Genomic DNA, 48,892 nt, shown 5'->3' with positions numbered 1-48,892 from the left:
TACAGAACTAAATCCTTTCAATAATTAATTGTCTAACTTTTTGGGGTCAGTACAAGATGGCTCTTTTACTGTTTTACTTTTTAAATGATCAATACAGTCCTGTCTTCCGATTATCCCTTTAAAACAAGCAGCTTTCCAACAGTTCTTTATTGCGCAGCTGGGATAACCAGTTGTCAGGAATCCCTTCCAAACCGTAGATAATACCAGCCAGACCGCCAGCAACTGCTGCTACTGTATCAGTGTCATCGCCCAAATTAACAGCTTTCAGGACAGTTTCCAGATAAGAAGTGCTAGTCAGCAGACACCACAGCGCTGCTTCCAAGGTATCCACCACATAGCCAGTAGAGCGAATGTCATCTTCGGTCAGCTCTGCTAAAGTTTGCAAACGAGCGTAGGTCGTACTAGTCTCTAAGCCTGATAGTATTTCCGGTAGTTGCTGGCCTTTTAAGAGCCTACGAGCAATATCCACATAAAGCTGGCAGGCCTCCACGGAAGTCGCATGGGCATGTGTAATACTGGAAGCAGCCTCAACGTCAGATGGACCGGCTTCCGTAAAGGCAAGGGGCAGAATCCGCATCAAAGAACCATTTCCATTGGAATATTCATCAGACATACCGTGTCCTCTTGTCAAAGCTTCGCGAGTCGCATTTCCTATATCGAAGGTCAAACCATCTGGCGTGTAGGCTCCCTCGAAGAGCCAATTTTTAAACCGCTGCTGCATATCGACAGGGTCAATCTTACCTTTTCCCCTAATAGAATCACAGGTCGCCAAAACAAGGCTAGTATCATCTGACCAAGTTCCAGCAGGTTGCTGATGGCTGCCATACCCCACCATCTCAACCGCTTCAAAACTGCCACGAGTCAAGAATTCATACGGAACACCTAATGCATCAGCCACTGCCAGACCATAGACTGCCGCTTTCAAAGATTGGTTCATGCTAGCCTCCTTTGTTTTATTATACTATTTTTGATTTTAAAATTCTTCCTAACCCCAAAAAACAAGCACAGTCATGCGCTTGTTTTTCTATTTTGTGTTAAAATAAAAGGTATGGACAAAATTATCAAAACTATCTCAGAAAATGGTTCTTTCCGTGCTTATGTGCTGGATAGCACAGAGACGATTCGGGCTGCTCAAGAAAAACATCAAACTCAAGCAAGTTCTACCGTTGCACTTGGCCGCACACTGATTGCCAGTCAGATTTTGGCTGCAAATGAAAAAGGCCAGACCAAGATTACCGTCAAGGTCCTCGGGACCAGCTCACTAGGCGCGATTATCACAGTGGCAGATACCGAGGGCAATGTCAAAGGCTATGTGCAAAATCCCGGTGTAGATATCAAAAAGACTGCCACCGGTGAGGTTCTAGTTGGTCCTTTTGTCGGCCAAGGAGAATTCCTCGTCATCACGGACTATGGTACTGGCAATCCTTACAACTCCATGACTCCTCTCATCTCTGGAGAAATCGGCGAAGACCTAGCCTTCTACCTGACCGAAAGCCAGCAGACACCTTCCGCAGTTGGTCTCAATGTTCTCTTGGATGAGAATGATAAAGTCAAGGTTGCTGGTGGTTTCTTGGTACAAGTTCTGCCTGGTGCCAAAGAAGCTGAAATTGCCCGCTTTGAGAAGCGGATCCAAGAAATGCCTGCCATCTCAAAACTGCTGGAATCCGATGACCATATCGAAGCTCTGCTGGCTGCCATCTATGGTGATGAGCCATACAAACGCCTGTCTGAAGAGGAAATCCGCTTCCAGTGCGACTGCAGTAAAGAGCGTTTCATGAATGCCTTGGCTACCCTGCCAAAGGCTGACTTAGAAGAGATGCGTGACCAAGATCACGGAGCTGAAATCGTCTGCCAATTCTGCCAGACTGCCTATCACTTTGACCAAAATGACCTGGAGGAACTGATTCGTGACAAATCTTAATACCCCTTTTATGATTGGGAATGTTGAAATTCCCAACCGCACAGTTCTGGCGCCTATGGCCGGTGTAACCAACTCTGCTTTCCGAACCATTGCCAAAGAGCTGGGAGCAGGCCTGGTCGTGATGGAAATGGTCTCTGACAAGGGCATCCAGTATAACAACGAAAAAACCCTCCACATGCTCCATATTGATGAGGGAGAAAATCCCGTTTCTATCCAGCTTTTCGGTAGCGACGAGGACAGTTTAGCCCGCGCAGCAGAATTTATCCAAGAAAACACCAAGACGGATATCGTCGATATCAATATGGGCTGCCCAGTCAATAAAATCGTTAAAAACGAAGCTGGAGCTAAATGGCTCAAGGACCCTGAGAAAATCTATAAAATCATCAACAAGGTCCAGTCCGTTCTGGATATTCCCCTGACAGTCAAGATGCGGACGGGTTGGTCCGACAGCTCACTGGCTGTAGAAAACGCTCTAGCAGCCGAAGCCGCCGGAGTCTCCGCTCTGGCTATGCACGGCCGCACCCGTGAGCAAATGTATACTGGTCATGCTGACCTTGAGACCTTGCACGATGTAGCCCAAGCTCTGACCAAGATTCCTTTCATCGCTAACGGAGATATCCGGAATGTACAAGACGCAAAACAGCGTATCGAGGAAGTCGGCGCCGATGCCATCATGATAGGCCGAGCTGCTATGGGAAATCCTTATCTCTTTAACCAAATCAACCACTACTTTGAAACAGGCGAAATCCTTCCAGACCTCAGCTTTGAGGACAAGATGAAAATCGCCCACGACCACCTCTCCCGCTTGGTAAATCTCAAAGGAGAATATGTGGCTATCCGCGAATTCCGGGGCCTAGCTCCTCACTATCTTCGCGGTACTGCGGGAGCAGCCAAACTCCGCGGTGCTATTTCACAAGCTGAAAGTCTGGCTGAAATTGAAGAACTCCTGCAAATCCAAAAATAAAAACGAAAGGAAGCCGATTGGACTTCCTTTTTTGTTCTGTTTAGGGCTGAGTCACCACAACGCTTGTTACTGAACCATCCGCTCCTGTTGTAATCTGCAGATTGGCATTGCCTTGGCCGCTTAACTGCGCATTGTATTTTCCATCATCCAGCGTATAGGAGTAGGAAGCGATAGAATAACTATCTGTCTTTCCATCTGCAGCCTGAACCGTGAATTGACCATTACCCGATACGGTCACAGTATTTCCATTGGCATCCTTCCAAGTTCCAGCAGCGGCTGAGAAATCCCCATCCACCATAGTCAAGACACCTTTATAGCGAGCATTGCTGGCTGCCTGCTTATTTTGAAGTTGGCGATTGCTTTCTGGTGCTTGGGCTGGTTGAGTTGCTTGACTCTGAGTATTTTGTCGACCTGAAGCTTGCTGCGGCTGCGTTTGTTGGGCTTGAGGTGCTTCAACAGTAGACTGTTGCTGATTAGCAGGAATTTCGGCTTGTCCAGGCTGGCTAACTGCTCCTTCTGAAGAAGCGCTATTGCTAGCCTTAGGAGAAGCGCTGGCCTTGCTGGATGACGCAGCTTTTAAGCTAGAGGAAGTCTGAACAGTCTTGCTAGAACTAGCACTTGTTGTACTTTCTTCTTTCTTACCACATGCCCCTAAAAACAAACTAGAAACCAGAACTGCAGCTGCCATCATTTTTGTATAAGTACGTGTTTTCATCTTTTGTCTCCTTGTAATATTTAGAAATCTTTTTGTAATATTATTGTAACACTATGAATTTACTATGTCAATCATTTATGCAAGATTTTTCGAAAAATTTTTTACTCAAGTAAAGTTTCGCTTCTCAATCTGCTTCTTTTGTCATGAGAAACTTGCTCCTACTTATCTATTCGTAATTAAAAATGAAAAAAAACAGGACAAATCTGTCCTGCAAGAGAAATATATAATCAACTTTCTTTTAATCTGATTTTTCTGCCTTCAGCCGATAAACTTTTCTCGGTTTCTTCTTCGGTACTCGCTTGACACCAGCCTCCTCTAAGTATTCTCCAAATTTAACTAGAAAATTATTGCTGACGATAGGTCGTCTAGGCGAGATGAGATTGACCAGTTCAGTCCCTTCATAGACAGTAAAGGGCGATTCCAGCAGATGAAGAAAAGTTGGATTCCAGTCCAGTCGTCCCTGAATCCGCTTGATAGATTCCAGCAGGATTTGGTAGTGGTCAAAGGCAAAGTCCTCTGCTGTCAGGAGCCGCTCTCCATCTTTAAAACTACTAGTCTTAAAGTCAACATCAAGAAAGGTGACTTCCTTGGCATCATCCCCAGCTTGCGCTTGATCTACTGCTATGGCCGGCAGATAGACCAGATGGGCAATGGTGATGACCCAACCGCGCGGATCACGTCCTGGAGTAGAAACCGTCATCAGCTGTTCCACCTTTTCCAGCGGTATCTCCAGCCCCACCTCTTCCTTTACTTCCCGAATGCAGGCTTGATAGGCATCCTCATGCTTGTTCACAAAACCTCCGACTAAGGCATATTTATTCTGATAAGGATGAGCCTTACGCTTGATGACCAATAGTTTCACCTGACCATCCACAAAGCAGTAAGCCACCATATCTGCTGTTACGCTAGGTGTCTCATACTTGGGTAGATCCTGTGTCTTGTACCATGCCAAAAAGGCGGACTCATCCGCCATAGTTTCATAGTACTCTTTTTCCGACATTCCCGCTGGGATATCCTGTTTGGTCATGAATTTTTCGTCCTTTCCTAAGCTATCTTTTTCTATCAAAAATCTCAAGCCTTGGTCTAAGCTTTCTTCACCGCCTTGGTCCACTGATACCATCCGACGATACTATTGAGGGTATAGACCCAGTACATGGCCTGGATATGGAGATTGCTACCCCACCAGAGATAGATACTGAAGAGATTGGTCGCAATCCAGAAAATCCACTGCTCGCGGTAGAGACCAGTCATGAGAAGCTGACCAATACCATTGGTCGCATCTGTCACACTATCACGGAAAGGCCGGTGACTGTGAATGCTCTTATAAGCAAAGCCCATACCAATCCAAATCAAGGCAGTTAAGGCCAAATATTTAAACCAGCCGCGCCAATCTAACTTCTTAGCTTCAAAATGAGAAGGCTCCGTCTTGTCTTGTTCATTGACCCGGTTGGACAGCCAAGTATAAAGGCCAATCGGCTGCATGATAAAGAAGTAGACTGTAGTCAACACTTCTCCATAAAAACTAGCATTGAAGGACAATATAAGGTAAATTGCCGAATTAACCGCTCCGAAGAGATAATTGCTGGCCCGCCCCTCGGCTACTAGAATAACGCAAACGATGCCTGTCCAGGAAGCAAAGAGTCCCAGCCAGTCATGCTGCTTCTGACCACTGGTAAACTCCAGAATGAAAGGCAGACTGGAAAGAGCAAGCAAGTAGAGCCATTGAGTCAAGTTACGCCCGCCAAATAAATCCTGCCAGAACAATTTCGCTATGCCGCTAAAACCTTGTTTTTTAGCTGCCGCACAGACATCGCGGAAATTCTGAACAAAGGTTTGAGATTTTTGTTTCAGTCCTGCGTAGAGAGCTGCAGGCGAGAGTTTTTGATTTTTTACTACCATTCTATTTTACCACTTTCTATTTTAATCTGCTTGATAAATCATGTCAATCGCTTCTTTGGCCGCCTGATAATTGTCAAAATAACTGCCAGCCAGATAAACCGTTGGAATATGAGCCAAGCACTGCTCTCTCAGCTTTTTCAGATAGCTTGAAAAATCACTGCGTATAGCCTCGTCTGCCATACTCATATCGCGAAAACCATCGTTGACATAGACCCCAACCGGCTCAGCAAAGAGAATCAAATCCCATTTTTCCTTAGACAAGATGCTAGCAAAGAGATTGTCAAAGGTATCTGTTTCCTCGTCTTGAACCGGAATTTCTTTCAGATAGTAATCATAGTAAGCCTTGGTTACCAGCGAATTTGTATCAGCCACGACCAGACCACGATTGGCGCTGCTGTCAATCAAACGGGAAGTCTGAGCATATTGTCCTAAGAGCAGATAATAATAGTCTTTAGGGGTCAGCTCATCGTCTCTCACGTTATTTTGAATCTGATATTCTCGAGCATATTCTAGACTAACCGGAGCATCATAGTAGCGAGCTAAATCTTTGGCCAAGGTTGTTTTGCCATTGCTGGCGCTGCCCATAATCAGCACTTTCTTGGTAAAGTGACGCCGGAAAGGTTGGGCGATATATTTCCAATAACGACTAGGATTTTCCCGAATCATCGTTGCTGAAATCCCAAACTGGCGCTCCTGCAAGGAAGTTTTGAAGTCACGCTTTTCTAACTCCTTCTGATAGTCAGCCTCACCAACAAAGAAAACCAGTTCCTCGCGTTCTGAATCATAGCCCACCAACTCCAATAAAGCCGGCAGCCACTTGTCCCAACCCAGAGGATAGCGAGGAAAAGAAGTTTCGTCCAGTTTGTAAACCTGGGTCAATTCATCATCTGCGAAAGTCTCCCGTGTATATCGAAAACGCTTCTGCAGAGACAGACCCACTTCCTGCCCACGGTCTCCCTGATAACCTGAAACCACCACGCGCACCTTATCATAAGAACGCTTAGCCTTCTGTATCAAGTCGATATGCCCCTGATGCAAGGGAGCAAATGTTCCAAAGACGATTGCAATTTTTTCTTTCATACGTTTAACCTTTTTATTGTTTTTTATATTTTATTATTTCTATGATTTTATTTTAAAACTATATCAAGGGCACAAAAAAAGAACCTAAAGCCTTGAGCATCAGATTCTTTTTTACAAGATTTATTGCTGATAGACTTCTTGGTAGAATTCCAGCTTGTCTCCATCCTTGACAGTGATTTGATTGGCTGCCTTAGGAGCCATTTCTCCGTTGACCTTAAACATCCAGTAGAGGCCCTTTGCTTCATCCTGAGCATGACCGTCAATAGAAGTGATAAAACCATCTTTTTCTTCGACCTTATAGGCCTTCTTCAAAGCATCCATCGCTGTCTTTCCTTCTGCAACAGCCACCGTTTTCTCGCTCTTCTCCTGACCTTCTGGTGCAATACTGATGCTGATTTTCAGTTCCTTTTTAACAGAAGAATCAGCTGAGCTAGAGCTCTTGTCAGTATTGGTCTGGCTGCTGCCGCAACCAACAAGGAGAAGGGCCAAAGCAAGGGTGAGCAAACTAAAGATTTTTTTCATTATAGAGCCTCCTTAAAATAGGGTACAAGAGTGGGTAAAAAAACAAGGTCGACAGTCCGTGCGCTATATTGAAGGTCAAAGCGTTGATAATCGCATAAGACCACCAGTGATAGTTGTACAGCAAAGCTGTCAGTGTATCGATGGCAATGCCATAGCCAAAGGATAGGAGAGCTACTGCTATTCCCTGTCCCACTAGATTTAACCGAGGATAGAGCAGCCGCCAAAGGCAAAGAATCAGTCCAAAGGACAGCAACTGAAAGAGGACAATCGGACTCATTCCCAAAAGAAAGGCTGATGTAAACATCGTCACAGCCATCACTAGGAGTGAAGTCTGCAAATCCTCAAAGATAACGATCAGAAAAAAGATAGCTGAGATAGGCTGCACATTGGGCAAAAAGGAAAATGCATAGCGAAAGGCCACACATAGAGCCGATAGGATAGCAATTTTAGCCATTTTATGAGCGGACAAAGGTACCTCCTTTTCTAATTAAGTGATTCAAGAGAAGTTGGACTAGGTATGCAGCTCAACAGCATCCCAGTCTTGGGCCGTATTCAGCCCCAGCAGCCAGTCAAGGCCAGACCGCCTCTCCAGAACAACACTTTCATCAAGGCCTGCCGGTGCTGGCTGGTCATGAATCCGAGCATCAACACAGGCCCAGTGATAACGATAAATCAAATCATCCTCATCCAGTAACTCTTCTAAGCTGCGCGGTTGGCATTTTCCCAGAAATTCCTGAAAGTCAACCGCACTAGCGACTGCGTAAATAGCAGCATCACAATCACAAATCTTATCTGGAAACGGCAAAGTATCTACTAGACCTATGTACCAAATCAGGGACCAATAGGCCTCGTAATTCCAAACCATATTGATGATAGCTGCCGGATCGGCGCGGCCTTCCAAGACTACCCTTTCTTTGGGCGTCAACTCTTCCTGCACCCCGTATTGCTGCAGTTTATCCTGCAGCCACTGGCGGCTCTCCTCATTATAATTATTATTTTCGATATCCAAGGCCGCCTGAATAATCAAGAGGCTGCTAATAGCCCGCCGCGCAATTTCTTCTAGCGAGCGCGGCCACACCTGCTCAGCACTTTCGATGACCGGCAAATGCTCAATGTAAGGAATACCTTCCTTCTTCAAACGCTGGATACTAGCCGCCTTGCGCTCTTCAGGTGTTTTCACTCTGGCTCGCCTACCAGCAAACAAATCTTTAAAAAACGACATATCAGCCTCCAATCCTTCAATTTTCCAGTTTCATTGAATGATGAAATAACTGTTCGGTATCTATAGGTATGATTGCTATCAGGGATTAACCGCGAACACACAACTTTCCATTGAAAGACTGCGCTTTCTAAACCACTTCGAACTTGAGCTGGCCAGCCTTGACACCAACCTTAAGTGTTTGGCCAGCAGCCAAATCTCCTGTCAGGAGCAGCTCAGACAACTTGTCCTCTACCTGGGTTTGCAGAGTTCGGCGCAATGGCCGTGCTCCCATTTCCACATCGTAGCCTTCCTGAGCCAGCAGCTTAAGGGCACTAGCCTGAAACTTCAGCTCAATTCCCTTCTCAGCAAGACTGGCAATGAGCGGTTTGACCATAACCTTGACCACTTCCTGCATATCTTCAGCAGATAGGCTGTGGAAGACTACCTTCTCGTCGATACGGTTGATAAACTCCGGTCTATATGCTTTCTTGAGTTCTTCCAGCATCCGTTTTTCCATATTGGCATGGTCCAAGCGGATATCCCGCGCCCCAAAGCCCACCGTCTTATCATCCCGCAAACTGGTTGCCCCCAGATTGCTGGTCATGATAATAATCGTGTTGGAGAAGTCCACCTTGCGGCCCTTGCTGTCAGTCAGCTGACCATCATCCAAGACCTGCAGGAGAACATTGAAAATATCCGGGTGCGCCTTTTCCACCTCGTCAAAGAGCAGGACAGAATAAGGTCGGTTGCGCACCTTTTCCGTCAGCTCCCCTCCTTCTTCATAGCCTACATAGCCTGGAGGCGCTCCATTGAGGCGGCTAGCCGCGAATTTCTCCATGTACTCACTCATATCAAAGCGGATGAGGGCAGATTCATCATCGAAGAGACTTTCGGCCAAGGCCTTGGCTAGCTCTGTCTTCCCGACCCCTGTCGGACCTAGGAACATAAAAGAGCCAATCGGCCGCTTACTGTTGCGGATACCAGACTGGTTGCGTCGGATAGCTCGGCTGATAGCTGAAATCGCCTCGTCCTGCCCAATCACGCGTTTATGCAGTTCTGTTTCCAAATTGAGGTATTTCTTGGCATCTGTCTGAGTCAGCTTCTGCACTGGAATACCAGACAAAGCACTAAGAGTAGCCAAAACATCGTCTTCTTCCACTTTCAGTTTATAGAGCTTGGGTTGCTGCTCTTGCTCAAGCAGCTTCGACACCTTTTTAAAGTCCGCTGCCATCAAGGCTTGATCCACTGGTGTCAAATCTGACTGCTCGTAATTTTGCGGTCCTCTGTTCTGCACTGTCGCACTAGCCTCGTCCAAAAGATCGATGGCAGAGTCTGGCAGGTGCTTGCTAGTCAGATAGCGATGGGCGTATTTCACCGCCGTCTCAATCGCCTGATCACTAATCTGCACCTTGTGATGGTCCTCATAGCTCTTTCTCAAGCCTTGTAAAATAGCAATGCTGTCAGCCACATTAGGCTCTTCTATGCTGACCTTGGCAAAACGCCGAGAAAGAGCAGCGTCTTTTTCAATGTGTTTCTGATACTCTTCCTGCGTCGTAGCGCCAACTGTCCGCAGAGTTCCGCGAGCCAGAGCCGGTTTCAGGATATTGGCCGCATCCAAGGTCGAGTCAATACCGCTGCCAGAGCCCATGATAGTATGAAGCTCATCGATGAAGAGAATGACATGACCATCTTCTTCAATGTCATTGATGATGTTATTCATTCGCTCCTCGAAATCTCCGCGAAAGCGAGTGCCAGCGACTACATTCATCAAGTCCAGCTCCAAAACCCGCATCTTGGCAAGTTCAGCAGGAACCTGACCAGCTGCTACACGCTGGGCCAGACCTAAAGCCAGAGCTGTCTTACCAACCCCAGCATCTCCAACTAGCACTGGATTGTTTTTAGTCTTGCGACTAAGAATCTGAACTATCCGTGAAATTTCTTGATCGCGGCCAATGACGGGCTCCAATCGGCCATCTCTAGCCAGCTCCGTCAAATCACGAGTGTAGTCTTCTAGCCCCCCGCTGGTAGAAGCTGGCATACCCATCATATTAGCCATGGTCTGCTTGGCTGCCATTACTCCCTTATTCAGACTGCGAATAGCCTTGATATCTTCCTTTCCCCAGCCAGCTCGCTGTTCCAAGACCTTTCGCAAATCACTGATTTTCGGTCCCTGTTCCTTGTCCTCGTAACTAAAACCGGTAAATTCCAGAATACGAGAGGCCAAGGTCCCCCGGTCAAAGAGCATGGCCAGCAGCACATGTTCAGTACCTACATGCTTAGCGCGAACAGCTTCTGCAATTTGGCCCGCTTCCTCAAACAGCTCCTCTAAGCGATAAGAAAAAGGCAGCAGCTCGAAGTGACCGTCTTTCTGATAAGCCTGACCAGTAATCTGAAAAGCTGCTTCTTCAAATCCATCAACTTCTACAGGAAACTCATTGAGAACAGAGCCGGCAACGCTGTAGGGATTATTAGCCAGAGCAATCAGCAGATGCCATGATTCCAGATAATCTGTCGTAAAATGGCCGGCCAAGAGCTGGGCTGCTTCCAAGCTTTCTATTAAGGCTTTTGAGTATTTCATTTATGATTCCATTCCTTTTCTGTCTAGTTGTTGTAAAATCTTTTTTAATATCCGGGCACGAATCGACGCAGCTCCATCGCCCAAAATCGAGTCCGATGCTGTTGACAAGATTAGATTACCCTCACGTTCAGTCATAATCTTCTCGTCAAAAAGAAGCTGAATAACATCTGTGAAAACCTGCTGGCTGACACGATCTCCCACACTGTCGCACAGGCCGCAAAGCATCTGATGCCGGTCGGAAAATTCAATCTTTCCAATTCGAATATAGCCGCCGCCACCACGCTTACTCTCAACGATATAGCCCCGACTTTCCGTAAAACGCGTCTTAATCACATAGTTAATCTGACTGGGAACCACCTGAAAAACATCAGCCAGTTCACTGCGTTTTAATTCAACCATCCCTGCCTGAGCTAGAATAGACTTGATATATGCTTCAATACTGTCCGATGTGTTTTTTGCACCCATGACTTCCCTTTCCAGTTGAGAATTTCAGAATAAATCTCTTCTTTCCTTGCTTCTCTAACATTGACTATCTTTGACTAATATTATACCGGAAAAATCTCTATTTTAAAAGAAAAAGGGATGACTGAAAGGTCTGACAATTCAAACTAGTGAAAAAGCTTTGTCAGGATTGTGTAACCGCTTGCTTTTTGCTTTTAAAGCGTTATAATATAGGTGGAAATCCACAAGGAAAAGACAGACAGAAACTCCTGCCTGCCAACTATCATCTAAACAAGGAGGATAATCCAATGAAAATGGATTGGCTCAACTATTCTCGTCATGTACTCAAATGGCTCTTTGCAGCTCTGAGTATTTTCACCATCTTTTCTGCTGACTATGTTGATATTCCTATCGGAGCTCTCATCGCCTGTCTTTATGCTCCCCTGCTCTTCGAACAGGAGCTGGTCAGCAAACGAGTCAAATGGTATAGCTTTCTGATTATGATGGTGGTTACTCTGCCCCTTTTGTTTATTACCAAAGTCTATCAGTTTAGCCTGACTTACTCCCAAACGACAGTTCTTCTCTTCATATTGGTAGTGTTGATTTTCACCAACGGCTTGATTGCTCATAAGGAAGAAAGAGAAAAAGTAGCTAAATGATGCTGCTCACCATTCTAAACTTGATGTTTCAAAACGCTACAAACAAAAGGCCTGAGGCAAATTCTCAGACCTTTTTATCATTCTATTTCTAAGCTAAAAACGATTAGTTTTGACCAAGAGCAGCAGCCATTGTTGCAGCTACTTCGTTTTCAAAGTCGTTAGCAGCTTTCTCGATACCTTCACCAACTTCAAAGCGAGCAAACTCAACTACTGAAGCATTTACTGATTCAAGGTAAGCTTCAACTGTCTTGCTGTCATCCATGATGTACACTTGTGCAAGAAGTGTGTATGCTTGGTCAACTTTAGTGTTGTCAAGCATGAAGCGGTCCATTTTACCTGGGATGATTTTGTCCCAGATCTTTTCTGGTTTGCCTTCAGCAGCCAACTCAGCCTTGATGTCTTCTTCAGCTTGTGCAACGACTGCATCAGTCAATTGAGCTTTAGAACCGTATTTCAAGTGTGGAAGAGCTGGTTTACCAACCATTGCACGGCTTTCATTGTCTTGATCGATGACGTGGTTCAATTGTGCCAATTCATCTTTAACAAATTGCTCATCCAATTCTTTGTATGAAAGAACAGTTGGTTTCATCGCAGCGATGTGCATAGAGATTTGCTTAGCAAGAGCATCGTCTCCACCGTCAACAACTGAGATAACTCCGATACGGCCACCGTTGTGTTGGTAAGCACCAAAGTGTTGAGCATCTGTCTTTTCAATCAAAGCAAAGCGACGGAAGGAGATTTTTTCTCCAATAGTTGCAGTTGCAGATACGTATGCAGCTTCAAGAGTTTCACCTGAAGTCATTGTCAAAGCAAGTGCTTCTTCGTTGTTAGCTGGTTTACCTTCAGCGATTACTTTCGCAGTTGCATTTACCAAGTCAACAAATTGAGCGTTTTTCGCAACGAAGTCAGTTTCAGCATTCACTTCAACAACAGCGGCAACATTGCCGTTTACGTAAACGCCTGTCAGACCTTCAGCAGCAACACGGTCAGCTTTCTTAGCTGCTTTTGCCATCCCTTTTTCGCGAAGCAATTCAATCGCTTTTTCGATGTCACCATCAGTTTCAACAAGTGCTTTCTTAGCGTCCATGACACCAGCACCAGATTTTTCACGCAATTCTTTGACAAGCTTAGCTGTAATTTCTGCCATTTTTCTTCTCCTATTTTTTAATGTAAATAAAGGAGCTGGGCTGAGCCCTGCCCCTTTAGGTTAGTTTACTGATTATTCGTTTGAACCTTCAACAACTTCAACGATTTCTTCGATAGAATCTGCTTGAGTTCCAGTTGCAGCCAATTCTGCTTCTACTGATTCAACGCTATCTTCACCTTGACGGCCTTCGATAACAGCATCAGCCATTTTCGCAGTGATCAATTTAACCGCACGGATTGCATCGTCGTTAGCTGGGATGATAACATCGATATCATCAGGATCAGTGTTAGTATCAACCATGGCAACCACTGGGATACCTAATTTCTTAGCTTCCTTAACAGCGATTTGCTCTTTATGAGGGTCAACTACGTACATCACATCTGGGATGCGAGGCATATCTTCGATACCGCCCAAGAATTTTTCAAGACGAGCACGTTGTTTGTTGAGAAGAGCGACTTCCTTCTTAGGAAGAACTTCGAAAGTTCCGTCTTCTTCCATGCGTTTGATTTCTTTCAAACGAGCTACACGTTTTTGGATAGTAGACCAGTTTGTAAGAGTTCCACCCAACCAACGGTGGTTGATGAAGTATTGACCTGAACGTTCTGCCTCTTCTTTGACAGCGTCAGCAGCTTGCTTTTTAGTACCAACGAAGAGGATAACTGCATCGTTAGCAGCAGAATCACGCATAAAGTCGTAAGCTTGGTCAGCATACTTTACAGTTTGCTGCAAGTCGATTACGTGGATACCGTTACGTTCAGTGAAGATGTACTTAGCCATCTTAGGGTTCCAGCGACGAGTTTGGTGACCAAAGTGAACACCAGCCTCAAGAAGTTGTTTCATTGAAATTACTGCCATGAGTAAATTCTCCTTTTTGTTTTTTTCCTCTTTTAGATTTCAGCTCGCAGAACCACCCAAGGGCAACAGTCCCACAATTCATCTAAAATGAGTATTTTGCCATTTATACGGCATCCCCTATTATAACAAAAGCGCAGCTCTTTGACAAGGTGTTTGCCAGATTTTCTGCCACTAAGTACGATTTCCACTTTTCAGCAGAACATTTATTCCCAAATCGTTCAGAATTGGAACATCTAACATTTTCAGCTTTGACTTTGAAAGACTCTTGACGAAAGCAAGTATTTACGATAGAATAATAAGAGTTGCGGCGGTATAGCCAAGTGGTAAGGCACGGCTCTGCAAAAGCTTGATCGTCGGTTCAAATCCGTCTACCGCCTTCATAAATATATTTCTAGAAGCCCACCAAAGGGCTTTTTTTATTTCATTTCCTATTGTTTCTAGCAAATTTTGCTGATATAATATTATAAAAATATCATTCATCATCAGCGAAAGGAAAAAAGACTGATTATGAAAAAAGTCAGCTTCTATGCCCTCAGCCTTCTCTCTCTGCTAGCTCTCTCAGCCTGCATGCCTGCCAAGCAGACGCAGCAAAGAAAAAAGACACCTAGCTCCCTCAAAGCTTCGAAAAGTTCATCCTCTAAGGAAACATCCAGCAAATCATCTAGCAGTAGCTCTAGCACCTATGAAAGTAGTGATGAGGTATTTCAGAAACGTGCTACCTTTGATCCAGATGATGCTTCTGCACTACAATACATACCAGATGCAGCTTCTATTCCTGAATTAGAGAAAATAAGAAATTTCCATATTTCCACTGGCTTTGTCATTCAGGTAAACGGAGAGGATATCAATGGTGACAAACCTAAAACGTCTTACGATGAGGTAACAGCAGCTCTAGGCCAACCTACATTCAGCACTGATGAGAATGACCCTGGCAACTCTGTTAACATCTGGCACACAGACAACGGAGACATTATGTGCTACTTTACCAATAATGTCCTGACAAATTTGAGTTTTAGCCTAAAAGACGCTCAGCCGGCCAAAAGCAGCTATTCTAGCATCACCACATCCGACACTCCAAAGACAGCTTTCGACAAGCTTGGTCGTCCGGAAATGATTATACGTTCAGAGCGCGATACAACCTTTGTCTATAAAAATTCTAATGATGAACAGTTTAGTTTCTCTACTCAGAACAATCAAATCGTTGGGGTAATGTCGACCTATCAAATGAAACAAACCCAAGACATTATTGACTCTGTCATTAAGGATAAGTAATCTCACACTCCGTTCCAAAAACATAAAAATCCAAGACCTTTTCAGTCTTGGATTTTATTTTTGACGAGGATAGCGGCTTCGTCGATTAAAGCTCTGCAATCTGGCTGAGATTAACCTCAGCCACAGTGTCATTACCAAACATAGAAATAATCATCTTGACCTTGTTATTATCAATTTCCGTAATCTTACCTGTATAGTCAGTAAAGGCACCATCAATAATACGAACGGTATCCCCAACCTTGACATCCAAGTCAAACTCCTGCACTGTTTGACCCATGGAGATGAGAATGTTGCGAATCTCTTCTTCCAAGAGCGGCGTTGGTTTAGAGCGGTTTCCGTGCGATCCGACAAATCCTGTTACATTCGGAGTATTCCGCACGACAAACCAAGCTTCATCTGTCATTACCATTTCCACCAAAACATAACCGGGGAAGCGATTTTCTTCGATTTCCTTAGTCTTGCCATTTTTCTCTACTTGCACGGTCTGAGTAGGAATTTCCACGCGCAAGATATTTTCCAGCATGTTATAAGTTTGAGCACGCTGCAAAAGATTTTCTTTTACCTTGTTTTCATAGCCTGAATAGGTCTGCAGTACAAACCAGCCTTTGTCAAAACTGTCCATGAGTTCATCCTTTCCTAAATAAAAAAGCCTGCGGGCTTCTGCTTCTTTCTAGCACTATTATACCATAATTTCCTCAAATGCAAAGGAATTTAGTAACTATTTGCCAGACAAATCAAAGCCTTGTAATCTGATTACATTTTTTGAAAAATAAAAGAACGAGTAACTAGTGATATACGCCAAAATCCCACCTACTCACAATAGGTGGGACCTTGAATGATATACCTGTCGCAGGATTCTTTTCTATTTCCTCTACAGGTATTAAGAGAAAATATTCAGAATCTGGAAAAGACCGCTTGCCACTACTTTGTCAAAGATATAGATGATTACTACAAAGAATGCAGTATATTCCATGACAGAGATAAAATCTGTCCATCTTTCTTTTCGGGTAGGCCAAGTTGTATCTTTCAATAGTTTAAAAACATCTTTAAAGAATTTCACAACAATCTCCTATCTAGTTTCTTTATGCAGCGTATATTTACTGCAATGCTTACAAAATTTATTCACTTCTAAACGCGTTGGTTTTGGAGTGCTACTGAGCTTAACCGAGTAGTTCCTAGAACCGCATACTGTACACGCTAGACTCGCTTTTTTTAATGCCATAACGCCTCCATCTTTCTTATTATAGCAGGATTCTATGCTTTTGACAAGTCGTTCAGTTTTTTTAAATCCTATTGAAACCAGCTGGTAACAGTATCCCAGAGGTTTTTCGCTTTCTCAGGAATACCAGTGTCATCAATGGCTTTCTTGGCTTCATCCACTAGATTTTGAGCTCGGTCCTGAACGTCCTGCAGGAAGTCTTTGTTTTCAGTTGTAGTACCCGTTTCCTCGGTACCATAGGTGTCGACAGGGGCAATGCCGTTAGCAGCATAGGCATTCTTTTGCCCTTCAAAGGAAGTTCCTTCTGTATATGGCAGGATGCTATTGGCAACATTTCGGAAAACTGCCGAGGCTTCATTCGCACTGGTCCCAGTTAGATAGTGGGTTTCATCAGTTTTTGGAAAACCTAACCACTGGCTGATAACCACATCTGGTGTATAACCAATAACCCATTGGTCACCAGATAAATCTGGGTTAAAGTCCGTTTCAGTCGTACCGGTCTTACCAGCCATAGTATAACCATACGGAGCCGCATAGATACCTGTACCGTTCGAGAAAGTTCCCAGCATCATGCTGTTCATCTTGTCAGTAGTTGAGCCATTGAGAACCCGAGTAGAGGTTTGGCGATGGGTCTTGACAACCTGACCACTGGCATTTTCAATTTTTGTAATGAGATGGGCATCATTCATCACGCCACCGTTGGCAAAAACCGAGTAGGCCTGCGCCATCTGCATTGGATTGGTTGTAACTCCGCTTCCTAGAGCCACGCCCAAGGTCTTATCAACCTTGTCCATATTCAGACCAAACTTTTTCCCGTACTCAAAGGCCTTGTTAATACCTAGCTCGTCTACAGTTGAAACAGCTGGAATGTTCAGAGATTCTGCTAAGGCTTGATACATCGGAACTTTAGGGGAGCTTTGGATATTGCCGTAGTTGTTGATGGTATAGTCGCCAAAGGTGGTTCTGGTATTATCCAGCTCCTTATCTGTCGGCCAACCAGCAGCTACGGCCGGACTGTAAGCAACCAAAGGCTTGATTGTAGAACCCGGGCTACGAGAGGACTGGGTTGCATAGTTAAAGCTTCTGAAGGTCGAACCTTCTGCACTATTGACTCGTCCAACTAATGCCCGCACACCGCCAGTTTTTGGATCCAAGGCAACACTGCCCGACTCAGCCATAGTGCCATCTTCTGCTACAGGAAAGAGAGAGACATTGCTGTAAATAACCTGCATGCTGGCTTGGTAGTTCTGATCCAACTCAGTGTAAATGCGGTAGCCATTATTAACAATCTCTTCTTCAGTTAAGCCGTAGTCATTGACCGCTTCATTGATAACTGCATCGAAATAGGACGGATAGCGGTAGTCTTCTGACTTACCGGCATAAGCATCAACCAGCTGACCACCGATTCCTACAGCGGCAGCCTGATCGGCCGTCCCCTGATCAATAAAACCTGCAGCAACCATATTTTGCAGCACCGTATCGCGGCGATTGGTTGCATTTTCAACCGAATACAGCGGATTATATATCTCTGGTCCCTTGAGCATACCAGCCAGAACAGCCGACTGGTCCAGACTGAGCTGGCTAGCTGAGACTCCGAAATATTTCTTAGAGGCATCCTCCACACCCCAGACACCATTTCCAAAATAGGAATTATTGAGGTACATGGTCAGAATTTCCTGCTTGCTGTATTTCTTATTGATTTCCAGAGCTAGGAAAAATTCCTTGGCTTTCCGCTCAATGGTCTGGTCCTGAGACAGATAGGCATTCTTGGCCAGCTGCTGGGTAATGGTAGAACCCCCACCCGAGCGACCGGCTGTCAGGATAGCTAGGATAAAACGACTGTAGTTAATCCCGCCATTCTCATAGAAAGTCCGGTCCTCTGTTGCGATAACAGCATTTTGCAAGTCTTGACTAATCTCAGTCAGCTCGACATAAGTTCCTTTCTGACCAGACAGGCTCCCTGCTTCATTGCCATCCTTGTCAAAGATGAGCGTGGTAGCTTTGAGGGCATTCTGCAAATCCTTGACATTGGTCGTCTTAGCCACATAAAAGAGATAGCCACCGACCACCAGACCAAAGGTCAAGCCGAGAATCAGGAATATCTTGGTCAGATGAAACCTGCGCCAAAAACGGCGAATAGGGTGCTGAGAGAGAGGTTTCTTTTTGGCCTTACCCGAACGGCTGAGACCAGACTTAGCCTGCTCTTCTGTCAGCTCTACCTCCTCTGCTGCTTCTTTTTGAGGTTTCTGTATGGTAAAATAATCTACTAATTTTTCAAACAAATCTTTTAAATTCTTCATAAACCTTATTTTATCACCTTATTTAGGTGCAGACAAGAAAGTACCCTATTTCCCGTCTGATTTTTAGTTATTTTTAAGAAAAAGGGTATATTAAATAGCCTTTTAAAGCCCTCTGCAGCAAGTCTTATCCGACACTGCCTATTCCCAAAGTTCTAGCTTTCTGCTACAATAAATGTATGAAATTTACACTAACTATCCCAGATGGACTGCCCGCCATGACAGTCAAAGAACTGCTGGAAGAACAATTTCTCATTCCACGAAAAATCCGACACTTTCTAAGGACCAAAAAACATGTGTCCGTCAACGGCCTAGCTATCAACTGGCAGACTGTAGTCACCCCCGGAGATGATATCTGCCTGATATTTGATGAAGAGGATTACCCTCAAAAAACAATCTTGCTTGGAAATGGCGAACTCATAGAAGAGCTCTACCAAGACCAGCACCTCATTATCGTCAATAAACCCGAGGGTATGAAAACCCATGCTAATGAACCAACGGAACTAGCCCTGCTTAATCATGTTTCTGCCTATGTCGGCGAGACCTGCTATGTCGTTCACCGGCTAGATAAAGAAACCAGCGGTGCTGTCCTCTTTGCCAAGAATCCCTTTGTCCTACCCATCCTCAATCGACTGCTGGAAAAGCGAGAAATCAGCCGCGCATATTGGGCTTTGGTCCAAGGCAAGTTCCCAAGCAAAAAGCTTATCTATAAAGACAAGATTGGCCGCGACCGCCATGATCGCAGAAAACGGCTGGTTGACCCCCGAAAAGGACTCTATGCAGAGACCCATGTGACTAGGGTCAAGCAATTTGGGCAGGCTGCCTTGGTCAAATGCCAACTCAAGACTGGCCGCACCCATCAGATCCGTGTTCATCTGGCTCACCACGGACACCCTCTGGTCGGCGACCCACTCTATCATCCGCAACCCCAAGGGCGGCTTATGCTCCACGCTCATCGACTGACCTTCATCCACCCTTTTACGCTAGAAAAAATAACAGTCGAAGCCCGCTCTGACAGTTTTGAAAAAGTATTGAGCAGTCAGAACCCAAGATAGACCAAGAAAAGCAACAGAAATCATCTGTTGCTTTTGGTTTGGAGTGAATGCGAGGATAAGCTATGACAGCTTACATCACTGAGCCGGAAGTGCACTGATAAGTTTGGGCCTGATGGCTTTCTGAAAAGCTATGCTCAGCAAATAAGACAGTAAGAAAATGATAAAAAAGCCAAAACTATAAATGGTATTCCGAGGCATTATCGACCTGAAAATGAAGATAATGAAAGGATGAATGATATAAATCATGGTGGCATATCTCTTGGCAATATTATTTAAAATCGGAATATCAATATTGGTCCCATTTCTGACCGCATAGAAGAAAATTGCACTGGATGAAAAAAGAGTGCTGGGATAGAGGTCATATTCCGTACCCATGAAACAGTACTCAAACAAAATCAAACCCGCTATTCCCAAGCCAATCGCCCATTTCCTGACAGACGACAAGTCGTAGGCTAAAATCCGATCTCGATGCTTGGCAAACTGCATGCCTAGAATAAAAAAGGGAAGACCCATAAACAGGAAGTTGCGATAGTAAAATTCGCTATCTGTATTGAACTCAATGCAAAAGGCCAGGATCAACAAGAACAATGACACACCAAAGCTAGTTAAGCGGTGGAAATGCTTATAAAAAACCAAATAAAGCGTGTAGATATAGGAGATAGCCAGCAAATACCAAGTCGGTGTGGCAGCTGAACCAATCAAGTCTCTGGGACTGTTAAAGAGGAAAAAGTCTGCAAAATCAGACAGGTCTATAGATGCCATCTTTTCTGTTAACTCTCTGGTCAGCACTAGATTGACAAAATGCACAATCGTGTAAAATAGGAGACTGGCAGCTGTCAAAAGGAGCATCTGCTTGAGACGATACTTGACCTTATCTCTGGAAATATTAAAGGAAAAATAGCCCGACAGCATCATGAAAAAGGGAACTGCAAAGCGGGCCACAATTTGATAAAAAACGCCAAATTGCCCCGGCAACAGAAAGTGTAAGGAAACAATACTAAAGCAAGCTAGGGCCTTGAAAGCGTGCAAAGTTGTGTTTTCAGTCTTCATGCAGACATTATAGCATGTTTATTATTACAGCTCATCAAAACCAGATTACACGCCCATTAAAAAACATATCAATTGATGACATTCTTTAAAAACTTTTGCATCTGTGGGAGAAGACAGCTCTTATATAGAAAAACTCTTCTGCACTATTACAGAAGAGCTTTATTCACCTGACCGATATTCTACATTAGCTTTCATAGCCATTAGGATTTGAACTTTGCCATCTCCAAGAATCGCGCATCATATCTTGGAGAGTTTTCTCAGCTTTCCAGCCCAAAATGTCATTCGCTTTACTTGCATCGGCATAGCAAGTCGCTACATCTCCAGGCCGTCTCTCCTTGATAGTATAAGGAATTTTCACACCATTGACATTTTCAAAGACTTTAACCATATCCAGTACACTATAACCAATCCCTGTACCAAGATTGAAAACAGCGGCCCCCTTGTTTTCTAAATTATGTTTCAAAGCCAAAACATGGCCCTTGGCTAAATCGACTACATGGATATAATCCCGCACTCCTGTACCGTCATGCGTATCATAATCATTTCCGAAAACGCTAAGCTCTTGCAATTTACCGACCGCAACCTGAGTAATATAAGGCATAAGGTTATTAGGAATTCCATTTGGAGCCTCACCAATCAGACCAGACTCATGGGCACCAATTGGATTGAAATAGCGAAGATTGGTCACAGACCAATCTGAATGTGCAAGAGCAAGATTCGTCAAAATCTGTTCCATCATCAGTTTGGTGTAACCATATGGATTGGTCGCTGAAGTAGATAAATCTCCTGTCAAGGATGAACAATGATTCATTCCATAGACCGTGGCACTGGAGCTAAAGATAATATGTTCTACCTTGTGCTCTTTCATAACTTCAAGAAGAGCAATACCAGCACTGACATTATTTTCGTAATATTTTAGTGGTTCCCGCACCGATTCTTCTACTGACTTATAGGCTGCTAAATGAATGACTGCATCAATGTGGTTGTATTCGAAAATCTGGTTCATCAGATCTTTATCAGAAATCGAACCCTTGTAAAACGGGATGTTCACACCAGTGATAGTTTCTAAGCGCTCTAGCACTTTTGGAGAGCTATTCGAAAAGTTATCCACAACAATAGCTCCATAGCCCGCGGCGACTAGTTCAACCACTGTGTGACTTCCTATATACCCCGTTCCGCCCGTAACTAAAATTTTTTTCATAGGACACCTCTGCTTGCTAATCCTCAAGTTCTCTTTAATTTTACTATTGCAACTAACAGATACTTCTCTTCTCAAAGTTGACTGCCAAATTCTGCACTTACTAAAAACACCAAAACCTAGTCCACTTTGCTACCCTATAGCTCTGCTCTGCTGATGATTTTTGAAGTCTCTTCATGATAAAATAACATGCAAAATCATTTATATTCAGAGGCATAAAGAACGGAATTATTTTAGCTAATTTCTAATTATTCTCAAAAAACATCATAATCCGCAATAAGTTATTGGAAAAATTGTCTTTCATTTCCGCTATATACAATATATAGTTCAGCAAACTGATTGTAGCCAGAGTAACTTTATAAGTTACTTTGTATGCTAACACTACATTACAAACGTAAAAAGCCCAGACAGGGCTTAGTATTTAGATTGTTAAACTATTTATAATTTATCAAGCATCAACGAGCCCGCAATTGTTGGAGCATACCTTTCAAACTTTGGTATTTGTAAATGCTGTAGGTCAGATAGACAAATCCGTAGGCTGCTGCAGCTAGATAAACTGATAAAAACCAATTCGAAGCAATAAATACAAGCGTCATTAGCAACTCAACCCAGATATCTTTGACGACCTCAATCTGCATCCTCTTGGCTAAGATTAGCTCTGCCAATATACTCCTAGTCGCCAGCAACAGCACGATAGACAGAACTGTAGCATTCAGATTGCGCAGAAAAACTGCAAAAATCAGGGTAGTAGCAAAGCTTAAGAGCATGGCAATTACATTTACTTTAAAAATCTGCCTCTCCATTCGTAAGGCTTTTAAGTAGGTATTGATAAGCAGAGCCATCTTGCCCTCGTAGACAGACATAGGAAAGACTAGAGCCATAAATATCAAGGACTCTCTGTAAGCCGGCAGCCAGCTGTCCAAAGCTATTTTCAGGGGATAATACAGCAAAAGCACACCAAACATAAGAACCATAAGGACATTCCGCAACTGATTGTAAATCTTAGGCAATTTGCTTTCGTCCGTCCGCTTCAAAATTGGAAAGATAACCAAACCGATAGCATTGATAAAGGTCATCAGCAAATTGGAAATGCTCAGAGTCAAGGACACTTTCCCAAATGTAGCAATGTTCCATACCTTTTGAATCCCCATTCGAACGGTACCGATAATGAGCATACTGGCTACATTTGATAGCATCAGATTGATACCGACAGCAATATTGCGAACCGTTTCCCGTATATCAAGCTTAAACTGATTGAGAGGTCGCAAGGCCATATCTCGGCATAGATATATGGCATAAAAAAGAGAAACAACTCTACCAATTAAATCTGCATAGACCATAATCTTGAAGTCTCGAAAACCCACGAAAATAAAGACCAGTAAAAGCAGTAAATAGAGGAGTCGGTCTCCACTGACAACATAAGAACTTTCCTTCAGTCGATTAGTCATCTGCAAAACGTAAACAAAGAGAAAGCGCAGATTGGTGACCAACATGGTATAAACCAAAAGTATAAAAACAAACCGACTGCTCTCATCTCTAATAAAGACAGAAGTCCCTAAGAAAAATAAAATTCCAATCCCTGTCAAATAGATCAAAAGCATGAGAAACTGAGAGAAAAACTTTTCTTTATCCAGATCATCATACTCCAAACCACCGTAGCGAAGGTAGATTCCGTCCACCCAGCCTAGATGAACAAAACCGGCATAAGATAAATAAAAAATATAGAGTTGCCAGTATCCATACTCCTCTACACCCATAATCTTAGGCAAAATCAAGACAACCAGAGAAGAAACTATTACTGTCAGCAAATTGGACAAGACGACATAGGAAAAATTAGCTATTATTTTTTTAAATCCACCAGACAAATTTACCCTCCTATTTCTTCCTATCTGACGCCATGCTCTCAATCAAACGTAAAAACATGGTTTCTAAATCAGTATGAGCTTGCCAGCCCAAACTCTCAAGCTTGTCCGTATTGAGACGAATCTTGACTGTCGGATTATAGCCTAGCTTTTCCACATCTTCTGCCAAATCAAAGACCAACTTCGATTCATTGCTACCACTTAGTTCAATAACCATTTCCGCCATCTCACGAATGGAAATAGCCGACTCTTTATTGGCAACATTATAAGCTTGACCTGCTTGGCCTTTCAACAGAATGTAAAAAATGGCTTCAATAGCATCTTTAGTATAGCAGTAGTTCCTAACAGTCTCTCCTTTAGTTCGGAGGATAATATCTCTCTTTTCAAGGACGGCACGCGCAAACTGCGCAAAAACTCTGTTGTCCTCATAGCTCACACCTGGACCAAAGGTTTGTGACAAACGAGCCATTTTCACTGGTACCTTATACTGATGACAATAGCCTACACACAAGGATTCTGCCATGCGCTTGCTTTCCGAATAACTGCTACGGACACTGGTTGGATCCAAATAACCGTAATCTTTCTCGTTAATGCTGGAAGCATCTGGATTTGTCGTCCCATAGACTTCCAGAGAAGAGAGATAGACCATACTGTGAACCTGCTTATTTTTAGCCAGATCCAGCAGTTTTTTCGTTCCATTTACGGCTAGATCAATTGTCTCCACAGGATGCTCAACGAAAAAAGAGGAGTCCGTCGCACTGGCTCCATGGATAATATAATCCAAATCCTCCTCTATCTGCCAATCTGACAGCAAGTCAGCATACACTAGCTGCAGATTCTCACTATGTAAAAAATCTTGAAATAGAGCTTCCGCTTTTTTATGATTTCGCGCCAAGGCCACTACTCTGACATTAGCTTGGTACAAATCATTTAAAGCCATCAAAGCGGAAATACAGTGTCTGCCTATAAGTCCGGTTGCTCCGGTTATCAAGACTGTGACATTTCTCAGTTCTCTGAGAATAGGACTGACAGCAGCTAGGTCTTCCATATCCTTTTGTAAAATTGTATTATTTCCCATATCAACCAAAAATTTGTGCATTTTCACGCGCTTCGTAAATCGCTCTAAAAATATAAAAATCAGATGGAGTCGTAATTTTGATATTTTCACTGCCCCCCATGACTGTATGCAGAGGGAGTCCAAAATAACGAGCCAATGTCGCAGAATCCGTCATATCAAACTGATTCTCTGCCTGAGCTTTTAAATGCAGGGAGTGAATCTTCGAAAGCGCGAAGGTTTGAGGGGCGACTGCTGTCTGACAAGTGGAACGCTCGATAACCTGATTAATAACATCCGCCTCATCGACCTGAATGACCGTTTCGATAACCGGCTTAACCGTAATAGCTGCCCCATACTTTTTGGCTGCCTCAATATTTTTAGAAATGATTCCCCCGTCAATCAAGGGGCGAACACCATCATGAATCAAAACATAGTCGTCATCGTTCTTGTACTTTTCCCGTAAGACAGCGAGACCATTAAAAATAGACATTTGGCCAGTCTCTCCACCAGGAACTACTTGACTGACTTTTTTAATATTGAATCGAGCTAATAAATCTCTGCAATAATCCAGCCAGCCGTCTACACAGACAACCACAATGTCCGATACTGCCGGATGGTCTTCAAAGTGCTCAATCGTATGAATAATAATAGGCTTACCGTGCAACTCTAAAAACTGCTTGGGTAAGGTCTTGGTATTCATGCGGCTGCCTGTGCCGCCTGCGAATATCAGAGCTGATGTCGTCATACCGATACTTTCCTTCCTCTCTTTGTAAATCGTACTCTACTCAGTAAATCAGCTGCCATATAAATCACAAAAGCATAGATAATCCGATTAATATGGGTTGTCAGCAATGACAGCAACGTTTCCTGAAAGAATGAAATGACCAAAGGATACGCAAATAAAGCGAAAACAATAACCTTTAGCGGGGTGAAATAGCGTTTTTTGATAGAATAGTAGAAACTTCCGTAAAAGAAGCCATATAAAAGCTGAAAGATAAGGACTGAAAAATAACCAAAATCCTTGATAAAGTAGTAATAAATTGTGTAAACATTGGTTTTATCGTCGTTAAAATGAACAACGGGCAGGAAAGGTGTCAGCTCATGACTAGACAGACCAAGGGATTTCAATGTTCCATAGATAGCAATAAGAGTATTTTCTCCAAAGACTTGATTATCGCTATAAAGAGTAGGATTTTTCAGATAATAGTCTAAAGCCTGAATGGGTGAACCCATATATTTAACCAAATTATCCAAAATTCCGAACTCTGCCCGACTATCCACTCGATTGAGAACAAAGGTTCCAACTGCCATGAATAAGACAAGGAATACAAAGCCAATTATCAGCAAAGAGCGAAAAAGCTTCACACCATACCTGCTGTCTTTCCATGAATAATACTTCGAGAAAAACAACATATACACAATCGCATAGCCAGCAACCAAGCCCAGCAACTCCGTACGTCCAGTGGACAAGAGGGAAATACCTAAAGAAATCAGACTAACCAGCAGTAACTTGCCCTTGTAAAAAATGCCATCTTTTCCTGAAAAAATAGACTCGCAGAAAAAGTAGAAGAAAACAATTCCTAAGGAAAAGTTAACCCGCAACAAATTGAGGCTAAGACGACTAAGAGAGAAATCATAATTTGTAGTCATATGCCGAGCCAATTCAATGGTTTTAAACAATCCCCCAGGTACCTGCTTACTCTGCGCCGCCAAGTAAAGCAAATCGGAATAAATAAACCTGACCGCATAAGCCAAAAATAAGAGAACTAAAATAATGAAAAAATTACTCACCTTTATTTGACTAGGTTTGGCGTCCAACTTCCTCTCAGCAAACAAATTCGATGACAACAGGACTCCCATTAAAAAAATGGCATTTCCAACAAAGATAACAGTGACCGTTATCAGAGAAAGTCCCTCTCCCCATTTGGATGAATAAAATGCAGTAAAAATGCTTGCTATCATCCATATTGCCAAGTATATAAAAGCCGGGTTAGCATAGTCTCTTCCTACTGTTTTGATTGTCAAAAACAAGAGGAAAAGGCCACCCAAAATTAGTAAAAAAACCATTATCTTCCTTCTATTAATTCAACCCAATTATCTCTCAGTCTGACATGACGTTCTGTCTGTTCTTTTCTTTCAGGCGGTGTCATGTAATCACCGTAGCGATTGGTCAGATACTTGTCCGCATCATTAGGTCCATCGAACTCATATCCTTCAAAGGAATACTTCTTAGCTGGATAGAAACTTTCATAGTCGATAGTCTCTCCCAAATAGCCTTTTACACCATAAGCAATTGTTATTTTTGAAGTCTTCTTATTAGACTGGATGAGTTTTTCCATCAACTTATACATATTAGCCGGCCCCATGATAAAAGAAGGGAAGCCTATCAGTCTTCTGATCCAAAGATTTTGTCTGAGTTCTTTGGATTCTTTAGCCATATAGGTCAGATGCGGAGTAAACTTCGTATAGCAGCGTGAGCTATTGTGTGACAAATCCAAGGCTCTGAATAGAAGACCCTTGAGCTTGCGAAGCATGTTATTCTCTGGGACAAAGTCAATTGGCAGCATATCAAGATAAAGATGTTTCTTTTTACTGAAACCTTCTCCCAAAACATCATAGTAAGTCAGTGACTTGCTCTGCAGCTTTAGAACCTTAAAGACACTGTCTGTCGCATCCGCAGGAGAGATCAGCTCGAAGTCCTCGCTGTCCGCAAAGATTTCCTGCAGACGATTGTAGTCCTCTCGGAACATCACCAAGTCGATATCATCGTCCCAAGGGATGTAGCCCCCATGTCGCAAAGAACCAATCAAGGTCCCTGCAACCATGTAGGAATGAATATGATGCCGACGACATTCTGCATCAAATTTTTTATACATTTGTAAATAGGCTTTTTGTAAAACCTTTAATTTATCATCCGTAATTTTCTGATACATGGGGCTGAAGCGTTCTCCCAAAGCCAACTCCCATTCAATCTTACTGGTTCCTCTCATTTTTCTTACCTCCCAAACTTTTTCAATAATCTCCTAGCAACTCCATTCAGTGAGTAGGTGTATACCAAATCACTGATGAAATCTTTTATTGTTCGATACTCCCTTATTTGAAACATCAGGCCCAAAGCCCAAAATGGATTTCTAGACTGTAATAATTTCAGTCTAAGATTAGCCAAGGCCAAAGTTCTAGTAAGCTGGCGATGGTCCGCCTCAGAAATCTGTCGCTCTTCTGCGATTTTTTGCACGGACTCATAGCGACTGATGACCTTCTGTAAATAGTTAATCCTAGATAACCTTGTTTTATTAAAACTGAGCGACGATGCAGACTGGGTTACATTCGCCTGATGAATGCGATGCTGATCTAGAAGCTGGTCCAAGCAAACAACTTTTCCATACAATGGAGCCAGCATGCCAAATAAAACATCATGATAGTCAAATCCAGGATAATCCGTATACTGTTGCTCCAAAATATCAGTCAGTACCGACTTTCTAAAAGCTGTCTGATAACCTGACGGCCATTTTTTCAGAAGCCAAGCTAGATCTCTTTCTCGCCTTTCTCCTGAAACTTTAGGTTCCTTAATGACCTGACCATTTTGATCAATCAAGTAAGACTGACCGTACACCATAGCAGCGTCTGTTTCTAACAGTACTTTCTGCAAGGCAGCTGTTTTATCAGGCAGCCATTTATCATCCTGATCAGCGAAAAAAACAATATCGTGCTCAGCCAAACTCGCTAATTTTATAAAAGTTCGATAATGGCCCAAATTTTCCTGATTTTCAATCAGCTGCCACCCCGTCAGTTGATGCTTGGTGATGTAGTCCCTGATTAGCACCACTGTCTGATCTGTCGAACAGTCATCACAGATAATGACCTGATCAGGCTTCAGCTTTTGAGTGCGGATAGAGTCTAGTTGCTCCAAAATAAAATCCGCCCCATTATAGGTCGCCATCACGACAGAAATCATTTCTCCCTCCTTCCTAAACTTTTCATCCTATATCCCCCTAACTTTTAGCTTTCTCCCTGTCTAAGCTAGACTGCTCTGTCTGTGAAGAAGATTACTTTCTTCTAAGCAGATACTTATAAATAAACGCTTTTATCCAAATAGGCGTTCCCACAAAAGCACGAATCATCAACATATTTTGATAATATTGCCCTCGGTTCAACATACCATGTGACAGCAAAAAAGTATTGACTACTTTCCAGCTGGCAATCTGATCTGTCTGGCTTCTTCTCGTATGCATGCCATTTCCGACACGAGCATAAACCAAGACCCGATTAAGATTGGCGAAACGACAGCCCTGAGCAGCCATTCTCGCCCAAAGATAATAGTCTTCCACTAAAGGCAGGGGCTTGTAATTGCCTGCTTTTAAAACAGATGATTTCTTGAAAAATACCGTCATGTGACAGAAAGGATTTCTCCGCTGCAACCTTTTGATAATTTCTTCATGGGAAAGCGGCATTTGTTTCTCTGCCACTATTTGATCTGGTTCCGTGTCAAATTCTATGATATTTCCCCCCAAAACATCTAACTGTGGATGCTGCTCAATATAGTCAACTTGTTGTTGAAAACGATCCGGTGTCGCAATGTCATCTGTATCCATTCTAGCAATCCAGTCATAAGAACAAGCCTCAACTCCTCGATGCAAAGCTTCTCCCAATCCGACATTTTCCTTTAAGGGTAGAACTTTCATCTCTGGAAATGTTTCCTTGAAATCTTGAATCATCTGATAAAGCTCTTCTGTCAGCGGCCCATCCTCTACAAGGACAAGCTCATCTGGCTTGCGGCTTTGCTCTATAAGAACGCTATTTAGACTCTTTCTTAAGAAATCCGGATTCTCCTTCTGATAGACAGACATCAATACCGAAAACTTCACTAACAATCCCCCCCCAATCATCCTAAACTAGTTTCCCTTTTCCGTCTTCTCAATAGAGCTCCTAAAATCTGCTACCTGATAAGACTGAGGATAGCTAGACATCTCTTTTTCATAAGTTAAATCTGAAAACAACTTATTCAGAGTCGAAACATGGCGGGACAGTCCTTTTAAAATCCAGTTAAATGCAGGCAACAAGGCTACCCTCTGACCATGAGTACTTTTTATTTCTCTAACTAGCTGAGAGGTGTTGACATAGTCCTGATTTTGAGGATAGAAGACACCGCTGTCTTGATTCTGAACAATCAGTCTGATAAACTCACAAAGATTGTCAATATAAATCATACTACGTTCGTTCTTGACCAAAGGGAAGACTGGTAGCTTCTGAGCCAACTTTGACAGTCGCTTATAATTGCCCTTAGCTTGATGACCATAAACCATGGGCGGCCGTAAAACTGCCAATTTGAAATCTTCGCTCTCCAATTCCGTCAGAACTTGTTCAGCAGCTAGCTTGCTTTTGCCATAAAAGGAATCAGGACGCTCTTGTGTGTCTTTTGTGATAACCCGGTCTCCCAAAACTTCGCCATAGACACTCATACTGCTCATAAAGATAAACTGTTTGACACCTTCGCGTTTAGCCTTTTGAGCCAATTCATAAGGTAGCTGAGTATTGACTTGATTATATACCGATTCCATCTCTTTTGATGGGTTGGAGATATGGACAATCGCCGCCAAATGCAAAATTACATCAAAAGACGAAAAATCTTTCTCCTTCCAGGTTTCTCCGCGGACGTCCAACTCATCAACCTGGACATCCTCCCGTGAAGAAACATACCTCTTAAAGCTCCGGCCGATATAGCTACCCTCTCCCGTAATTAATATTCTTTTCATCAGCCTTTAATCTTTCTTTTCCATATTTCCCGTGCCGCCTTCGACAACTCCTTCGCTCTTGGCCACACTCTTAATAGTGCCAAAGAAACAGCGGACATCCAATCCAAAAGACAAATGCTGGACGTAGTAGCCGTCCAATTCAGCTTTCTTGGCGATTGGCAACTCATCTCGCCCATGAATCTGAGCCCATCCTGTCAGACCTGGCAAAACATCATTTGCCCCATAGCGGTCTCGCTCTTCAATCAAATCATACTGATTCCAAAGAGCCGGTCTTGGACCTATGATACTCATGTCACCGACAAAAATATTCCAAATCTGAGGTAACTCATCCAGAGACGTCTTCCTAAGGAACTTCCCAACCCTTGTAATCCATTGCTCAGGATTTTCCAGTAAATGAGTTGGGGTATCCTTAGGTGTGTCAATTCGCATCGTTCTGAATTTCAAAATATAGAAGTGTTTCTTATGCAGACCGACCCGCTTCTGTTTGAACAAAACTGGTCCTTTTGAATCCAATTTAATAGCGAGTACTAGAAGCAGAAAAAATGGTGATAAGACAAGCATTCCTAAGAATGACAAGACTATATCTAATGTTCGTTTTAAAAATTTATACATGATTATCCTAAAAACTTATTGCTGTGCAAACTTTACCAAGCTATCCTTGAGGTCATTTGCACCAAGAGTCAGAAGAGAGTCCACATAGGAATCCACCTCTATCTTAGGCAGCGACTGAACATTCCCTACAAAAATCTTTTCATAGACTTGATCATTGACCTTTTCCTTGGAAGACAAGAGCTCTTCATAAAGCTTTTCGCCCGGTCGAATACCTGCTTCCTGAATCTGAATCTCCTCTTCAGTATGGCCGCTGAGCGTAATCATCTTTTTAGCTAGGTCCAAAATTTTCACAGGCTCGCCCATATCCAAGACAAAAACCTCTCCCCCTTGCATCAAGGCCCCAGCCTGAATCACCAAGCGGCTGGCTTCTGGTATCGTCATGAAATAGCGCGTCATTCGAAAGTCCGTCACGGTGATAGGACCTCCCTTAGCAATCTGCTCCTTGAACAAAGGAACAACACTACCTCGGCTGCCCAAAACATTCCCAAAGCGGACAGCTGAGAAAAGAGTCTTTCCTTCTTCATTTAAACTAGTCACGACCATTTCCGCCACTCGCTTAGTTGCCCCCATTACATTGGGCGGGTTGACCGCTTTATCTGTAGAGATCATGACAAATTTCGCGACACCAGCTGCCTTTGCTGCTTCTGCTACATTTCGTGTACCATAGATATTGTTTTTGACCGCTTCTGTCGGATTGTACTCCATCAAAGGAACATGCTTGTGAGCCGCTGCATGATACACTCGATCAGGGCGATAGGTTTCCATAATATGGAAAATCCTCTCTCTATCTTGAATATCTGCAATGATTGGAATCAACTCAATATCATCTTTATAACGGCTTGACAGCTCCTTGTGAATCAAATAAATGGAATTTTCTCCATGACCTAGAAGCAGGAGCCTAGCTGGGCAGAATTGAGCAATCTGACGGCAAAGTTCCGAGCCGATTGACCCACCGGCCCCCGTAACTAGCACTGTCTTGCATTTAATATTGGACTTCAAACTTTGCTGATCCAGCTTAACTTCTTTACGTCCCAACAGATCTGCAATATCAATTTCCTGAAGTTTGCTGACAGATAGTTTCCCCGTAATCACCTGTTCATACTTAGGCATGGCATTGACCTTGACCTCCGTCTGTTGGCAGTACTCTACGATTCGTTCGTAATCATCCGGAGCCAACGAAGGAATGGCAATGACAATTTGTTCGACTTCATAATTCCCTACAATTTCAGGTATCTGCTCAGTTGTTCCTACAACTTTTACTCCATGAAGATACGTATTTTGCTTATTCTTATCGTCATCTACAATCGCGACTATCTTTAAATCTTTTGATTTTTGCTGGGCTATCTTGATAAAGAGACTAGCACCATCCCCTGAACCAACAACAAGGGTCTTTGTCCCATCTACTTTCTTACCCAGTAAGGCTGAAGGATGCTGCACGAATTCATGAATCTCCCGCCAGGTCAGCCTTGAAGCAATAACCAACAAAAACGATAGCAGCATAGAAAGGACAATATATCTACTGTTTGTGGATTCGTAAAAAACTTTCTCTGCAATGTATACAATTGAGTAAGCTCCTAAAATTGAGCCCCCTACTCGAAACATTGTTTTGTAATCTGTATACCTTGTAATCGTAGAAAAGACATTCGATAGTGTTGCAAATGTCAAATACAATACAATAATCCCCATTAAAATAGAGACAAAAGACAAATCCGTTATCCCGACATATTTTGCTAAGAAGAATTTTGAAATCCCCTGACTTATACTGAGCAAAATAATATCAACAACAATTAAGATGACTCTTTTTCTCGCTCTTGTCATGTTCCTAATCTCCCAATTATCCTAAAACTCTTTAATCCCTATTATTTCCCATAATTGCCATAGCTGCCATATCCCCCATAAGTTCCGTAGGCGCCATAGCGTTCCAAATCAATGTTATATTTATTGAGGACAACACCCAAAAAAGGAGTTCCCGTTTGTTCCAACTGCTCTTTGGCTTTCATGACTGCTTTTCGTTTGATATGACCTGCTTGTGTCACCAAGAAGCTGGCATCACATTTCTGAGCGATGATAGCCGCATCAATGACCAGACCAATCGGTGAAGTATCTACGATGATGTAGTCATAGCGGACACGCAAGTCAGTCAAAAGCGCTTCAAACTGCTTGCTTTGCAAAAGCCCCGTCGGATTAGGTGATACTGGACCAGATAAGATCACATCTAGGTTGTCCAGATCTGTATCGTTGATGACTTCATGCAGGGCAGCCTGTCCTGACAGATAGTCCGTCAGTCCTGATACTTTTCTCTGACTGCTAAACACACCGGACATGACTGAGTTGCGGATATCCGCATCGATCATCAAGGTCTTATGACCAGCTCTGGCAAAGGCGGCCGCGAGATTCACTGAGGTTGTAGACTTTCCTTCATTTGCCGTCACCGAGCTTATTTCGACCATCTTGATATTGGCGCCGCTCAGCTGTACATTAGTACTTAGAGCATTGTAGTATTCCTCGGTTAATTTGACAAGATTCCTTTTTTTCCTAACTAATTCTAAGGTTGCCATTTTCTCTCCCTTACATTCTGTTCATATCTGGGATAACGCCCAATAGCGTCAAGCCCATGACTTCTTCAATGTCCTCTGGTTTCTTCACCCGATCATCCAGGATTTCTACAGCGATGATAAAGATCGACATCAGGACGCTGCCCCCTAAAAATCCTAAGATAACATTACGCCGAATATTTGGTGAAGAAGGCTCTGCTGGGACTGTTGCTTCTTCCAAAGTTGTCACATCAGAAACTTTTGTCACCTCGATAATTTTCTCAGCGGCGATATTACGAAAGGCATTAGCAATGCGAGCCGCTTCCTCTGGATTGTCATCCTTAACTGTAATCGAAACGATACGAGTATCCGCCGGAACGGAAACGGTGATGTGACGTGTCAGCTCTCTTGGTGACGTTTGCAGTTTCAACTCACTAATTGCCTGTGATAGAACCGCCTGTGAAAGAATGATTTCCTTAAAGTCCTTAACGAGGTATGAACCCGCCTGCAGATCCTGATTAGTCAAAGCTGCCTGCGTTTCGTTCTGACGGCTGACCACATAGATGCGCGTGGTACTCTGATACATTTTCTTAGCAATAAAGACGCTGTAGCCAAAAGCCAGCAAAGAAAAGAGCACTGCTCCCAATACGATGGTAAATTTCTTCAGCCATAAGGCTCTCAGCAAGGACAGAATATCGATTTCTACGATTTGCTTTTCTTGTTTTTCCATTTTTCCCCTAAATCAATTCATTTTTCAATAATAATGCTTGGTTGCCGCCAAAGAGGGCCTCTGCCCGGCGGGAACCGTATTTCTTAGCGACGATGTCAAAGGCCTCTTTCATAAAGGGCGGTCTCTGGCTTAGATTGTGCATGTCGCTGGCAACAAAGTGGACCAAGTCCTTCTCCAAAAAGAACTGAGCCCGTTTTTTCATAAATTTATGCGAGTCTCCAAGCAGCTTAGGCTTCAGAACGCTGGAACTATTAATCTGAGTATAGCAGCCCATATTAATGAGTTCCTGTACCTTCTTTTCATCATTTTCCAGGCAGTGATAGCGCTCAATATGAGCCACGACTGGGGTTAGACCTAAGCGCAGAATCTGAGCCAAGCCTTTATGGATGTCCTTATAAGGAGTCGCCATGCTAAACTCAATCAGCACATAGCGTGTACCAGCTAGACTGGGGAAAATCCCCTTTTCCAACTTATCCGCCACATCACTGGTGTAGTATACCTCTGCCCCATAGAGAACCGTCAAGTCAGGCGCTACAAGCTCTGCCAGTTCTTTCACCATTTTAAAGTTAGCGCTAATGGTCTCTTCAGGCGTTTCAAACATGCCCTTTCTGCGATGAGAAGTAGAGATGATAGTTCGAACTCCCTGTCGATAGCTTTCTTCCAGCAGTTTTTTGGAATCCTCAAAGGTCTTAGGACCGTCGTCCACATCAAAGATAATATGAGAATGGATGTCAATCATGGTGTGTTTCCTTCCATTACCTGCTGAATCGCTGCCTTAGCATTGTCAAGGCTTTCTGGTTGGATTTCCATCATGTAGAGATTGGAATCTGGCATAGCGTAGGATGGTAGATCCATGCGGCCGTTTCCGCTGATGGCTTGTGACTGAACTTGATAGCTCCCCCCTGACTCCAGCTGAGTATTGACCAGATTCATAAGAACAGGCAGCTCCATATTGGTCTGGATAGAATCCTGCAAGCCGGAAATAATCTCGTTGTAGTTCTTCAAAGCACTGGTTGAAGTCAGCTTTTTAATGACTGCTTCGATAACCTTTTCTTGATTTTTCCCGCGGTCATTGTCGCCCCCCTGAAGGGAGTAACGCTCGCGAACAAAACCTAATGCCTGATCTGAGTTCATATGGACTTTCCCTACTGGGAAATGATGATTGCCGTGTCGGCTGGTAAATTCTTGGTCATTTTCAACATCAATCCCTCCCAGCAGGTCTACCAGCTTAAGGAAGGAAGTAAAGTTCAGACGAACGTAGTAGTCAATGCGAATACCGTATAGATTTTCCAGCGTGTGGACAGAGGCGTCCACGCCATAAATCCCAGCGTGGGTCAGCTTGTCCATCTGCCCAGCTCCTCCATCTGCAATCGCCACATAAGAATCACGAGGAGTTGTAGTCAAGAGGACTTTCTTGGTCTTGCGATTGACCGTCATGATGATATTGACATCTGAGCGTGAGACAGATGAAATCGAGCCATAGGTGTCAATACCGCTGACATAGATATTAAAGACATCCGCATCAGCAGCATCCCTGCGCTTGCCGGTCTCTACCTGACGGGTAATTTTATAAGTATAGATTTTCTTTATCTTTGAAGCATAGTCAGCATCGTGAGAAGCCAGCATATCTCCAAACGAGCTATTGAGGGCAATGGCCTCGGTCTCTTGATTGATGAGGGCATTGTAGGCTGAGATATAAGACGAGCTGTTTTCTACAGTGAGTTCTGTCTTTTCAGTCTTCTTGATGTGGTCCAGAAGAGCCGCTACATTGTCCTTGTCTCCATTTTCAGTCGGAGCCGTCAGCTTCTGCAGCTGGGTCACATCTGATTTGTCGCTGTCTGTACGGACATAAACCGCCAGTTCAATTTCAGAGTAATTTGAAGTGGAGTTCACACCTCTAGACAAGTCCATCAATTCCTTGACCCCGTACATGGCTCCTGAAGATACCAACAAGGTCACAAGCAAAAGTAAGGTTGTCAGGACTTTGAACTTATTTTTCCATACAAAGAAGGCCGCCAGTAAAATAACAGCCGCCAAAAGAGCAGACAAAATAAGGTTCAGGTGATGAAACGCCAGAACATTATTTTTAAATATAGAAAAAACAAGCAAACCTGAAACCAAGCTTACCAATGTCAGTAAAGCTGCATTAAAGAGCCTAAGCTTCTTCCCCTTTTTAGAAGCAGGCACATTTCTCCTATGATGATTCATAATTCTCCCTTTTTCTCCCCTGAGATATAAATACATTTTATTATATCATAAATGCATTATGATACACTAAAATATTTAAAAATATTTTAGTTTTTTTCAAATTTTGTTGACAAAAAAGGACAGTCTGTATTAATTTTCAGTAAATTCCTTCCCCCTTCTCGAAAAACCAATATTTTATACTGTTTTTGACAACAGAAAAAAGAGGCGAAACCTCTTTTATATCAGTATTTTGCTTGTTTTTTAAAGCATTTTATCTCTGTCAACTTGCTCGTAGGCCTGGAGGCCATCGTTAAGCTTGTCCCAGATGACTACCTGGCCTGACTGAAGGGATTTCTGAACATCAATGATGCGTTGATTGGAAGAGCCGCGGAACTGCAGCATGAGATTCTTCTTGGTAAGGTCAAAACGGCCGTCCACTAGGATGTCAATCAGACTTAGCAGCTCCAGCTTATCCTCCGTTTCCAGCATCATCTCCTCCCAGGTGTAGCCCGTCCAGGACCAGATATCCTTGTCCGGAAGCTCTCTCCGAATCCGCTTGACCAGAGGCAGGAGAATGCCTGTATTGAGAAAAGGCTCGCCACCTAGGAGGGTCAGCCCCTGCACATAGGGTTCCGCCAAGTCTTTCATAATCTGCTCCTCCAACTCTTGGGTATAAGGAATGCCAGCGTTGAAGGACCAGGTCGCTGCATTATAGCAGCCCTCACAGTGAAACATACAGCCACTGACATAGAGGGAGTTGCGGACACCTTCGCCATCCACAAAGTTAAAGGCCTTATAGTCAATGATTCGCCCCTTGCTCAGCTCCTCACTTTTCCATTCTTGAGGTTTGGGATTGTTCATGACACCTCCCCATCTAGCTCTATCCAGTAGCGCTGACTTCTGTCGATTGTATTTTCGTAAACACCGCCAGCAGAGAGAATCGTGCGGCGGCTGGCTTCGTTGTCTTCATCGCAGGTAATCAGCACTCGTTCCAATCCTTGCTTTCGAGCCTCCGCTAGTCCTAATCTCAACTGCTCCTTCCCATATCCTTTGCCTCGTTGACTGGGACGGATAGAGTAGCCAATATGACCGCCTTCCACAAATAATTTGTCATTCAAGGACAAGCGCAAGGCTAAAAATCCTAGAGGCAGGCCAGTCTCATCAAAGGATAAAAATTTGATTGCAGGAACCCAGCCTACTGGCAGGTTGGCAGCATCCTCCTGCTGCTCTACAATCTTTAACCAATCCTCATAATCCTTTGCTCGCTTCCAAGCGGAGCCCATGCCACCATGCATATAGGATTTTGCAGCATCGAACTCCGCAATCATCTCTAAAATCGCGTCTTTATCTTCCAAAGTTGGTCGTCTTAGCTCCATGCTCCCTCCTTAATCGACATCAATCCAGTAGCGCTCTTTCCCGCCTCGAATATCCTCTAAAGCTCCGCCATTAGCCAGAATCACTGCTCGACTGGCTTCATTGTCACCATCGCAAGTCACTAGGACTCGTTTAATATTTTTACTTTTGGCTACTTGCAATCCTTGTCGCAGCTGCTCTTTGGCCAATCCTTTCCCACGCGCAGACGGACGGATACTATAGCCGATATGCCCGCCTTCTTGGAGCAAATAGTCATTGAGCCGCAAGCGCAGATTGAGAAAGCCCACAGCCTGACCATCCGCTGCAAAAGAGATTAGTTGGATGTAAGGCACAAAACCTTCTGGCAAGCCTAGACCTGCCTCAGCTAGCTGAATCGTCTCCAACCAGTCCTCGTAGACAAAATCCGCTCCTCCAAAGAAGCCGTCCTGTCGGCTACCAGCTGCTTCAAAGTCAGCCAGCATCTCTAAAATCTTTTCCTTGTCTTCTAGCTTCGGTCGTCTCAGTTCCATACTTCCTCCTGATACGAAGAGAGTGAGACCGCCTTGCGCCCCACTCTGACTTCTATTCTTTCTTGTTCTTTTCTAAAAATTGCTGACGCAGTTTGGCCAATCGTTCTTTTTTGCCGCTGCCTCCCTGCGAATGTTTTTCATGGAAACGCTGCACCTGAGCCTTTCCTTTGTCGTCCAATTGATACTTCCCCATCTTAATTTCCTTCGTACTTAATAGTCGAGCCATTCATGTGCTTGACCCGAGCTGATATTTCCTTGTGACGGCCATTGACCATTGGGCGGGCTTGCGGATTTCCTAAGTAACCGCAGGTCCGCTTGACCACATCGACCGTCTTGGGATCGCTGTTGCCGCAGTTTGGACAGGTGAAGCCCCGCTCGGTCGGCGTGAAATCCCCCTCAAAGTTACACTTGTAACAGCGGTCAATCGGCGTATTGGTTCCCAGATAGCCAACCCGATCATAGGCATAGTCCCAGACAGCTTCCAACGCCTTGGGATTTTGCTGAAGAACAGGGTATTCACAGTAGTGGATAAAGCCGCCTGAGGCTCCCACTTCTGGATAAATCTTCTCAAAATCTAGCTTTTCAAAAGGCGTTGGATTCTTGCGCACATCGTAGTGGAAGGAGTTAGTATAGTATTCCTTGTCAGTAATATCCGGAACAACGCCAAACTTCTCTGTGTCCAAACGGCAGAAACGGTCGGTCAGACTTTCAGATGGTGTCGAGTAAACAGAGAAATGATAGTCATACTGCTCGGACCACTCTTGCACCCGGCGCTTCATATCTTTGACAATGGCAACTGTAAAGTCCTTGGCTTCAGGATTAGTTTCCCAGTCGCCGCCGTAAAAGACTGCTGCTACTTCATACAGACCGATATAGCCTAGGGAAACTGTTGCACGACGGTGAGTAAAGAGCTGGTCTACCTGATCATACTTGCCCAGACGTTGGCCAAAAGCCCCATACTGATAGAGAATCGGTGCATTGGCTGGACTGGCTTCCTTGGTCCGCTCCACTCGGTAGACCAAAGCATCTTCAGCGATATTCATCCGCTCGTTAAAGAGTTCCCAGAATTTATCTAAATCCCCCTCGGATTCAAGCGCAATCCGTGGCAGATTTACAGTAACGACACCTAGATTCATACGGCCTGAGTTTACTTCCTGACCATTTTCATCTTTCCAGCCCTGCAGGAAAGAACGGCAGCCCATCGGTACCTTGAACGATCCAGTTAAGTCGATAATCTTATCATAAGAAAGCACATCTGGATACATGCGCTTAGTGGCACACTCCAGAGCCAGTTCTTTGATGTCGTAGTTAGGAGTTCCCGGATCGAGATTGAGCCCGCGCTTAAGGGTAAAAATCAGCTTAGGGAAAATTGCTGTGCGGTGCTCGCTTCCCAGTCCCTTGATACGGATATTGAGAATAGCCTTCTGAATCTCCCGCTCAAAACGATTGGTGCCCAGACCAAAGCCCAGCGAAGTAAAAGGAGTCTGACCGTTAGAGGTAAAGAGGGTATTGATCTCATACTCCAGCGACTGCATGGCATCGTAGATGTCCTTTTTGGTCTTCGCCCAGGCGTACTCTTCCTGCTTATCCGGCAAAACCCATTGCTCTGCATCCTTGAGATGCTTTTGATAATTAAGCTCAGCATAGGGCGCCAAGACTTCGTCAATTCGGTCCGCTGAGCAACCTCCGTACTGACTAGAAGCTACATTGGCAATGATTTGCGAGATTTGAGCTGTCGCAGTCTGGATAGACTTGGGACTCTCTACTTCTGCATTCCCAATCTTGAAGCCATTTTTCAGCATGCCGTCAAAGTCAATCAGACAGCAGTTCGTCATCGGTGTATAAGGGCTGTAGTCCAAATCATGGTAGTGGATGTCCCCCTTCTGGTGGGCGTTGGCCACATGAGGCGGCAGCATCTTAAGCCCAATGGATTTGCCGACAATCCCAGCTGTCAAATCCCGTTGGGTATTGAAAACATCGCTGTCTTTATTAGCATTCTCGTTGACTACTGTACGATCTTTGTTGAGGAGCTTGTCAATAGTAAAGTTGATATCAGTCGCTTTTGAGCGCTCAAAATCCCGTTGGGTGCGGTAAGTGATGTAGTTCTCCGCAATGGCATATTCCTTGGCATTCAAAAGCTCATGCTCAACGATGTTCTGAATCTCATAGATTTTGACATACTTAGCGAAGCGACTGCTGATTTCTGCCACAATACGGTCTGTGATAGCTTCTAGTTTGGCTTCCAGCATCGGATTCAGCGGACCAACTTCCTGAGCTGCCCGCACCATAGCCTTATAGATCTTTGACACATCAAAAGCCACTCTGCGGCCATCCCGCTTCTCCACATAAATCGCTGGAGCAGTTTCAAACTTCTCTTCCCTTAAAATCATCATGAACACTTCCTTTTCCTGCCCTTAGGACAAATCAAGTCTCTTCAGACCACCCACCTGCCAAGAAATTTCCAAGAAATCTCCGACAGCAATTCATCCAAAGAACAGTATTTTTTAAATAAGTCGATACAAGACTCATTATAGCACGTTAAAATTAAAAATCAATATGTTGTGGCAAAAAAGTTATTTTTTCTTTTTATACACAACATATTGATTTTTTACTACTTAAGTTGATAAAGCTTGAAATGGTCGAGTTTGAGATCAGCTTCCTTATAATTTTGGGAAATTAGCTGCTTCACATCCGACAGCAGTTTGATATCATTGTTAACCAAGATATACTTGGGCTGGCTGTTTTCCAGTCCATTCTGAAGACCCAAACGATTTTCAGCTGTTCCCACATACAAAGTTGGAGTCAAGAGAGAAACAGCTGATAGGCGTCCGCTCTTTTGATACAGACTAGCCGAGGTATCCCAAGCATAGATAGTATCCCCATCCTTGGTCTTTTCCTTAATATACTGAGCCGCTTCACTTCTTTCAGCAGATACACCGCTGGAAAGGATATACTCATTCACCAAAGGATAGCCAATCAGATAAAAGATGGCTAAGAGTGGCAGAAAGAACTGGCCTGAGAGATAGGAAGTCCACATCGTAGGACGACGGCGATCCCGGCGGTGACGCCCTGGTACTTGCTGCTTGCCTTTATTGAACCACAAAGCAAAAAGAATCATGGCAAAAGGCAGAGCCGGAAGCAGTTGATAACTGCCTTGATCTGGCAGGATAAAAGCTGCAAAGACAGTAATGAAGAGCCCTAGCAAACCGATAAAGCGCAAGACACGCAGGCTGGTTGCTTGCCCCTTTTCTCTTGAAAAGAGATTGACACCCAAAGCAGAAATGAAACCTAGACCGACCGTCAGCAAGCCATAATAAACCAAATTAGAAATACTATGACTGCCAATCAAGCTGATGGAGTCCCAAGCATAGGTCACCTGACTGATAGCCTGACCAAAGGTTTGATTGGCAACAGTAAAGTAGCCGATAGGATAAAAAATCACTGAGAAGCCAAAGAGACCAGCTAAAAGCTGATAGAAGCCTCGAGCCGCACGCTTGGCTGCGATATTGTAGACCAAAAGTACCAGAGCAGTCAAAGAGTAGAAGACTAGGCTGGAAACCGGATCAATCATAAAAGCAAGAGCTCCGAAAGCCCCATAAAGAATGAACTTTTCATCCTTGATTGAATCCTGCAGATAGCGCACCAAGAAAGATAGACTCCAAAAAATAAAGGGCAGAACAAAAATACTAGAGTAAAGACCGCCAAATCCAAGGGCAAAGACTAGCAGGTAAAAGAGCAGCAGGAGACTGCGTGATAGATCCTGTTTAGGCTGTAAGAGCACCAAGGTCTTGTGCAGGAAAAGTCCAGCCAGCCACAGAGCCAGCGTCTGAAAGACCATCCACAAAAGCTGGCCAAAAGCTAGACTGCTGGTCCAAGCCATCAGATAGTAAAGCAGGCCACTAGTTCCATATATTTGCGAATAAGGCACCTGCCCTTGAGTCATGGCCCAGCCGGCATAGAGATTCTGACTTTGTAAATTCGTTGCTAGATTGGTCAAAAAAGGATTGACCACACTCAGCAGGCTGATAGCCAAACTGCACCAGAGCGTCAAAAAATAGGGCGTCGGCTCTGGCTTGGTAATTTTTTGCTCAGACCTTTCAGCCCTAGTCAGCTGCTCCTCTGAAACCTCTAAAACTTTTTCTTCCGTTGTATCATGCATATAAAATATTCTCCTTGATATCAGTCCCATCTAGTATATCAAATTCCTGTCCTCCTGTCAGCTTTCTCTTGACCCTTCTTCTGAGCATTATAGCTTCTAGCTAGCTCCTCCAATTCCCGAAAACAGCGGTATTCTCTCGTTTCATAAGCAAGCGGCTGACTGGAAATTTTCTCCATTATCATCTTAAAAAATTCCTTTATTTTTTACATTCGTAAAAACAGAGAAAAAATCCAGCCCCCTATAAAATCAAAAATGACAAGAACACATCTCAACACGATTAGAAAAAGCACAAGCAAAAAATCTGAGACTTCCGCCTCAGATTTTCTGAATATTGCTGCAGAACTTGCCCACTTCTGGCATTAGAGCATGGGTGCAAAGAGCTGCATGATTTCTTTGATAAAGCGACGATACCAGCTGCTATCGAGATTTTCAGGAAGAATTTCCTCAGAAGCCTCAAAAATTGCTTCAAAATCTTCCTTGATAGCTGGGATACTCTCCGTATGGTACATCAGGACTGCATTTTCATAATGGTGCACCAGACTGCGGTAGTCAAAGTTAATCGTCCCTACCACAGCAAATTCATCATCAGCCACCACGTTCTTACTGTGGATAAAACCTGGCGTGTACTCAAAGATCTTAACCCCCGCTTCCATTAGATCTGGGTAGGCTCCACGGGTAACAATCTGAATCAGCTTCTTGTCTGGAATAAAAGGAGTCACAATGCGGACATCCACTCCCCGCATAGCAGCATTCTTAATATCCTCCGTCAGGTCATAGTCAATAATCAGATAAGGCGTGGTAATGTAGACATAGTCCGTAGCCTGACTGATAATATTTTGATAGACTGTTTTGCCAACCTGACCCTTATAAATAGGCTTAGGCCCGCTGCCATAGGGAATGTAAAGCCCTCTGCCTTCGACAGCTTTATTTTCCAGATGATACTTGTCAAAGTCTGTGATTTCCCCGCGGTTGATGTACCAGTTCATGAGAAAGAGCCGCGTCAGAGCCTTGACTGCCCGACCTTCCAAGCGCAGACCGCCATCTTTCCAGTGGCCAAAACGAACGATATGATTGATGTACTCGTCAGCTAGATTGATGCCGCCAGTATAGCCAACCTGACCGTCAATGACCAAAATCTTGCGGTGGTCACGGTTGTTGTAGGATACCGTCATTCGCGGAATCACCTTGTTAAACTTATAAGCCTCGATGCCCATCTTGCGCAGCTTACGCGTATAATCGCCTGGCAAAGTAGCCATGCAGCCAATATCATCATAGAGCAGCTTGACTTCAACGCCCTGAGCAGCTTTTTCGACCAAGATTTCCAGAACACTGTCCCACATCAGCCCTTCATCGATGATATAAAATTCCAGAAAAATGAATTTCTCAGCAGCCCGCAGATCCTCCAACATAGCCTCAAACATCTCCTCACCGATGGGAAAATAGCGAGAAGCTGTACCGTCATAGACATCCGCATTATTGTCCATACTCAGCAGTGATTTGATAATACCGTAGGCTGACTTGTTTTCCTTTTTCAGCTGAACACGGAGTTCATAGCTATTGTCCTCTCGAAATTTCAGGGAGTCCATATTTTCCAGCTGGATCATTTCTTTTTTAGACAGCCGTCGCTCACCAAACATCAGATAGAGCAGGAAGCCAAATACCGGCACCACGGCAATCAAAAGCCAGGTCACCTTACTCTCCGGCGGCATATTGCGGTTGACAATGGCTAAAATGGTCCCAATATACAGGAAAACAATCATCGCAACTGACAGCCAGTTGGGTGCAATCTCATTAAAATAGAAGAACGCAACAAAGACAAAGGCTAGCTCCAGCAGCATAATAATGATGCTGAAACCGTATTTTGACATTAATAAGCGGAATTTCCTGAAAGTCATACACTCTCCTATCTCATTGCATATATTCTAGTATAGCAGTAAAACTGCCTTAAAACAACGTTTATATCAATGCAAACTGTATTTCTGATTGATAAAAATCTAAGTACAGCTTTTGAATACTACTATCCTAAGAATTTCACTGAAAGATTAGAACCGATAAAAGGAAAAGCCCTATTAAGACAGGGCTCTTTCATCATTGTTTCGTAAAGACCAGTGTATCATCATCATAAGGCTCTTGGGAAAGGTCCTCGATAGTCAGCTGATTGCCCTCAATGCGATAGCGCTTGACATCATCCCCAATGACCATAGTCTGGTTGGTAGCATCAATCTGAACCTGTTCGATTTCCTGATCGCCATCAGGCTCGATCTTGGTCAGCTGACCAGTAGTTCCTGAAATCTGTAAGGTCAGCTGATCGCCTTCATGACTTGTCTGATAGCTGCCATCCAGCTCACCATTGGCTGCTTGCTCAGAAGAGGATGCAGAAGCTGATGAGCTGCTATTGGCCGCACTAGACGTGCTAGCTACTGGCGAAGACTCTGCTGGCTTGCTGGAAGCGACTGACTGAGAGGAAGGTGCCGTCTGGTTCTGATTAGAACCGCAAGCTGCCAAGGCCAAAATAGCCGCAGCAGTTAGACCTGAAAAGATTAACTTTTTAGAAATTGCCATAGTATTCTCCTTTTTCTTCTGTCTTTATTGTACCAAAGCAGGACTCCGGCGGTCAATTTATAAACTTGTCAAATAAGCTCTGACTTCTGCAATAAAATAGAGAGAGCCCGTAATGAAAAGCAGCTGATTATCGTTTTGCCTCTCCTGAAAATTCTGAATAAGCTGACGATAATCCTCTATGTAGAAGAAGCCTTCCGCTTCGGCTTGACCAAGGGAATCTCCGTCAGAAAAGGAAGTAACCGTCAACTGAACATCTGGCAGAGCCTCTCGCAGATAAGCCAGCATAGCGCTATAGTCCTTACGCTTGAGGGCACCGAAAAGAAGCAAGCACTCTTTGTCATTCTGGCTCTGGATAAACTCTACTAACCTTCCCAGCGCAGGCAGATTATGAGCCCCATCTAGATAAATACCTGGGCTTGCTTCTTCCAAACGCCCTGCCCATCGAGTCTCCTGCAAGGCTGTCCGAATCTTAGCAGAATCTATTTCCCAGCCCTGCTGCTGCATGAAGAGCAAGAATGCCTGCAGAGCTAGCGCTGCATTTTCCTCCTGATAGCCTCCCTTGAGACCCAGTTCAAGATTGGATAGGGTCCTAGTCGAATTGGAAAAAGTCTGATTCGTCAGAGAAAAATCACGACCATACTGATAGAGTTCTATTCCCAGCTCCTGAGCTCGCTGTTCACAAACCAATCGCGCTTCCTCTGGCAGCGGCCCGATGACCGCTGGTCGCCCCGTCTTGAAAATCCCTGCCTTTTGCTCTGCTATCGCCGTCAAGCTCCTTCCCAGAGTCTCCTGATGGTCCAAGCCCACAGAACTGATGACCGCAATATCTCCCGTAATGACATTAGTCGTGTCTAAGAGTCCGCCGATTCCCACCTCAATCAGGGCTATGTCCACTTCCTGCTCCTTGAAATAGAGAAAGGCAATCAAGGTCAGAATTTCAAAATAGGACAGCTGGTCATGACTTTTGAGCAGTTCTTGCTCCATCTTTTGCACCTGCTGACCCAGACGGATAAAATCAGCTGGAGCAATCGGTTGACCGTTGATACAAATCCGATCATGAATACTAATCATGTGAGGCGAAGTAAAACTCCCTGTCTTTCGACCATGCCCCGCAAACAGCTGACGCATAAAAGCAATAGTAGAACCTTTGCCATTTGTACCAGTTACATGAATCGTTGGATAGCTTCGCTCAGGATTTCCCAAAAGAGCTACAGCCTGCTGCATCCGCCCCAGACCCGAACGAAAGTTTAGACCAATTCGGCTGTTCAGCCATTCTTCAATTTCATTCATTTTCTTACCCAAAAAAGAGCAGCGAAGCAGAACTCAAATCTGAATTGCAACTCGCTCCTCTTTCTAATGTTTATGATACGAGATAGAAAATAGCCGAGTCTTGGCTACCTCCTTCTTCTGTCAAGTTTAGCTAGCTTTTCACCCGCACTTGTCCATTTCTGGAAATGAGACTAGGCTAGTCTTACTCCTCCATAAAGCTGTTGAAGACTTCTTCAATCATATCCCATTCAGCATCTGAGTCTTCTGGGATTGGCTGCAGGTCGCCTTCTGTACCGTCTTCATTTTCGGTAAAGGAATAAGCTTGAATCTCTACCTCACCGTTCTCATCTTCTTCCGCATTAGCCGGAATCAAAAGAACATAATTCTTGCCAAACTCTTCCTTACCATCAATGGTCAAAAGAATTTCAAATAAAGTTTCGTTTCCTTGCTCGTCAACCAAGGTGATTAATTCACGCTCTTCATGCTCGTGGTCATGGTTATGATCATGTGTCATACTAGTGTCTCCTTCATTTCTTTTCTAAAAATTTCGATCCAGATAATTCTGCAAAATCAGCTGCGCTGCCAGCTTATCAATGACTTTCTTACGCTTGCTGCGGCTAATGTCCGCCTGCTCCACCAGCATGCGCTCGGCAGCCACCGTCGTCAGGCGCTCATCCTGATAGTCAACCGGCAGACCAAACAGCTCAGCAACCCGCTGGCCATAAGCCTGACTAGCCTCCACTCGAGGCCCACTGGTATTGTTCATATTCTTAGGCAGGCCAATAACAAACTTATCAACCTTATACTCTTTAACCAGCTCGCTCAAGCGCTCTAGGCCAAATTCGCCCTTATCTTCATGAATCGGAATAATCTCCAGTCCTTGAGCCGTAAAACCAAGAGGGTCACTAATGGCAACCCCAACCGTTTTTGAGCCCACATCTAATCCCATAATTCTCATTAGAGATCGACGCCTTGTCCTTTCAAATAATAACGAACCAACTCCTCAACAATCTCATCGCGCTCGTATTTGCGGATTTGATTGCGGGCGTTGTTATAGCGAGGTACGTACGCAGGATCGCCACTGAGTACGTATCCCACGATTTGATTAATTGGATTGTATCCTTTTTCATTGAGCGACTTGTAGACATCGGTCAAAGTCTCGCTAATTTCCTTTTTATTTGAATCATCGAGATTAAAACGTACTGTTTCATCTGTAAATCCCACAATTACACCCTCTTTCTTTAGAATATCCCTATTATAGCATAATTATAGGCTTTTCACAAATTTAATTCACCTGAATTCTCCTAATTTTTCAATAAGCTTTAGCTAATATTTATCCGAAGTCTGGCTCTGAAATCCAGCAAAAATCCAGCTCTCTTCAGAGAACTGGATGGAAACTTCCTAATTTGAAGACGGCACTTCCACACCGTCGCTTCCCTTAAACTTGTTAAGCAATTCTTCCGGACTCAGGGTCTCGATTTGCTCAAACAGCTGCGCGTAGTTTGGAAGCTTTTTGGCTGCTTCGTAGTCTAGATTCTCAGGATCGATAGTCATCTCCAGAGAAATCTCTTCAGCTGTCATATCTGTTTTCAAGTCAAGACCGGTGATATTCACCGCCTCTTTCAGACCCAGTGCTTCTTCGATCAAAGACAGCATTTCTTTCTTTACAGTGGAAACATCCTGTTTTGACAGAGCTTCCTTGATGTTGTCAGGAATAGCCTTGCTGACATGCAGGATAACCTTCTCATACTTCTGTCCGCTGTAGCTGACTGTTAAGATTCTGGTTTCTTTCCCATGTTCTAATTGCTTCTCAGTTTTATAGGACTTAGTGACAATATCTCCTTTTCCAGCCCCTCCCTGTGAGGATGAACTGCTATTTGACTGCTGACTGCAAGCCGTTAAGATTGCCAAAGCTGTCAGCAAAAAGACAATTAATTTTCTCATGTCTTATCTCCTTCAATATTGAACTGATTTTATCATATCATTATAAAAACGGCGCTGTCAAACTGATTGTCACTCTGTCATTAAAATGTAATAAAAAAGAGCAGCTTATTTCTGCTCTTCTGCTCCATTCATCAGGAGATTGTTGATGTATTCTTCTGGCGTCAGCTTAATCATTTCTTTGAACTTGAGATTTTGAAAATAAGGCATAGCCGCTGCTTTTTCGATATCCAAACTCTCAAAGTCATAGGTAGAAGTCATTTTCAGCTC

52 protein-coding genes and 1 tRNA gene (1 of these 53 running past the window's edge) are annotated in these 48,892 nt (G+C 43.8%); 6 read left to right on the top strand and 47 right to left on the bottom strand.

What is annotated here, in order from left to right; translation table 11 throughout:
* Positions 1 to 118: 118 nt before the first annotated feature.
* A complete protein-coding gene (locus QZ169_RS02785; RefSeq protein ID WP_295504786.1) occupies positions 119 to 937 on the bottom strand; it encodes an ADP-ribosylglycohydrolase family protein in 819 nt (272 codons plus the stop codon).
* A 111-nt stretch (positions 938 to 1,048) separates the two neighbouring features.
* Here QZ169_RS02785 and hslO point away from each other — a divergent pair, with 111 nt between their 5' ends.
* Positions 1,049 to 1,921, top strand: a complete 873-nt coding sequence (gene hslO / locus QZ169_RS02780; RefSeq protein ID WP_295504784.1) for an Hsp33 family molecular chaperone HslO — start codon at positions 1,049 to 1,051, stop codon at positions 1,919 to 1,921.
* On the top strand, positions 1,908 to 2,885 hold the full coding sequence (gene dusB / locus QZ169_RS02775) for a tRNA dihydrouridine synthase DusB (RefSeq protein ID WP_295504782.1): 978 nt from the start codon (positions 1,908 to 1,910) through the stop codon (positions 2,883 to 2,885). Before hslO ends, dusB begins: the two co-directional genes overlap by 14 nt.
* A gap of 40 nt (positions 2,886 to 2,925) precedes the next feature.
* Here the strand turns inward: dusB and QZ169_RS02770 are convergent, their stop codons facing one another.
* The 9 genes from QZ169_RS02770 to QZ169_RS02730 form a co-directional block, all read right to left on the bottom strand.
* Positions 2,926 to 3,600 (bottom strand): DUF6287 domain-containing protein, encoded by a 675-nt coding sequence (locus tag QZ169_RS02770; protein WP_295504780.1) that lies wholly within the window; start codon positions 3,598 to 3,600, stop codon positions 2,926 to 2,928.
* 238 nt (positions 3,601 to 3,838) lie between these two features.
* Complete coding sequence (locus QZ169_RS02765) at positions 3,839 to 4,627, bottom strand: NUDIX hydrolase (protein ID WP_295504778.1); 789 nt, start codon at positions 4,625 to 4,627, stop codon at positions 3,839 to 3,841.
* A 56-nt stretch (positions 4,628 to 4,683) separates the two neighbouring features.
* On the bottom strand, positions 4,684 to 5,499 hold the full coding sequence (gene pnuC, locus QZ169_RS02760; RefSeq protein ID WP_295504776.1) for a nicotinamide riboside transporter PnuC: 816 nt from the start codon (positions 5,497 to 5,499) through the stop codon (positions 4,684 to 4,686).
* A 21-nt stretch (positions 5,500 to 5,520) separates the two neighbouring features.
* On the bottom strand, positions 5,521 to 6,579 hold the full coding sequence (locus QZ169_RS02755) for an AAA family ATPase (RefSeq protein ID WP_295504774.1): 1,059 nt from the start codon (positions 6,577 to 6,579) through the stop codon (positions 5,521 to 5,523).
* A gap of 120 nt (positions 6,580 to 6,699) precedes the next feature.
* On the bottom strand, positions 6,700 to 7,101 hold the full coding sequence (locus tag QZ169_RS02750) for a DUF4430 domain-containing protein (protein WP_009660206.1): 402 nt from the start codon (positions 7,099 to 7,101) through the stop codon (positions 6,700 to 6,702).
* Positions 7,085 to 7,570 carry an ECF transporter S component gene (locus QZ169_RS02745; RefSeq protein WP_295504772.1) on the bottom strand — a complete coding sequence of 162 codons (486 nt, stop codon included), beginning with the start codon at positions 7,568 to 7,570 and terminating at the stop codon, positions 7,085 to 7,087. The genes QZ169_RS02750 and QZ169_RS02745 overlap by 17 nt, the downstream gene beginning before the upstream one ends.
* Before the next feature lie 42 nt (positions 7,571 to 7,612).
* Positions 7,613 to 8,323, bottom strand: coding sequence for a DUF4272 domain-containing protein (locus QZ169_RS02740; protein ID WP_295504770.1), 711 nt, complete (start codon positions 8,321 to 8,323; stop codon positions 7,613 to 7,615).
* Positions 8,324 to 8,450: 127 nt separating this feature from the next.
* Positions 8,451 to 10,880 (bottom strand): ATP-dependent Clp protease ATP-binding subunit, encoded by a 2,430-nt coding sequence (locus tag QZ169_RS02735; RefSeq protein ID WP_295504768.1) that lies wholly within the window; start codon positions 10,878 to 10,880, stop codon positions 8,451 to 8,453.
* Positions 10,881 to 11,345 carry a CtsR family transcriptional regulator gene (locus QZ169_RS02730; RefSeq protein ID WP_295504766.1) on the bottom strand — a complete coding sequence of 155 codons (465 nt, stop codon included), beginning with the start codon at positions 11,343 to 11,345 and terminating at the stop codon, positions 10,881 to 10,883.
* A 146-nt stretch (positions 11,346 to 11,491) separates the two neighbouring features.
* Here QZ169_RS02730 and QZ169_RS02725 point away from each other — a divergent pair, with 146 nt between their 5' ends.
* Complete coding sequence (locus tag QZ169_RS02725) at positions 11,492 to 11,980, top strand: hypothetical protein (RefSeq protein ID WP_295504763.1); 489 nt, start codon at positions 11,492 to 11,494, stop codon at positions 11,978 to 11,980.
* A 103-nt stretch (positions 11,981 to 12,083) separates the two neighbouring features.
* Here the strand turns inward: QZ169_RS02725 and tsf are convergent, their stop codons facing one another.
* Both tsf and rpsB read right to left on the bottom strand, forming a co-directional pair.
* Positions 12,084 to 13,127: a translation elongation factor Ts gene (tsf, locus tag QZ169_RS02720; protein WP_295504761.1), complete on the bottom strand. Its 1,044-nt coding sequence runs from the start codon at positions 13,125 to 13,127 to the stop codon at positions 12,084 to 12,086.
* 72 nt (positions 13,128 to 13,199) lie between these two features.
* Positions 13,200 to 13,982 (bottom strand): 30S ribosomal protein S2, encoded by a 783-nt coding sequence (gene rpsB, locus QZ169_RS02715; RefSeq protein ID WP_295504759.1) that lies wholly within the window; start codon positions 13,980 to 13,982, stop codon positions 13,200 to 13,202.
* A gap of 306 nt (positions 13,983 to 14,288) precedes the next feature.
* Here rpsB and QZ169_RS02710 point away from each other — a divergent pair.
* Positions 14,289 to 14,359, top strand: a tRNA-Cys gene (locus QZ169_RS02710).
* Positions 14,360 to 14,489: 130 nt separating this feature from the next.
* A complete protein-coding gene (locus QZ169_RS02705) occupies positions 14,490 to 15,254 on the top strand; it encodes a hypothetical protein (protein ID WP_295504757.1) in 765 nt (254 codons plus the stop codon).
* Positions 15,255 to 15,339: 85 nt separating this feature from the next.
* On the opposite strand, the gene nusG is transcribed toward QZ169_RS02705, so the two are convergent.
* The 4 genes from nusG to pbp2a all read right to left on the bottom strand — a co-directional run bounded on the left by nusG (position 15,340) and on the right by pbp2a (position 18,773).
* The gene (nusG, locus tag QZ169_RS02700) at positions 15,340 to 15,876 is read right to left on the bottom strand and encodes a transcription termination/antitermination protein NusG (protein WP_002894018.1); all 537 of its coding nucleotides are present in this window, start codon (positions 15,874 to 15,876) and stop codon (positions 15,340 to 15,342) included.
* A 258-nt stretch (positions 15,877 to 16,134) separates the two neighbouring features.
* On the bottom strand, positions 16,135 to 16,314 hold the full coding sequence (gene secE, locus QZ169_RS02695; RefSeq protein ID WP_002894022.1) for a preprotein translocase subunit SecE: 180 nt from the start codon (positions 16,312 to 16,314) through the stop codon (positions 16,135 to 16,137).
* Between the two features lie 9 nt (positions 16,315 to 16,323).
* A complete protein-coding gene (gene rpmG / locus QZ169_RS02690; RefSeq protein ID WP_002894024.1) occupies positions 16,324 to 16,476 on the bottom strand; it encodes a 50S ribosomal protein L33 in 153 nt (50 codons plus the stop codon).
* 68 nt (positions 16,477 to 16,544) lie between these two features.
* Positions 16,545 to 18,773 (bottom strand): penicillin-binding protein PBP2A, encoded by a 2,229-nt coding sequence (gene pbp2a / locus QZ169_RS02685; RefSeq protein ID WP_295504755.1) that lies wholly within the window; start codon positions 18,771 to 18,773, stop codon positions 16,545 to 16,547.
* Between the two features lie 176 nt (positions 18,774 to 18,949).
* On the opposite strand from pbp2a, the gene QZ169_RS02680 reads away from it, so the two are divergent.
* Positions 18,950 to 19,825 carry an RluA family pseudouridine synthase gene (locus QZ169_RS02680; RefSeq protein ID WP_295504753.1) on the top strand — a complete coding sequence of 292 codons (876 nt, stop codon included), beginning with the start codon at positions 18,950 to 18,952 and terminating at the stop codon, positions 19,823 to 19,825.
* 75 nt (positions 19,826 to 19,900) lie between these two features.
* Here QZ169_RS02680 and QZ169_RS02675 read toward each other — a convergent pair whose 3' ends face one another.
* The 31 genes from QZ169_RS02675 to QZ169_RS02525 all read right to left on the bottom strand — a co-directional run.
* Positions 19,901 to 20,875 (bottom strand): acyltransferase, encoded by a 975-nt coding sequence (locus tag QZ169_RS02675; RefSeq protein ID WP_295504751.1) that lies wholly within the window; start codon positions 20,873 to 20,875, stop codon positions 19,901 to 19,903.
* Between the two features lie 184 nt (positions 20,876 to 21,059).
* Positions 21,060 to 22,076 carry a UDP-glucose 4-epimerase GalE gene (gene galE / locus QZ169_RS02670; RefSeq protein WP_295504749.1) on the bottom strand — a complete coding sequence of 339 codons (1,017 nt, stop codon included), beginning with the start codon at positions 22,074 to 22,076 and terminating at the stop codon, positions 21,060 to 21,062.
* A 452-nt stretch (positions 22,077 to 22,528) separates the two neighbouring features.
* On the bottom strand, positions 22,529 to 23,938 hold the full coding sequence (locus tag QZ169_RS02665; protein WP_295504747.1) for a lipopolysaccharide biosynthesis protein: 1,410 nt from the start codon (positions 23,936 to 23,938) through the stop codon (positions 22,529 to 22,531).
* A 10-nt stretch (positions 23,939 to 23,948) separates the two neighbouring features.
* A complete protein-coding gene (locus tag QZ169_RS02660) occupies positions 23,949 to 25,034 on the bottom strand; it encodes an NAD(P)-dependent oxidoreductase (RefSeq protein WP_295504745.1) in 1,086 nt (361 codons plus the stop codon).
* On the bottom strand, positions 25,015 to 25,737 hold the full coding sequence (ispD, locus tag QZ169_RS02655) for a 2-C-methyl-D-erythritol 4-phosphate cytidylyltransferase (RefSeq protein ID WP_072074728.1): 723 nt from the start codon (positions 25,735 to 25,737) through the stop codon (positions 25,015 to 25,017). Before ispD ends, QZ169_RS02660 begins: the two co-directional genes overlap by 20 nt.
* Positions 25,734 to 27,059, bottom strand: coding sequence for an O-antigen polymerase (locus tag QZ169_RS02650; protein ID WP_295504743.1), 1,326 nt, complete (start codon positions 27,057 to 27,059; stop codon positions 25,734 to 25,736). The genes ispD and QZ169_RS02650 overlap by 4 nt, the downstream gene beginning before the upstream one ends.
* Positions 27,059 to 27,982 (bottom strand): phosphorylcholine transferase LicD, encoded by a 924-nt coding sequence (locus tag QZ169_RS02645; RefSeq protein ID WP_002907804.1) that lies wholly within the window; start codon positions 27,980 to 27,982, stop codon positions 27,059 to 27,061. The genes QZ169_RS02650 and QZ169_RS02645 overlap by 1 nt, the downstream gene beginning before the upstream one ends.
* Before the next feature lie 5 nt (positions 27,983 to 27,987).
* The gene (locus QZ169_RS02640) at positions 27,988 to 28,947 is read right to left on the bottom strand and encodes a glycosyltransferase family 2 protein (RefSeq protein WP_295504740.1); all 960 of its coding nucleotides are present in this window, start codon (positions 28,945 to 28,947) and stop codon (positions 27,988 to 27,990) included.
* Between the two features lie 91 nt (positions 28,948 to 29,038).
* Positions 29,039 to 29,878 carry a glycosyltransferase gene (locus tag QZ169_RS02635; RefSeq protein ID WP_367113039.1) on the bottom strand — a complete coding sequence of 280 codons (840 nt, stop codon included), beginning with the start codon at positions 29,876 to 29,878 and terminating at the stop codon, positions 29,039 to 29,041.
* A 6-nt stretch (positions 29,879 to 29,884) separates the two neighbouring features.
* Positions 29,885 to 30,745: an NAD-dependent epimerase/dehydratase family protein gene (locus QZ169_RS02630; RefSeq protein ID WP_295504738.1), complete on the bottom strand. Its 861-nt coding sequence runs from the start codon at positions 30,743 to 30,745 to the stop codon at positions 29,885 to 29,887.
* 6 nt (positions 30,746 to 30,751) lie between these two features.
* Positions 30,752 to 31,357, bottom strand: a complete 606-nt coding sequence (locus QZ169_RS02625; protein WP_295504736.1) for a sugar transferase — start codon at positions 31,355 to 31,357, stop codon at positions 30,752 to 30,754.
* A 15-nt stretch (positions 31,358 to 31,372) separates the two neighbouring features.
* Entirely contained in the window at positions 31,373 to 33,175 is a 1,803-nt protein-coding gene (locus tag QZ169_RS02620) for a nucleoside-diphosphate sugar epimerase/dehydratase (protein ID WP_295504734.1), read from the bottom strand.
* Positions 33,176 to 33,216: 41 nt separating this feature from the next.
* Positions 33,217 to 33,915, bottom strand: coding sequence for a polysaccharide biosynthesis tyrosine autokinase (locus QZ169_RS02615; protein WP_002905547.1), 699 nt, complete (start codon positions 33,913 to 33,915; stop codon positions 33,217 to 33,219).
* A 10-nt stretch (positions 33,916 to 33,925) separates the two neighbouring features.
* Positions 33,926 to 34,621 carry a Wzz/FepE/Etk N-terminal domain-containing protein gene (locus QZ169_RS02610; RefSeq protein WP_002894051.1) on the bottom strand — a complete coding sequence of 232 codons (696 nt, stop codon included), beginning with the start codon at positions 34,619 to 34,621 and terminating at the stop codon, positions 33,926 to 33,928.
* Positions 34,622 to 34,628: 7 nt separating this feature from the next.
* Positions 34,629 to 35,360 carry a capsular polysaccharide biosynthesis protein Cps4B gene (gene cps4B, locus QZ169_RS02605; protein WP_295504731.1) on the bottom strand — a complete coding sequence of 244 codons (732 nt, stop codon included), beginning with the start codon at positions 35,358 to 35,360 and terminating at the stop codon, positions 34,629 to 34,631.
* Complete coding sequence (locus QZ169_RS02600) at positions 35,357 to 36,865, bottom strand: LCP family protein (protein WP_295504729.1); 1,509 nt, start codon at positions 36,863 to 36,865, stop codon at positions 35,357 to 35,359. The genes cps4B and QZ169_RS02600 overlap by 4 nt, the downstream gene beginning before the upstream one ends.
* A gap of 204 nt (positions 36,866 to 37,069) precedes the next feature.
* Complete coding sequence (gene nrdG, locus QZ169_RS02595) at positions 37,070 to 37,669, bottom strand: anaerobic ribonucleoside-triphosphate reductase activating protein (protein ID WP_002899261.1); 600 nt, start codon at positions 37,667 to 37,669, stop codon at positions 37,070 to 37,072.
* Positions 37,666 to 38,184 (bottom strand): GNAT family N-acetyltransferase, encoded by a 519-nt coding sequence (locus QZ169_RS02590; protein WP_295504727.1) that lies wholly within the window; start codon positions 38,182 to 38,184, stop codon positions 37,666 to 37,668. The genes nrdG and QZ169_RS02590 overlap by 4 nt, the downstream gene beginning before the upstream one ends.
* Before the next feature lie 9 nt (positions 38,185 to 38,193).
* The gene (locus QZ169_RS02585; RefSeq protein ID WP_295504725.1) at positions 38,194 to 38,691 is read right to left on the bottom strand and encodes a GNAT family N-acetyltransferase; all 498 of its coding nucleotides are present in this window, start codon (positions 38,689 to 38,691) and stop codon (positions 38,194 to 38,196) included.
* Positions 38,692 to 38,743: 52 nt separating this feature from the next.
* The gene (locus QZ169_RS02580) at positions 38,744 to 38,884 is read right to left on the bottom strand and encodes a hypothetical protein (protein WP_002911455.1); all 141 of its coding nucleotides are present in this window, start codon (positions 38,882 to 38,884) and stop codon (positions 38,744 to 38,746) included.
* Position 38,885: 1 nt separating this feature from the next.
* The gene (gene nrdD / locus QZ169_RS02575) at positions 38,886 to 41,081 is read right to left on the bottom strand and encodes an anaerobic ribonucleoside-triphosphate reductase (RefSeq protein WP_295504789.1); all 2,196 of its coding nucleotides are present in this window, start codon (positions 41,079 to 41,081) and stop codon (positions 38,886 to 38,888) included.
* Positions 41,082 to 41,302: 221 nt separating this feature from the next.
* On the bottom strand, positions 41,303 to 42,850 hold the full coding sequence (locus QZ169_RS02570; RefSeq protein ID WP_295504721.1) for a heme transporter CcmD: 1,548 nt from the start codon (positions 42,848 to 42,850) through the stop codon (positions 41,303 to 41,305).
* A 38-nt stretch (positions 42,851 to 42,888) separates the two neighbouring features.
* Positions 42,889 to 43,032: a hypothetical protein gene (locus tag QZ169_RS02565; RefSeq protein WP_002905558.1), complete on the bottom strand. Its 144-nt coding sequence runs from the start codon at positions 43,030 to 43,032 to the stop codon at positions 42,889 to 42,891.
* Positions 43,033 to 43,209: 177 nt separating this feature from the next.
* Positions 43,210 to 44,745 (bottom strand): cardiolipin synthase, encoded by a 1,536-nt coding sequence (gene cls, locus QZ169_RS02560; RefSeq protein ID WP_295504719.1) that lies wholly within the window; start codon positions 44,743 to 44,745, stop codon positions 43,210 to 43,212.
* Between the two features lie 193 nt (positions 44,746 to 44,938).
* Positions 44,939 to 45,412, bottom strand: coding sequence for an SP_0198 family lipoprotein (locus QZ169_RS02555; protein ID WP_295504717.1), 474 nt, complete (start codon positions 45,410 to 45,412; stop codon positions 44,939 to 44,941).
* Positions 45,413 to 45,469: 57 nt separating this feature from the next.
* Positions 45,470 to 46,702 (bottom strand): folylpolyglutamate synthase/dihydrofolate synthase family protein, encoded by a 1,233-nt coding sequence (locus tag QZ169_RS02550; RefSeq protein WP_295504715.1) that lies wholly within the window; start codon positions 46,700 to 46,702, stop codon positions 45,470 to 45,472.
* Between the two features lie 181 nt (positions 46,703 to 46,883).
* On the bottom strand, positions 46,884 to 47,195 hold the full coding sequence (locus QZ169_RS02545) for a DUF1292 domain-containing protein (RefSeq protein WP_002894073.1): 312 nt from the start codon (positions 47,193 to 47,195) through the stop codon (positions 46,884 to 46,886).
* 24 nt (positions 47,196 to 47,219) lie between these two features.
* Positions 47,220 to 47,639 carry a Holliday junction resolvase RuvX gene (gene ruvX / locus QZ169_RS02540; RefSeq protein ID WP_295504713.1) on the bottom strand — a complete coding sequence of 140 codons (420 nt, stop codon included), beginning with the start codon at positions 47,637 to 47,639 and terminating at the stop codon, positions 47,220 to 47,222.
* Positions 47,639 to 47,905 (bottom strand): IreB family regulatory phosphoprotein, encoded by a 267-nt coding sequence (locus QZ169_RS02535; protein ID WP_002894075.1) that lies wholly within the window; start codon positions 47,903 to 47,905, stop codon positions 47,639 to 47,641. The genes ruvX and QZ169_RS02535 overlap by 1 nt, the downstream gene beginning before the upstream one ends.
* Before the next feature lie 177 nt (positions 47,906 to 48,082).
* Complete coding sequence (locus QZ169_RS02530; RefSeq protein WP_268687733.1) at positions 48,083 to 48,625, bottom strand: hypothetical protein; 543 nt, start codon at positions 48,623 to 48,625, stop codon at positions 48,083 to 48,085.
* 105 nt (positions 48,626 to 48,730) lie between these two features.
* On the bottom strand, positions 48,731 to 48,892 hold the 3' portion of the coding sequence (locus tag QZ169_RS02525) for an SP0191 family lipoprotein (protein WP_009660169.1). The gene runs 411 nt beyond the window's last position; only the last 162 of its 573 coding nucleotides appear in the window; its start codon lies beyond the right edge, outside the window; the stop codon is at positions 48,731 to 48,733.

It is taken from the genome of uncultured Streptococcus sp., from assembly GCF_905372115.1.
Classification (GTDB): Bacteria; Bacillota; Bacilli; order Lactobacillales; family Streptococcaceae; genus Streptococcus.
Note: the sequence above shows the minus strand (reverse complement) of the source record. Positions and strands in the feature narration are given on the sequence as shown.

Coding starts and splice junctions, on each gene's coding strand:
- QZ169_RS02530 (WP_268687733.1), bottom strand. CDS start 48,625: ATGAGAAAATTAATTGTCTTTTTGCTGACAGCTTTGGCAATCTTAACG.
- QZ169_RS02615 (WP_002905547.1), bottom strand. CDS start 33,915: ATGGCAACCTTAGAATTAGTTAGGAAAAAAAGGAATCTTGTCAAATTA.
- QZ169_RS02550 (WP_295504715.1), bottom strand. CDS start 46,702: ATGAATGAAATTGAAGAATGGCTGAACAGCCGAATTGGTCTAAACTTT.
- QZ169_RS02545 (WP_002894073.1), bottom strand. CDS start 47,195: ATGACACATGATCATAACCATGACCACGAGCATGAAGAGCGTGAATTA.
- cls (WP_295504719.1), bottom strand. CDS start 44,745: ATGACTTTCAGGAAATTCCGCTTATTAATGTCAAAATACGGTTTCAGC.
- QZ169_RS02765 (WP_295504778.1), bottom strand. CDS start 4,627: ATGACCAAACAGGATATCCCAGCGGGAATGTCGGAAAAAGAGTACTAT.
- QZ169_RS02660 (WP_295504745.1), bottom strand. CDS start 25,034: ATGCACAAATTTTTGGTTGATATGGGAAATAATACAATTTTACAAAAG.
- QZ169_RS02635 (WP_367113039.1), bottom strand. CDS start 29,878: ATGATTGGGGGGGGATTGTTAGTGAAGTTTTCGGTATTGATGTCTGTC.
- rpsB (WP_295504759.1), bottom strand. CDS start 13,982: ATGGCAGTAATTTCAATGAAACAACTTCTTGAGGCTGGTGTTCACTTT.
- QZ169_RS02650 (WP_295504743.1), bottom strand. CDS start 27,059: ATGGTTTTTTTACTAATTTTGGGTGGCCTTTTCCTCTTGTTTTTGACA.
- QZ169_RS02770 (WP_295504780.1), bottom strand. CDS start 3,600: ATGAAAACACGTACTTATACAAAAATGATGGCAGCTGCAGTTCTGGTT.
- QZ169_RS02640 (WP_295504740.1), bottom strand. CDS start 28,947: ATGATTTCTGTCGTGATGGCGACCTATAATGGGGCGGATTTTATTTTG.
- pbp2a (WP_295504755.1), bottom strand. CDS start 18,773: ATGAAGAATTTAAAAGATTTGTTTGAAAAATTAGTAGATTATTTTACC.
- QZ169_RS02610 (WP_002894051.1), bottom strand. CDS start 34,621: ATGGAAAAACAAGAAAAGCAAATCGTAGAAATCGATATTCTGTCCTTG.
- QZ169_RS02620 (WP_295504734.1), bottom strand. CDS start 33,175: ATGACAAGAGCGAGAAAAAGAGTCATCTTAATTGTTGTTGATATTATT.
- cps4B (WP_295504731.1), bottom strand. CDS start 35,360: ATGATTGACATCCATTCTCATATTATCTTTGATGTGGACGACGGTCCT.
- nrdD (WP_295504789.1), bottom strand. CDS start 41,081: ATGATTTTAAGGGAAGAGAAGTTTGAAACTGCTCCAGCGATTTATGTG.
- galE (WP_295504749.1), bottom strand. CDS start 22,076: ATGAAAAAAATTTTAGTTACGGGCGGAACGGGGTATATAGGAAGTCAC.
- rpmG (WP_002894024.1), bottom strand. CDS start 16,476: ATGGCATTAAAAAAAGCGAGTCTAGCGTGTACAGTATGCGGTTCTAGG.
- nrdG (WP_002899261.1), bottom strand. CDS start 37,669: ATGAACAATCCCAAACCTCAAGAATGGAAAAGTGAGGAGCTGAGCAAG.
- QZ169_RS02585 (WP_295504725.1), bottom strand. CDS start 38,691: ATGGAACTGAGACGACCGAAGCTAGAAGACAAGGAAAAGATTTTAGAG.
- QZ169_RS02730 (WP_295504766.1), bottom strand. CDS start 11,345: ATGGGTGCAAAAAACACATCGGACAGTATTGAAGCATATATCAAGTCT.
- QZ169_RS02755 (WP_295504774.1), bottom strand. CDS start 6,579: ATGAAAGAAAAAATTGCAATCGTCTTTGGAACATTTGCTCCCTTGCAT.
- QZ169_RS02600 (WP_295504729.1), bottom strand. CDS start 36,865: ATGTATTTATATCTCAGGGGAGAAAAAGGGAGAATTATGAATCATCAT.
- QZ169_RS02580 (WP_002911455.1), bottom strand. CDS start 38,884: ATGGGGAAGTATCAATTGGACGACAAAGGAAAGGCTCAGGTGCAGCGT.
- hslO (WP_295504784.1), top strand. CDS start 1,049: ATGGACAAAATTATCAAAACTATCTCAGAAAATGGTTCTTTCCGTGCT.
- nusG (WP_002894018.1), bottom strand. CDS start 15,876: ATGGACAGTTTTGACAAAGGCTGGTTTGTACTGCAGACCTATTCAGGC.
- QZ169_RS02785 (WP_295504786.1), bottom strand. CDS start 937: ATGAACCAATCTTTGAAAGCGGCAGTCTATGGTCTGGCAGTGGCTGAT.
- QZ169_RS02590 (WP_295504727.1), bottom strand. CDS start 38,184: ATGGAGCTAAGACGACCAACTTTGGAAGATAAAGACGCGATTTTAGAG.
- QZ169_RS02645 (WP_002907804.1), bottom strand. CDS start 27,982: ATGAGAGGAACCAGTAAGATTGAATGGGAGTTGGCTTTGGGAGAACGC.
- QZ169_RS02750 (WP_009660206.1), bottom strand. CDS start 7,101: ATGAAAAAAATCTTTAGTTTGCTCACCCTTGCTTTGGCCCTTCTCCTT.
- QZ169_RS02705 (WP_295504757.1), top strand. CDS start 14,490: ATGAAAAAAGTCAGCTTCTATGCCCTCAGCCTTCTCTCTCTGCTAGCT.
- ruvX (WP_295504713.1), bottom strand. CDS start 47,639: ATGAGAATTATGGGATTAGATGTGGGCTCAAAAACGGTTGGGGTTGCC.
- QZ169_RS02555 (WP_295504717.1), bottom strand. CDS start 45,412: ATGGCAATTTCTAAAAAGTTAATCTTTTCAGGTCTAACTGCTGCGGCT.
- QZ169_RS02570 (WP_295504721.1), bottom strand. CDS start 42,850: ATGCATGATACAACGGAAGAAAAAGTTTTAGAGGTTTCAGAGGAGCAG.
- QZ169_RS02675 (WP_295504751.1), bottom strand. CDS start 20,875: ATGAAGACTGAAAACACAACTTTGCACGCTTTCAAGGCCCTAGCTTGC.
- QZ169_RS02740 (WP_295504770.1), bottom strand. CDS start 8,323: ATGTCGTTTTTTAAAGATTTGTTTGCTGGTAGGCGAGCCAGAGTGAAA.
- ispD (WP_072074728.1), bottom strand. CDS start 25,737: ATGACGACATCAGCTCTGATATTCGCAGGCGGCACAGGCAGCCGCATG.
- QZ169_RS02565 (WP_002905558.1), bottom strand. CDS start 43,032: ATGATAATGGAGAAAATTTCCAGTCAGCCGCTTGCTTATGAAACGAGA.
- pnuC (WP_295504776.1), bottom strand. CDS start 5,499: ATGGTAGTAAAAAATCAAAAACTCTCGCCTGCAGCTCTCTACGCAGGA.
- QZ169_RS02680 (WP_295504753.1), top strand. CDS start 18,950: ATGAAATTTACACTAACTATCCCAGATGGACTGCCCGCCATGACAGTC.
- QZ169_RS02735 (WP_295504768.1), bottom strand. CDS start 10,880: ATGAAATACTCAAAAGCCTTAATAGAAAGCTTGGAAGCAGCCCAGCTC.
- tsf (WP_295504761.1), bottom strand. CDS start 13,127: ATGGCAGAAATTACAGCTAAGCTTGTCAAAGAATTGCGTGAAAAATCT.
- QZ169_RS02630 (WP_295504738.1), bottom strand. CDS start 30,745: ATGAAAAGAATATTAATTACGGGAGAGGGTAGCTATATCGGCCGGAGC.
- QZ169_RS02625 (WP_295504736.1), bottom strand. CDS start 31,357: ATGTATAAATTTTTAAAACGAACATTAGATATAGTCTTGTCATTCTTA.